Genomic DNA, 55987 nt, shown 5'->3' with positions numbered 1-55987 from the left:
CAGAATTTCAAAGGAATGGACCAGCCGTGCCCGTACGGCTGGTCCGCCGCCTGAGGCGGCGCTCATGATCGCCTCGCCGGTTACCATCACCAGCAGACCCAGGATGCCGGCCAGATCGCCCTCCTCCCTCAGATTCAGGGCAGACAGGTCGATCTTGTCCCGCAGCCGGGCGGCAATTGCCTCCCCTGTGCTGCACAGGAAAATATCCGGCTTGAGGTTCCCGTTCAGGCGCAGCATCCGGGCCAGGTCCTGATACTGCTCCTGCTGCCAGTGGGCCTGCACATGCTCAAAGAGAGCCAGGAAGGCGGCAAACAGATCTCCGCCGCTCTGTTCCAGCAGTTCGCCCATCCGCTGCTCCAGCCGCTCGCCATAGGCGCGCATCATATAGAGAAACAGGTCGTCCTTCCCGTGGAAATACATGTAAAAGCTGCCCCGGGGGATACCGGCCTGTCGGATAATGCGGTTGATTGAGGTCTCGCCATAGGCCGTCCGGCTGAACTCGGCCCGGGCCGCCTCCAGCAGCCGTTCCCGCTTTGCCGCCGGGAGGCGAAAAAAAGTGCTGCTCGGCATCTGCCCCACTCCATTCTCTTTGATCTGCCCGCGACAGCCTTAATCTTATATGACAAGTTGTCATGTGTCAATCCCTCCCCCGCACAGTTCAGAGAATATTTACAGATTACACCTTCCATCCAATGAAAGGTCAAGTACGATCATACCGCATTTGGGGAGAAACCTCCTTAAAGTTTTCCTAAAGATTCTATTAAAATCTCTGGCGCGGAAAATTTCTTCATTTTATGTATAGCTGCGCCCACCCTTGTCAAAAATAGGCTCGGAGGTGCTGAAACGAAATGAAAAAACCGCTACGTGAACGCTTCGGCGACTTTATGGATGGAAAGGGCTTCTACATAGTCCTGTTCCTCTGCGTCGCCGCAATTGGAATTTCGGGCTATTATCTCTTTTCCGCTATGGGGTCCCTGACCGGTCCCGACGAGCCGGTGGCCGGAACCGCCCAGGTGACCGTCACCCCCACGCCCCGGATCACTCCGGCACCGCCGGAGGTGAGCGCCGCGCCCGCCGTTCTCCCCACGCCTCAGGCCACCCCGGTCCCCACAGCCGCCCCCTCGCCCGCGCCGGAATCCTCCCCCAGCCCCACGCCGGTGGTCACCTCTTCGGTGTTTACCTGGCCGCTTAAGGGTGAGATTCTCACGGAATTCAGCGTGGAGACCCTGGCCTATGACCCCACCATGGGAGACTGGCGCACCCACAGCGGGCTGGACATCGCCGCCGCCCCGGGCACCCAGGTGATGGCGGCCGCCGGAGGCACCGTTATCGACGTGGTGCAGGACGACCTGATGGGCACCACCGTCTATCTGGACCACGGCACCGGTGTGACCAGCGTCTATTCCAATCTGGCTTCGGTCCCCTCCGTGGAGATCGGAGACACCGTTTCCACCGGCACCGTCTTGGGCAGTGTAGGTGACACCGCCATTGCGGAGAGCAGCCTGCCCGACCATCTCCACTTCGAGATGACTCAGGACGGCTCCCCGGTAGACCCCCGCGATTTTCTCCCCGAGCACTGAAAAAGTCCCCGCGGATTGCCGAATTGCAATCCGCGGGGACTTTTACACTTCCCGCCCGGACAGGCCCCTACCGCTCCGCCAGACGCAGCACCAGAGCTGTCCGGTCATCTGTAGCTCCGCCGTGCTCCTCGCTCTCGGCAATGAGGGCCTGTGCCAGCTCCCGCGGGCTGACCCCGTTGAACGCGGCCAGACGCTCCCGCACCCACACGTCGCTCTCGGTTCCAGCCACCCCGTCGGTGACCAGCAGCACGCAGTCCCCCGCCTCCAGCTTCAAACGGGTCACGTCGGGCGCCACCGTGTCCCCATCGGTCAGTCCGGCGGGGAGGGCGGAGCCGGTCACCCGGCTGACGCTGGTTCCCTTTTTGACATAGGTAGGTGCAGCGCCGTATTTGTAGACCTCCGCCTCCCCGGTGAAGAGGTCCAGGCGCAGCAGGTCGATGGTGGTAAAACCTCCGGTTTCCTCTCCCCGGAGGGCCAGAGCGGAATTCAGGGTGCGCAGGGCCGCCTCGGGCCGCACGCCGGAGCGCAGAAACTGCTCCAGCAGACGGACCGCCAGGCTGCTCTCCTTCCCAGCCTCCGGCCCGGACCCCATGCCGTCGCACAAAAGCACGTAGAGGCTGCCGTCGTCGTGCTTGAACCACGCCCCGGTATCCCCGGAGACCGTCTGTCCATCCTTCTTCCGGGCCGCCACTCCGGCCACCGCCTTCAGGGGCTCCGCCTGGACCAGCACCAGCTTGTCCCTCCGCTCCTCCTCCGCGGCCCGCAGGGGGACCCCCGCCGCGGCGGAGAGCTTCTCCACCGCCTCCTCCTTCCGCAGCCCGGCCAGGCCCGCCCCCTCCAGTTCAATGCGCAGGCGGCCGTTCTCGTCGTAATAGGCCGCCACGGCCGGCTCCAGCCCCTGGGCAGTGAGGTACTGCCGAAGCCGGCGCTCCCGCATCGGGTCCGGGGTGAGTTCGCAGCTTAGCTCGGCGGCCGCCTGGGTCAGCACGTCGGCCAGTACGCCGTACTGCCGACACACCGCCGCGCGGTTTTCCCGCAGGCGCGCCCCATACTGCCGCCGGCAGAGCAGGGCCGCCACCTCTTCGTTTGCGGCGGAGAGAAATTCTGAAAATTTCATGCACCGGTTGGAGAAGTAGGCCGGGAAGTCGCCGCCCTCCCCCCGGCCCCGCTCCAGCATGGCGGGCAGGGCGTCGTTGAGGGCGTTGAAGGTGGAGACATAGTCCCGCTGCCAGCAGGCGGTCTGGAGCGGACAGCGCCGGCATACCCGGTCGGCCGCCCGGTCAAAGACGATGGCCGCGTCCCCGTCATTGGGCCCGCCCCTGCTGAAGGCGGTGCGCAGGCTCTCATACACGCCCTGAAAGGCTCCGGCCGTGGCCTCCATGCGAGCCTGGACATAGGCCCTGGCCTTCTCCCGCGTGGCCGTCCCCCGCTGTCCGGAGAGCAGGGACTCCACCTGCCGCAGCAGCTTCTGGGGCAGCAGCAGGAACACCACGGAGGCAATGAATACCTCGTAAAGCAGGGAGACCCGCAGGCCGCTCTCCCAGGTCCACAGCACCGCCAGGGCGCTGGAGAGCACGTAGACCACCGCGCACACCAGACGGCCCTGCCGGCGGAAGGCCCCCGCCAGCACCCCAGCTAGGGCATAGGCCATGGAATAAAAGGGCAGTCCGCCCGCCGCCAGGTCCATACCCACGCCGCAGGCCACCCCGACGGTGGCGGCCGTGCCCAGCCCGCCCTTAAACGCCGCGGCCATCACTGCCAGCGCCGCAGCCATGCGCCCCAGGGACAAATCCCCGAAAATCGTGATCTGGGAGAGGGTGACGAGCAGAGTGCCCGCCAGAATCAGCAGGCTGATGCTCTGCCGGCGGGTGAGCTCCTCATCCTCCCGCTGCTGCTGCCAGGAGGTGAAGGCAATCCGGTAGAAATAGGCGCAGGCGCCGCACAAAAGCACCTCTGTCCCGAAAAAGATCAGGTTGGCAGGGGTCCAGCCCCGGTCGGACAGGTAGATAAACCCGGTCACCGCGTCCATCGCGGCGGCGGCTAAGGGCATAAACCAGGTCCGGCGATAGGCCCGGATGTCAAAAAAGGCAAAGGACACCGCGTAGATCAGGATAGCCGCCGCCACATACCGCAGCCCTTGGACCAGGCCCTGGAAGGACAGGTAGCCGAAGCACGCCCCCAACAGGGCGCAAAAGCCGCCCAGCCCGGAGCCCGAGGCCGCCGTCAGGGAGAGGGCAAAGGGCGCGTATCCCCCAAACAGTTCCGCCCCCGCCAACAGCGCCCCCAGCAACAGCCTGATCAGGCACTCGGCAAACCGTACCAAAAGGGGAGCCCGCACCACCAGCCGCCCTGTCTGTCTCAGCTCCTCCCCGGCCCGTGCCGCTCTCATTTTCAGCGTTTCCTTGCTCGCCATGTTCCACGTCTCCTTTGTGCCCCGGGCTTGTCCGCCCGGCGGGTATCAGAGACAGTATAATCCAGTAATTGGAAATTTTTGGTCGGAAGCCGTAGGTCGGATTCCCTTTTCCGTGAAACCGCAGAGGCAATTTATGTGTTATGATAGGTGAAATGCATTTCATTCCAGCGAAAGGAGGCGGCAGACATGGAGGAGGCAGCCCTGATCCGTGCCCTGCGCCGGGGTGACCCGGCGGCCCTGGAGACGCTGCTGATCCAATATTCCCCCTTCGCCGCCGCCGTGGCCGCCCACATTCTGCGGGGCTGCCCCCAGGATACGGAAGAGGTGGTGTCCGACGCCTTTCTCGCCCTGTGGGACAACGCCCACAAGCTGCGCCCCGGCAAGGTAAAGGCCTACCTGGGGACCATTGTCCGCAACCGGGCCAAAAACCGCCTGCGGCAGCTGGGTCGGGAGCTCCCGCTGGAGGAGGACGTGCTGGAGATCCTGCCGGCGGGAGATTCTCCCGCGGTCCGCCTGGAGGCGCTGGAGCAGGCGCGCCTGGTGCGGGACACCCTGGACGCTCTGTCCCCGGAGGACCGGGAGATGTTTCTGCGCCATTACTATTACGGCCAGAGCGTCTCCGAGATCGGCGCGGCCATGGGGCGCAATCCCGCCACAATCAAAACCCGGCTGCACCGGGGCCGGAAGAAACTGAAGGAATTGCTTTTGGAAAGGGGGTATTCCTGTGAAGCTGCGGATCTCTGACCTGATGGATGTCTATGAGGACGACTCGCTCTCTCTCCCGCGCTCTCTCCCGCTTTCTCCGGAGGTATCCCCGGAAAGGATAAGGGAACGAACCATGCTGAAATGCTCGGAAACAGGAAGAAAGAAGCCCAGGCTCCTGCCCCGCCTGCTGCTGTGCGCCGCCCTGGCGGCGGTCCTGTCGGTATCCGCCATCGCCGCCTACCAGATCTGGGGACCGGGAGACCTGTTTGACGGCTTCTTTGCTCTGGAATCCGCCCCGCTGAACCAAGGGCAGAAGGAGCTGCTGGACGAGATCGGCACCACCGACCTGCCGCCCGCGGTCAGCGGCGGCACCACGCTCACGCCTCTGGCGGCCATCAGCGATGAGCACAATCTCTACCTCCGCCTGCGGGTAGAGGCGCCGGCAGGGACGGTCCTGCCGGATATGAGGGAACAGGAGGACCATGTGTTCCTGAACGTCTCCCTCCGGGACACGCAGACTGGCGAGCTGCTGAACTGGGGCATGCAGAAGGCCCGCTTCCTGCCTGACAACAGCCTGGGGGACAATGTGGTGGAGCTGGTGTTCATGCTCTACGGCAACCCGGACAGCGCCAACTGGAACGACGGGGTGCCCAAGACGTTGTATCTGAGCGACCTGCTCCTCTACCCCGACGTGACGCGGCAATCCGGGGAATATGTCCTGCTGGAAGGGGACTGGAGCTTTGAGGTGTCCCATTTCTACCAGAGCCGCGAGATCGAGGTGGACGCCGGCGGAGCGGAGCGGTGGGACCCGGAGAGGGAGCGGATGGTAACCCTGGAGGAGCTGAAGCTCTCCCCCCTGTCCGCGTCCTTTACGCTCTCCTATCCCGCGGAGGGCTCCTGGCCGTTCACACAGTTTGAGATCGAACTGGTCTGCCGGGACGGCTCCTCCATCGTGGTAGACGGCGGCAACGGGTTCAGCGACTTTGGCCCAGACGGGCAGGGCGGCAGAGACTACTTCTATGGTGTGCATGCCTTTGACGCCCCCATTCCTCTGGACCAGATCGATCATATCCAGTTCGGAGCGTACAAACTTCTTCTCCCCGAATAAGAGAAGGCGGAGCGGCGCAATGCGCCGCTCCGCCTTCTTCTGCTCCTTATTCCTTGGAAAACTGGTCCTTGCCCACGCCGCACAGGGGGCACACCCAGTCCGCGGGAACCTGCTCCCAGGCAGTCCCAGGGGCCACGCCGTTATCCGGGTCACCCACGGCCGGGTCATACACATAGCCGCACAGGTCACATACATACTTATCCATTTTGGCACACTCCTTTTTTGATCTCTTGGTAGTATCACCCACAGGCGCCCGAAACATGCCTTGCCGATTTCCGGCCAATATGGTATGATACCTTTACTTTATACCATAAGAGGTGTCCCGTGAATATCGGCAAAATCACCATAAATTCCCGGCTGGCGCTGGCTCCTATGGCAGGTGTGACCGACCTGGGCTTCCGCACCGTCTGCCGGGAGCTTGGGGCGGGCTATACCGTTACTGAAATGGTAAGCGCCAAGGCCCTCTGCTATCAGGACAAAAAGTCTCTTCCCCTCCTGCAGCTGGGCGAGGACGAGCACCCGGCCGCTGTGCAGCTGTTCGGCAGCGACCCATACTGCATGGAACAGGCGGCAGGCCTGGCCGCGGAGAAGTCGGGGGCGGACATTCTGGATATCAATATGGGCTGCCCTGTGCCCAAGGTGGCCAACTCGGGGGACGGCTCCGGCCTGATGCGCAGGCCCGATCTGGCGGTTCGGGTGGCCGAGGCGGTGATCCGCGGGGCGGGGGGCCGGCCGGTTACCGTGAAAATCCGCCTGGGCTGGGACAAGGGCTCCATCAACTGTGTGGAGTTTGCCAAGGCCATGGAGCAGGCCGGGGCGGCCGCCGTGGCCGTCCATGGCCGTACCAAAACCCAGATGTATGCCGGAACCGCTAACTGGGACCATATCAAGGCGGTGAAGGAGGCCCTCTCCATCCCGGTGATCGCCAACGGGGACGTGTTTTCCGCCGCCGACGCAGTACGCATCCTCCGCTATACCGGGGCGGACATGGCCATGATCGGCCGAGGCTGCTTCGGAAATCCCTGGATCTTTCAGCAGGCGGCCGCCGCTTTGGAGGGACGGGAGATCCCGCCGCTTCCCCCCCTGGCGGAACGCTGCGACACGGCGGTGCGGCAGTTTACCCTCTCCGCCGCCCAAAAGGGGGAGCACATCGCCTGTCTGGAGGCCCGAAAGCACTATGCCTGGTATCTCAAAGGGGTCCCTTACGCGGGCTATTATAAGGAACAGATCAGCCGCGTCTCCACCCTGGCGGACATCTACAGGGTGACGGAGGGCATCAAACGGGATCTGAGCGACGAGGCGGGCCGATGAGAGCGTCGGCCTCTGGAGGAAAACCCATGCGGGACCCCAGCGAAGCCCAGCGCGGCGGGTCCGGTGGAAAGAAGAGGCACAGCGGAGGGAGCGGGCGTTCCTGTTTGCGGGGACGCGCGTGACCGGAGGACTGTGCCCATGTGAAAGGCAGGTGAGAAAGGCTTGCAAGAGGATCTTTTGGTGTCCCGTGCCCGGCAGGGGGACGAGGACGCCTTTGCCGCCCTGGTGGAGGCCCACCAGGGACGCATCTACAATCTGTGCGTGCGTATGACGGGCAATCCTGACGACGGGGCTGAGCTGTGCCAGGAGGCCTTTCTCAACGCCTGGAGGGGGTTGTCCAAATTCCAGGGGGAGAGTTCCTTCTCCACCTGGCTCTACCGGCTGGCCTCCAACGCCTGCATTGACTTTCTCCGGCGGGAAAAGCGCAGACGGGAGGTCTCTCTGACGGTCTCTCTGGATGAGGAGGAGGGCGCGCGGCAGGCCCAGCTGCCCGACGAACGCTACAGCCCGGAGGGCCGCTTCCAGCAGCAGGAGTTGCGGGAGGCCATTCAGGCCGGGCTGGCCGCCCTGTCGGAGGAGCACCGGCAGGTGCTGGTGCTGCGCGAGCTGGAGGGCCTGCCCTATGGCGAAATCGCCCGCATCCTCTCCCTGGAGGAGGGCACGGTCAAGTCCCGCATCGCCCGGGCGCGGCTGGCACTGCGAAAAATTTTGTTGGACAGCGGGAACTTTTCACGCCCATCCTCGTCCAAAGCTTAAGACCCGCCGGAACGGCGGCATTTTCCTTCAGCATTCTGTGAAAGGGGGTGCTCTGTATGCTGGACTGCGATCAGGCGCTGGAGCTGATCAGCGCCAAACTCGACGGCGAGTTGGCCGCCGACGAGGCGTCCCGTCTGGACGCCCATCTGAAGACCTGTCCCGGGTGCAGAGCGCTTCTGTCCGACCTGCAGGCGATTCACGGCGCCATGCCGGGTCCGCTGGACGTGCCTGCGGATCTGTCCGCCCGGATTATGGAACAGGTCCGCCGGGAGAAGGTAACGCCCATGCCCTTCCCCAAAAAGCGCATCCGCTGGAAAGCCCTGGCCTCTGCGGCCGCGGTGCTGGCCCTGGTGCTGCTGGGGGCCGGTTCCATGCGGCTGTGGGCGCCGATGGGGATGAATGGCGCCGGCTCCAGCGGGGCGGCTCCCGCAGCGGCGGGCGAGCCCGCCTCCTCCGCGCCCGGTGGGAACGGCCAGGCGGTCCTTGCGGAGGATGAGCCCGAACCGACTGTCTACGGGCTTACTCCGGAGACCGCCGCCCAGTCCGAGGGGGAGGCAACCGCCATGGACAAAACTCTCCGCTCCTCTCCTGAGCCCTCAGTCAATATTGCTCTGGTCCCCGCGCCATCCGAGCAGTCGGATTCCCCCAACTCGCAGCCGCGGACGGTTTCGGCTCAGGAATTCGCCCTGGCGGACGCGGGCCTGACCGGCCCCTATTGCGGCATCCTTACCCTGCCCGCCGCCTGCCTTTCCGACTGGGCGCAGCGCGAGGCTTTTGTGTCCCTGGACAGCGGCAGGGCCTATCTGCTCTCCGCCGAGGACTTTGCCGTTCTGTCGGAGGAGTCGGCCGGTTGGGACGGCATGGAGCTCCAGACCCAGGGGGAGATGATCTCCTCTGATGCCCCAGAGGGTCTGGTCATCCTCACGGGCGCATTTGAATAAGAAAAACAGTCGGGCCGCACAGACATCTGTGCGGCCCGACTGTTTTTCCTTTTAGAAACGCTGTACTATCTGTCCATCTAAACGTCAATATCGCTCCATATTCTTTATATATTTTAACGAATCCATTGTTTTCCGCCCCTTAACCGCCCGCCGCTTCTCTTTTGCACCATTTTTCTAAATTTCCGGTTGTCATAGCGGCTCATTTAATGTATAATGACTAACAGCAGTTGTGCAGCGCCCATCCGGGCCGCCGACCGATACCAAAAGTAAGGAGAGGAAACAAGTATGAGCTATTCCGCACAAAACATCCGTAACGTCTGTCTGCTGGGACATGGTGGCAACGGAAAGACCTCCCTGGCAGAGAGTATGCTATATCTCACCGGCGGCACGGAGCGGCTGGGCAAGCCCGCCGACGGCAATACGACCTGCGACTATGATCCGGAGGAGACCCGCCGCCAGATTTCCATCTCCACAGCAGTGGCTCCGGTGGAATACAATGGCTGTAAGATCAACATTTTGGACACCCCGGGCTATTTTGACTTTGTGGGCGAGGTCATTCAGGCCGTACAGGTGGCCGATGCGGCGGTGATCGTATGCTCGGCCAAGGCGGGCATCAGCGTGGGCGCCGAGAAGGCGTGGAAGCTCTGCGAGCGGCGCAAGCTGCCCCGGGTGCTCTATATCTCCAAGACCGACGAGGATAACTCCGACTACAACGCCGCTTTTGAATCCCTGCGGGAGCGCTTTGGCAAGAACATTGCCCCCGTGGTCGCCCCCATCTGGAACGCGGACAAGAAGGTCATCGGCATCATCGACGTGCTCCACAAGCGCGCCTTTGAGGCCGGCCCCAAGGGCGAGCGCGTGGAGATCGACGTGCCCGAGGATAAGCTGGCCGTGCTGGATGAGCTGTATGACGCCCTGAAGGAGAGCGTGGCCGAGACCAGCGAGGAGCTGATGGAGAAATACTTCTCCGGCGAGGACTTTACCTATGCTGAGATGATCCAGGGCCTGCGGGCGGGCGTAAAGGATCTGTCCCTCTTCCCCGTAGTGTGCGGCTCCGCCCTGTCCGGCCTGGGCACCCGCATGCTGCTGGATCTGATCATCGAACTGCTGCCCAGCCCCCTGGAGGGTCAGCCGCTCATGGGCGAGAACGCCGAGGGTGAACTGGACGAGTTCGTTCCCGCGCCCGGCGCGCTGCCCGCCGCGCTGGTGTTTAAGACCACCTCCGACCAGTACGGCAAGTACTCCTATGTGAAGGTCATCTCCGGCAATCTGAAGCCGGATATGCAGATGGTCAACTCCCGTACCGGCGCGGTGGAAAAGATCGGCCGCCTGTACGTGATGAAGGGCAAGAAGGCTGACGAGGTCAAGGAACTGCAGTGCGGCGACATCGGCGCCATCGGCAAGATGGACAAGGTCAGGACGGGGGACACTCTCTCCGACCCCCGCAAGCCGGTCAAGCTGGAGCCCATCCCCTTCCCGGAGCCCTGCTATTCCGTGGCCATCGCGCCCCGCACCAAGGGCCAGGAGGACAAGGTGGCCGCCGGCCTCACCCGCCTGAATGAGGAGGATCTGACCTTCGCCTGGGTCAACAACGCCGAGACCCGCCAACTGGTGGTCTCCGGCACCGGCGACATGCAGATGGACGTGCTCGTCTCCCGGCTGAAGAACCGCTTCGGCGTGGACGCGGACCTGTCCGAGCCCCGTGTGCCCTACCGGGAGAAGATTCGCAAGAAGGTGGAGGTCCAGGGCCGCCACAAGAAGCAGTCCGGCGGCCACGGACAGTTCGGCGACGTCAAGATCCGCTTCGAGCCCGGCGAGAGTGAGGAGCTGGAGTTCTGCGAGGAGGTCTTCGGCGGCTCGGTGCCCAAGAACTACTTCCCGGCCGTGGAAAAGGGCCTGCGGGAGGCGGTGCAGCACGGCGTGCTGGCCGGCTATCCGGTGGTCAACCTGAAAGCCACTTTGTACGACGGCTCTTACCACCCGGTGGACTCCTCCGAAATGGCCTTTAAGACCGCCGCCCAGCTGGCCTACAAGGCGGGCCTGCCCGATGCCAGCCCCGTCCTGCTGGAGCCCATCGGAGAGCTGAAGGTGACCATTCCCGACAGCTACATGGGCGACGTGATCGGCGATTTGAACAAGCGCCGGGGCCGTGTGATGGGCATGAACCCCGACGGCGAGGGCAACCAGATTGTAGAGGCCGAAGTGCCCATGGCGGAAATGAGCCGCTATGCCATCGACCTGCGCTCCATGACCCAGGGCCGCGGTGCCTTTACCTTCCACTTCGTCCGCTATGAGGACGCGCCCCCCGCGGCGGCCGAGAAGGCGATTGCCGCCGCCAAGGCCATCCAGGCAGAGGAATAAATTCCTTCTGATAAGCAGCAGTGCCCCAGGTCCAATTGGACCTGGGGCACTGCTTTTCTATCTTTTAAGAAAACGGTCTTTTAACAGGGTTGTAAATTGTTGAATTTTCTCCTAAAATAGAGAAAAAAGCACGCGCAGTTTCATACCCGGCATATTCTGTGCACCACAAAAGGAGAAAGAAGGGACTACACATGCACCGTTTTCACCGCCGTCTGGCCTGCCTGTCCCTGGCCGGACTGCTCTCCCTCCCACTGGCTCGCACCGCCTCTGCCGTTTCATATTCTGATCTGCCTGAGAGCCACTGGGCCTATGCGGATATGATCCACGCCGCCCGGCTGGGCATCCTCAAGGGCACGGGCAACAACCAAATGGCTCCCTCCGCCGTCTTGAGCTGGGGCCAATACCTGGCCATGCTCACCCGGGCCTTTGCCCCCCAAGGCTACCAGTCCGCCATGGACAGCGGCTTGGCCTGGGACCAGGCGGGCTATCAGGCCGCCCTGGATGCGGGCCTGATTCTGGAAAACGACTTTCTCCCGGTGGACATGGCCGACCTGGGCGCCTCCATCACCCGCCAGGACGTGGCGGTGCTGCTCTACCGGGCGCTCTCCTCCGAGGCTCTGGGCCGCACCTACTCCTGGTCCCCCTCTGCGGAGGAGCTGTCCGACTGGGGCAGTCTGGATCCCCAGCATCAGGAGGCGGTGGCCGCCCTGGTCAAGCTGGAGATTATCCGGGGCAAGTCCGACAGCTCCTTCGGCGGCTCCGACCCGCTCCAGCGCTGCGACGGCAGCGTCCTGCTCATCCGCGCTGCGGCAGCGGAGGACCGGGTCCGAAGCGGGGACGAGATGGACCTCACCCTTCGCTTTGTGGACACCAGCGGCAAGGCCGTGGGGAGCGAGGTGTCCGTCAGCGCCTACGTGGGACAGAGTTCTAGCTACCTGACCAGCGAATACGCCCCCGCAGGCTACACCTATGATTACAGCTACAGTGACTACTTCTCTGTCAGCAGTATTCAGAGCAGCTATACCCTCACCGTCCGCGCCATGACTTGGGCGGAGATGCAGGAGGAGGAATTTTGGGACAAGGTTGACCGAGGCGAGGCCACCTTTGAGGACTACTACAAGCAGGACTTCTGGCTGAAGTGCCAGGGGGAGAACCCCCGCAAGTGCCTGCTGCTGTTTGGAGATGAGAACAAGCGCCGCTTTGACAGCTATGAGGAGGCCCAGGCCAGCATGGCCACCATCACCGTCCCCATCTGGAAGCTGTCCAACGGGACGAAGGTGTCCTCCACCACCACCCTTACCGTCCACTCCGCCATCGCCGAGGACGTGAAAGCCATCTTCACAGAAATCTACAACGACCCGGAGCAGTTCCCCATCAACTCCACCAGCACCTTCCGCTATGTGGAGGGCACCACCGGCGAGCACAACTGCGGCACCGCCATCGACCTGAACGCCAACGAGAACTATCAGGTGCGGGACGGCAAGGCCATGGTGGGCAGCTTCTGGAGGCCCGGGGAGAATCCCTACTCCATCCCGGAGGACGGCTCCGTGGTGCGTATCTTCGCCGAGCACGGCTGGAGCTGGGGCGGCGACGCCTGGGCTTGGGACAGCGACCAGACCACCGGCTACCACGACTACATGCACTTCTCCTACATGGGCGGCTAAATACGCAAAAAGGACCCCAGAGGCGTGCCTCTGGGGTCCTTTTTTACTGTGCATCCGCTTCCTTTTTCAGGGCCTCCAGGGCGCTGAGCAGCACCTGTGGAAGAGGCGCGCCCATCAGGCCCAGATTTTCCAGGATCGACAGCCCCTCATTGCCCACAAAAAACAGGATGACCGCTGTCCTGGCGTATGTGCCGCCCAGCAGCACATCCAGCCGGGCAGCCACCAGCACCGTCAGCAGCATAGCTCCCTTTTTGCATAGGCCCTTGAAGCCCGCGCGGCTGTCCAGGGTCCCCCGCTCTGTCTTTCCGGAGCGGTGAAACACTGCCGCCACCAGTATGCCGGTGACATAGTCTACGGCCATGAAGATAACCAGCGTCTGCAGCGCCGTGTCCCAGCCGCCCAGGACCTGCGCCGCCAGGCTGCCCGCCAGGGCCAGCGCGCCCAACACGCCGTTTTTGATTGTCCCTGCGTTCAAATTCATTGTTTTGCTCCCTACACCACTAATTTTTCCAACTCACCCCAGGTCAGCCCAAGCGCCTCTATGTCGCTCCAGGTGGCAAAGCGCGCCTCCAGCATCGCCCAGGTAATGTACCAGTAAACATACCGGATCTCCAGGTGGCAGGGCAGAATATCCTCAATAATGGCCTTCATCTCCGCAAAGCCGTCCGGGATGCCCGGCACCTCAGGGAAACACACTTCCACTTCCCCCGGCGTCCCCGTCTCGCTGGCCACCGCGTTGAGTCCGCAGCCTTTCAGATTGTCGTTTATGGCCGCCAGGGTGAAGCTATCCCCTCCGATTCGCAGCAGGGCGGCCAGGGCATCCCGTCGGCGCTGCAGATCATGGGTCACCGGTCTGCGGGCCAGCAGCTTTTCCATGGCCTCCAGCCCCTTGCCCTGGGCAGTGGAGAGCAGCATCTCCCGCTGTATCTCCTCTAATACAGCACCGCACGCGTCCAGCGCCGCGCCCAGGCTGTCCAGTTCCCCTCCGTTGAGCGTTCCCTCCAGGTGATAGACCCTCAGGGGCTCCAGCAGTTCCCGCATAGCCTGTGCGTAATTCATGCGCTTTCCTCCAGCTGCGTTACCGTCAACTCTCCCAGCACCGGCAGCTGGGCCGTGCCGATCTCCACATCCTCCAGGGGCGCGGACAGCCGGTAATTGGCCACCCCGTCCACCTGAAACACCAGCGCGCCCAGCCGGGCCAGCAGCACATCCTGTCCCAACAGGCTGCCGCTGAACCATGCGCTCACCGCCTGCTCCACGGCACCGCATACCGCTTCGGCATCCGCACCCTTCTTGGTCCCAACGGCCACTGACACATCCACACTCACCAGCTCCGGAGCCTTGACCTGCACGTCCACGGCAATCTCCCGCCGGGCCTCAAAGTACGCCCCCAGCTGGGCCAGCAGCTCCGCGCCCGGCAGACCGGCCTGTGTGGATACCACCACATCCACGGTCCCCCTTCCCCGGTTCCGGGGCAGCACCGCCGCAGCCGCCACCTCCGGAAAGGAGAGTGCTCCCTGCTGATAGAAGGCCGTGTTGGCCCCGTTGGGCATCCGCTTGAAACTCTCCAGCACCCGCGCCCGCAGGGCCTCGTCGTCCTCCTCGTCCACACCGCCAAAAAATGCCGCCGGGTTGGTGCACCGGCTCACGCCCACCGGGGCCACCGCCATGGCCCGCACACTCCCGGCGGCCGCATTGCCCGCCGCACCGGTCTCCTCCGCCTTGGCAGGCGCCTCCACGGCGCTCTCCCCCGCGGGGATGACCGCCTCCTCCAGCGTGGCAAAGCGCACCAGCCCCGCGGTCATGCACACGGTGCCCGCCGGGATGGTCAGATCCGCCTGGGCCGGGCTGTCCGTCTCAAAGCGCAGCACCCCCTGGGCGGCGGCCGCCGCCCGCCGTTCCAGTCCCCGCAGCTGGGCGTGCCGGTCCAGCGCCTCCCCCAGCGCGGACTGGGGGAAGCACTGCCGCTCCACCCAGTCCGCCTGGACATACAGGGCGTAGATCTGGGCCGCCGCCGCGTACAGGCGCACCGCCATGTCCCCGTCCCCCGCCAGGGTCACGCCGGTCTCCTGCTGGAACAGGGCCGTCATCTCCGCGTAAATTTCCTCCAAGGTTTTCATAGGGATAGCTCCACCTCCGCCGTCTCCCCCCGCCGCTGTATCGTGATCTTCAGCGTTCCGTCTCCGCCCAGCTCCGCCCCGGTCACGGAGAGGCCCTCCTCATCCGCCAGGGCCTCTGCCGCGTACTGCCGGGCCAGGGCCTGCCGGAGCGAGGGCTTCTCCCGTCCCAGAAGGTACAGCCGGCTGCCAAGCTCAGGCAGGAAGGGGAAGCTCCCCCGCCGGACGGACAGCTTCCACAGCACCCGCTGCAGCAGCTCGTCGTCCCCCTCCGCCCGGCGGAAGCCGCCCCTTCCGTCGGGCAGATAATCTCCGCCGCGCACCATCAGCTCCATCAGCCCTCCTCCTTCTCGGCCGGCTCGCTCACCAGCGTGCCGTTGATGTATACATGCCCGTCCAGGCGGATGACGCCCCCCTGCTCCAGCCGCAGGGAGGCCAGGCCGTCCGCCGTGCGAATGCACACCTCGCCGGGCTCCAGGTCGCTCTCCTCCGGATTCCGCACCCCGGCCACGCAGGGCTGCTCTCCCTCCGCCCCGGTCTTGATTACCAGCGCCTGCTCCCCGGCGCCGGGCCTCCAGCAATAGCCCCCTGGCCCGAATACCGGCAGGTTGCGCCTCTCTCCGGCCAGGTATACCCCCGCCGGGTCCCCCGGAAGGGTCACCCGGCCCACCTGGGCCTCGCCGTCCGCCGCGGGCTGCCTCCGCCGCTGTGAAAGCCACATGGCCCCCACTCCTTTCTACTCCTCGTTCAGGATCAGCCGGGTGTACTCCCCCCGGCTGTCCACGCCGGTGCGGGTCTGGCTCACCCGCCAGAGCCCCCCATGGGGCGCGCGCTCCAGGCGCACCTCCGCCAGCTCCCCCGGCCAGGCGCAGAACAGTCCGGGCAGCTCCAGCTCCAGCCGGCTGCGCTCCGCCGCCGACTGCTCCAGCTGGTACGCCCCGGAGTAGCGCATGGCCTGATAGCTGCTCCGCCCCGGCATGGTGAGCACCCTTCTGCACTGTCCGCCCCGGCGGTCAAATTCCTCATTGACCACCGGCTGCACCGTCTGACGGGTCCTGTCCCGCACCAGCACCTGGGAGAGCACCCCATACCGCCGGTACCGCCAGGCCAGGCTGCTCACCGCCGTGCTGCCGTCAATGATCCGCCGGGCCGTATCTCTCCAAGGCTCCAGCACCAGCCGACCCTGCCGGTCAAAGCGGGGCTCCACGCCTCCGTAGTACCGGGCAAATTGGTACAGCACCTGCCACTCGCTGCTGCCCGCCGCCACGGAAAAGCCCGGCACGGCGGGCAGCGCCGCTGTCCCTGCCGTCCGGATGCCGTAGGGTGTCACATGGTCCCGCAGAATGTCCGCCAGGGTGGCCACCTGGTAGTCGCACCCCAGCGCCTCGTTGTCCAGCAGCAGGGCGGCCATGCCCCGGCCGGAGAGCTCCAGCCGTCCCCCGCTACCGTCCCAGCCGCACTCGATCTCGTCCACCACGCCGGAAAAGACCCGCTCCCCGTCCTGCTCCGCCCCGAAGCGCACCGCGTCGGCCAACTCCTCCGCCCGGTCCGGCTCCCAAATGCAGGATAAAAAGAAGCTGTCGCAGGGCGTGCCGGAGGTATACTCCATCCGCCACTCCAGCAGATCGGGCATGGAGAGCGTCCGCCCGTCATAACACTCCAACCAAGCCCTCATTTCCCCACCCGCACCTTCTGTCCCACGTAGATCAGATTGGGATTTTTAATCTGTGGGTTGAGGGCAATCAGCGCGCTCAGCTCTACCCCGTATCGCCGGGCGATCCCCCAGAGAGTCTCCCCCTGCGCCACCGTGTGCCAGGTGCCTCCGCCGCCCAATCCGGCGGACACGCCCCCCGTCCCGGTCTCTGCCGCCTCCTCCTTCAGCGCGGCGCTCTGGCCGTCATACCCCTCCCAGAAGGCGAAGGTATAGCGCACATAGTCCGCCCTGGGCTCCTGCCGCAGGGTCAGCTCCACAAAATAAGCGTTGGATATCTGCCACACCGGGTGGACCAGCAGACCCGGTCCCCCGGAATAGAACACCGTGGCCAGCTTTTTGAACTCCCCATAGGCTCCCGGCCCCACGAACTCGCCCTCTCCCCGCATGACCCGCTGTGCAGGCCCCAGGTCCTGGAGCAGATAGCGCCCAAAAGGCACCTTGTGGGCCCCCATGCTTCGCTCGTAGGCAATGGTGTAAACCCTGGGGTTGTGGGGCCAGGTGTAATTTTTATAGCGCATGGCCGCCAGCTTCAATGGGCCTCACTCCCTCTAATACAGTGTAAATCCGCCGTCATACCGCCGGGCATCCCGCTGGAACAGCCGGTCCAGTCCCTCGGGAGTGAGCCCCCGCCCCGCCGGTGTGTGTGGCTCCGGCGCCGTCAGGAGGTACGCCACTCCGGTCCGCCCATACCCAGCCTGCGTCCCGCTCCGCCTGAGCCGTTCATACAGCCATTCCGCCCCGCCGTTCCGGCCGGACACCCCGGCCGGGCGCTCCACGCTTTCTGCCTCGCCGCGCCCCTCGTCCCCGGTGTGCTCCTCCCGGCTGGGGGCAGCCGCCTCCAGCCAGGCGTCGGCCTCGGGGGCCTGCCCCGGCAGCTTTGCCGTGCCGACCCCACCCGCCTGTGTGGCGGTGTGGTTCCCCGTGTGCTCCCCGGCGGCCCGGCCGTCCGCCGGTGCCGTCCAGTCCGGGCTGCCGGCCGCCGGATGGAGGACCGGCTCCGCTCTCAGGACAAACCAGTCCGGCACCTGGGCCTTCTCGTTTCGTTCCTGCGCCTGCAGCAGGCGCTCCAGGTAATCCGTCAAATCCCTCTCCCCGCTTTCAGCCGCTCATAGCGCGCCTGGTCAAAGGCTGCGTTCTCCCCCGCCGCCGTACCAGCCGCCGGAGCCCCACACACCGGACAGCGCTCCTCCAAGGCCCCTGCCCGGCAGGTGGGACACATATGCGCCAAGCGTTCCTCGTCGTCCAGCAGCAGGTTGAGCGCGCACCACAGATACTCCCGATCCAGCAGCTCTCCTACCGGCGCGGGGAGCGCCCCCATACTCCGGAGCACACGCCAGCGAAGGCGCTCCTCAGGCGTGTGCTCCAGGCTTTTTTTAGCGCTTCCACCCGCTCCGCGCCGTCCTCCGGAGATGGGTTCTCCTCCCGGTGAAAGGCCGCCCACTGCCCGGCCAGGGCTTCAATCCGGCCCGGCGTCAGTCCCTCCAGAACCTCCTGGCCGTCGCCGTACACCGGCCGCCCGTTCCGTTCCAGCGCCCGGGCCAGCAGACAGGCGTTGGCGCACAGCGCCCGCTCTGCCCCGTCCCGGCTGAGGTTCTCTGCCTCCCGGCGGGCCTCCAGCACCTCCCGGGCGGAGAGCAGCCGCAGCTCCAACCCGTGTCCCAACCGTTTCCGCCGGGCTCCGCCCAGCAATTTTCCCAGCTCGCCCTCCATCATGCTGCCGTCTCAATCCGTTTGGCGGCCACGATGGTGATCTTCTCCACCACCATGGCGCCCAGCGCCCCGGTCTCGCCGATGGCGCTCCACTGGCAGCCGGAGTAGATGATCTTCCGGTCCGGCTTGCAGATTACCAGGCTAAAATCCTCCAGGTCGTGGAAATTCAGCCCGTCCCGGATGGCCTCGTCGGTGGCGTACAGCCGGGTCAGCTCAATTACGTGATTGCGCTGGCCTGGAATAGTTGCCACCGGCTCATCCTCGCCGAAAGCCTCCACCGTCTGGCTGGTCTTGGTGGAGCGGGCGGTGTAGCTCTGCACCACGGCCACCTTCTTTCCGTCTACCTCCAGATAGATGTCGCTGCTGGTGGGAAATCCCGTTACTTTCATCTCAAATCCTCCCCGCTGCTCAGACCGTGATATGGGCGCTCAGCCAGATCTGGTTGAGCCCGTGGGCCACGGTAAAGGAAAAGTCCACCAGACAAACTGTGGGATTCTCCGAGTCCGCCGTCACGGTCACGTCGCCGTACCCCGTGATGATCTCCCGGGCCAGCTTATTTTCCAGCTCCAGCACCACCTGGGAGCGGATGGCCCCCCGGCTCTGGGCCGTGTTTTTGGCGCGGCTGAATTTGGCCCGCAGGGCGTCCCGCACGGCGGGGATCACGTCGTCCACCACCCGAATTGTGGTCAGCTCCCGCCAGGTGGCGTCGGCGCTCCCGCCGGTCTTGGTGCGGGTGGTCACCCCGCGCACAATACTCACCTGTCCGCCCGCCGCCTCCAGTGGGGTCACGCCGCCCCGCACCAGTAGGTCGATCTCGCTGTCGCCGTACCGGGCCTTGAGGCTGTTCACCCCCTGGAGCACCGCGCCGCCCATGGGCAGCGCCGGGTCGCTCTCTCCCGCAATGGCTCCCGCCACGGCGGCCGCGGCCTGGGCGCCCCCGTCCTCCCCCGTGGGGGCAATCAGCACCATCCGCTCGCTGTTCAGGCTACCCGCCCGCTCAATCAGGGCACTCACCGTCTCTTCCGTGCTGCCGCATACCACCGCGATGCGCTCCCGGCGTGCCTGGGCGGCGGCAGTCACGCTGTCCCGCAGGGCCTGCTGTACTGAAAGCACGTGGCTGTCGCAGGTCATCACCCCAATGCCCTCCGTCTCAGCCAGCAGGGTAAAGGCGTCTATATAGCCCTCCTGCCCGCTCACCGGCACCGCGTACACCGCCGCCGCTCCGTTGAGGAACAGCAGCCGGATCAGTGCGGCCAGCCCGTCCGTCCCGAATACGCCATCCGCCTCCTCACAACGGCTGAAAAAATAGCGCTCCCCCGCCGTCCCCGCGCTGGAGAGCCCCACAATACCCACCGTGCGACCCGCACCGGCGGCGCCTACCACGCTGGAGGCGTCATAGCTGGAGTAAACCCCCGGCCTCTCATGTGTCGTGATGCTCAAACCGATCCCTTCCCCCTCACTTCAAAGTCCAGGAAGGCGCCGCCCTCCTCCGCCACGGCGTAGAGGTACGCCTCACAGAGCACCTCCGCCGCGCAGCGGTATAGGTCCGCCTCCCTGTCGTATTCCGTCTCTCCGCAGGAGAACTCTGCCACCCGCAGGCCCTCCGGCCCGTCCCGGCGCAGCGCCTCGCTCAGGGTGTCCGCGGCCTTCTGTACCCCGGCGGCCGTGGGCGCGTACAGGTCCAGGCCCAGTCGCGCCTGGGCCTTTTTTCCGTACAGCTCCTCCCATCGGCCGCTCTCCCGGTTGTACCGCTCCCCCAAATAATCCTGGAACCCGCCCGGTCCGCCCTGCAATTCCCGCAGGGAGACCGCGGCCACTGCTGCCCGCCGGCGCGTCCGCGCCGCCTCCGGCCAGGCGCATACCGCGTCCAGCCCCGCCTGCCGCAGGAAGGCCGCCATCCGCTCCCGGATCACATCCAGCGTCATATCTCCGCCGCCTCCTCTTCCCGCAGCCGCAGGACCGCCCACCAGTGGGAGCGCTCGCCCCCCACCTGAATGGGGTGGGCCCGCAAAACCTCCAGCTTTTTGTCTCCCCACTGAATATAGCCGCTGCCCAGCCCCTCTAAAGAGACTTTCGGGTCCCCCAGATAGAGCCACCGGTCAGCGCACACCGTGCCCAGCACCGTGTGCCGCTCCTGGGTGCCGGTCCGTTCCAGGACGGGCTGCACAAAGGCGCGGCAGGCGGTCCCAGCCGCCTCCCCCTCCCGGCAGACGCATACCTCCTGGCCATAGCGGCCCAGCACCAGGCCAAAGGCCTCCGCCGGCCTCATCCCCGCACCCCCCGGAACACGAACCCCTCGTCCCTCAGGTAGGGGGCCAGCACCCGCTCGGCCTGCTGCCGCAGGGTGTCGGCTCCCCCGGCCGCCCCCGCGCCGCTCTCTGTGACGCTCACGTCCCCGGCGGAAAATTTTCGGACACCGCCCGCCGCTCCGGCGGCCGCTAGGTCGGACAGGGCCAGCCAGGCCGCCGCCAGTGGAAAGGCGCCGCCGCAGTCCGCGGCGGTCACCCCCTCCTTCAGCCGTCCCTTCAGCTCCTCCTCCGCCGCCTGACACAGGGGCTCCAGGCGCTCCCGGTCCCCCTCGCCCCCCTGTCCCAGGCTCACGGCCAGTTCCAAACTCTCCCCGTCCATCAGACGCTCAGCACCTTGGCCGCCTCGGCAAAGATCTTCGCAAAGCCGCAGGTGGTGGTGATGGCGGCTCGCTCCAGCTGGCGGTCGATGAGCTTGTCGTACTCCACCGCCACGCCGTCGCCGGACTGCACCATCTCCAGGGCGTAGCGCTTGTCCAGGCCGATAAGCCTGCCGCCGGTCATGGCGCTGGTGCGCAGCAGCTTGGCGCCCATAGGCGTGGTCAGCTTCCCGGTCCCCTGGAAATTCAACCCGGTCAGAGGGTTCTGAAACTCTGTCAGCTTGAGCATGTCCACCACCACATCGCCGGGAGCCAGCATGGTGTTCATCTCGTATGGCTCAAACTGGGCCCAGAAATCCACCAGCGCGTCGTAGCTCAGGGTGCCTTTGGTGCCGCCGATGGGGCTGGTACCCACGACGTAGCTGACAGCGGCGTTGTTGTTCCCATCGCCGTTGACCAGCACGTCAATGGCGTCCTCCACCAGCATCCGGCCGATGTAGGCGCCGATCTGCTTGAGGGTGACGGAGAACAGGTCCAGCTTCTGGTAGCGGATGGCCTCGTAGGAGGCCACCAGCATCCGGCCCCGCTTGTGGAGCTTGACCAGGTTGGACTGGGTCTTGACCGTGGTGGCGGGAATGGCTGCGCCCTCCTCCACGCGGCGCAGGGCCTTCTCGTCGCCGGATGCGGAGGTAAGCGTGCGATAGTCCAGCCCGTCGAAGCGGGTCACCGCTGCTACCAGATCGGGCAGGATGTCGGCCTCCTCCATGCCCTGGCGCACGGAGCGGGCGATGTACTCTGGAAAGAGCACGGCGGACTGGGACGTGCGGAAAAACTTCTCCACCACGTCGCTCCCCGCGCCCTTTACCTTGATGTCAAAGCGCTTGAGCTGGCGCTGGTAGGCATCCATACCCTCCAGCGCCGTGCCCCGGTACTGGATGTCCGGGTCCTCGGCCTCCAGCACCTGGGTAAAGCTCCTGCCCCTCTGGCCGTACATGCCCTTTTCCAGCTTCAGATTGTCAAACCGATATGCCATGCGTCCATTCCTCCCTTTCTTACAGCAGCACCGCGGCCGTCCCCGCGGCGCTGTCCACGGCGGCCACCAGATACTCTGCCCCGTTGGCCGCGTCCAGCTTTACGCCGCCGCTGCCGTCGGCGGAGAGCTTTACCATGCCGGCGCTCACGCCCTCTCCGCTCACCTGCACCGTGGCAAAGCCGCCCACCTGCACCGCGGCGCAGCCGTCCTCCGCGCTGATAGCCACACCGCAGAACCGGTTGCCCGCAGCGCAGGCGTCCACCGTACAGTCTCCGCTGACCTTTACCACCGCGCCAGTCTTCACCTGCTCTGTGCAGAAAAAGGTGGCCGCTACCTCGCCGATGCCATCAAAGGAAATCTTACTCATGCTTGCGCGCTCCTTTCTCACTGCGTCCTTCCAGTCAAATCAGGAAGGCTCCGTCCTTTTGCTCCCGCTGCTGCGCTCCGCTGTAATTCAGCTGAGTCTGCGCCGGATAGAGCTTGTCCAGCCGCACCTCGTAGGCCCGGCGCAAAGCCAGCAGCTCACCCTCCTCCAGCTTGTCCGCAATGCCCTTGAGCACTCCGCTCTCCAGCTCCGGGTCGGCCAGCGCCCCCAGCCGGGCCACCTCGTCCTTCAGCCCGGCCAGATACTTTCGCCCCAGGCGCGCTTCCCGCTCCAGCTGCTCCCGCTGTGTGTCAAACGTTTTTATCACCCCCGCATTCCTCTGGGCCGGCACAGCCACGAAGGACCACTCGTAGGCGTCTGTGGCCCCCTGTAATTCCGCAAAGCACAGCTTTCCCTCGTACTCCTGTCCCTTCACATGACCGCAGCTGCCGCTGCGCAAGTCTGCCCCACAGATGGAGCACACCGCCCGCTCCACGGCGCAGCCCACAGACACCTCTTTTTTGATGCCCCCCTCGATCTCCGCGATCAGGTCCCGGTTTTTCTCCGTGCGCAGCAGATAGGCGTACCCCTTCAAATAGCAGTAGCCGTCGCCCGCCTGGGTGAGCGTCCCCTCCTCCCGCACAAGTTCCGTGCGGTAAATGCGGGCGGTCTGCCCGGCGGCGCTCCACTGGTGGTCGAATATACCGCTTTTACCCACAAACAGCCGGGCCAGCTCCCCCAGACATTCCGCCGAGAACCGCTCCCCGTCCCGGTCCACCTCGTTGTCGCAAAGCCGTACACAGAAAGCGTATACCTCCTCCCGCGTCAGTTTTTTCCGGCTGAGCTGATGAATCAGCGCCAAATCCGCCTCTTCCAGCACCAGCCCCTGCTCCAGTTCCGCTTCCTTCTGAATCCTCACCGCTGTTCCCCCTTTTCCTTTTCAGCCGCGCCGCCTCAGCCTTATCTCTTCTGTTTCTCTTCATTCTCAAGCTCCACTGCCCGGGCCTGTTGCCGGTACAGCTCGGCCCGGGCCAGCCCCACGGAATGTCTCATTCCGCGGGGACCCCCTTCCTTTCCATCTGCGGCCGTTGGAACTGAATTCCACCGGCCTGCGCGCCTTCCGGCGCGGCTCGCTCCCGCTCGCAGAGGCCCAGGCCGCCTTACCCCAGGCTCTTCTGCTTCTCTTCATTCTCCAGCTCCACCGACCGGGCCTGTTGCCGGTACAGCTCGGCCCGGGCCTCTTCTACCAGATCCTGTAGGCTGATGTCCTCCCACTCTACCTGTACCCTCTGGTCAAACCCGTGCAGCCGCAGCCACAGCTCACAGATCCGCTCCACCACGGGCTCCAGCCCCCGCCGGATGGCGGTGATCTCGCTGGTCATCATGTCCGCCTGCTGTGCGCTCATTCGCTCGGTGGAGGACCAAGACAGGCCCAGCAGGAAGGGTGGAATTCCGGTCCGGGCAATAAGCTGCTCCAGAATCTGCCGCACCGGCACCTCGCTGTCCAGCACCTGGTTGTCCGCACCGATGACCTTAATGTCCACATCGCCCACAGCCACAAAATCCCGCACGCTACCGTCCTTGCCCGCCTGCATCGCCGCCGACCACTCCCGGGCGATCTGTTCGCTGCGCTCCTGGGCCCAGACCCGGTCCCCGCTGTCGCTCCCCGGCTTGTACACCACTGCAAAGCGCACGTTTCCCATGCGCTCCCAGTTCATCCCAACGGCCTGATAGATCTTCAGCAGGATCTCCGTCAAAAAGGGCATGGAGCGCAGCAGGCTGACCCCATACGGACTGTCCGTCTCCGGCTGGAAGGGGGTAAAGAGCAGCAGCTCCTGATGGGGCAGCGCCTCCACCAACCCCCGCTCGCTCCGCCCGCACAGGGCGAATTCCAGCGGAGAGGCGCCTTCCCTGATCTCCACATCCTCCGGATTCCCGCACAGCAGGGCGGCAATCTCCCGCCGCCTGCGGTCCAGCACGATTTCGCCCACGCCCCGTCCACAGGTAAGCATGGAGTCCAGATAGCAGTCCAGAAATGACTGCAGACCCCTCTGTCCCCGTCCGGCGTTGACTGTTTTCAGAAACCGGTCCAGGCCCTCCTGTCCCCGGACGTCCCGGCACCGCACTTCCACCCCGCCGGTTAGCCGGATCAGCTTCAAGATCGCGGCGTCCACAATGGGCACCGCTTCCCGAATGCTCCGATACAGGGCGATTTCCCCGCTGTGCAGCGGCACATAGCCGTCCAGCAGCCCGAAGGGATGTCTCCCTCCGTCCCGCAACTGAACGCACGCCGCCGGGTCCTGCGTCTTTTTTCGCTCAAACAGTCCCAAACTCCCATTCCCCCTTAAAATGCCTCCCGCTCCACAAATCCCGCTCCGAAAAACGGCTCCGGCCGCCCCGCCGCCACAGTGGCGGCAAAGTACCGGATTTCATCCATAGCGTGGTCGTGTTCCTTCTTTACCCGGTCGCCCACCGCCCGCTCGTCCCAGCAATACAGCCCAAACTCCCGGATTGCGTCGTCGCATCCCTGGCAGATGACCAGCCTTCCCTGCCGCAGCAGCTCTGCGGTCAGCCGGATGCCCGCCAGCACATCATTTTCCGCCTTTACCACCCGCCAGCCCTTGCGCCTGAGCAGCTCCATGAAGCTGGCCGCCGACGGGTCCACCACTACCTGTTCAATGCTTCGCCCCCCGGCCAGCCGCGCCAGGTCGGCGGCATACTCTCCGTCGGTTTTCTGCCGCCCCTCGGCGCGGGAGTCGTAGTAAAACTCCTTTACCCGGTACCATATACCGCCCCGCGCGCCCCACAGCCCGAAGGAGGCAGGGTTTACCGTCCCGTAGTCGCAGGAGATGCACCAGCGCTCAAACAGCCCCTCCGGCACAGGCTGTACCAGCTCCTCGTCAAAGAAGTCGTACACCCTCCCCTCCGAGGCGGTCCACTCTCCCAGCACGAACCGCCGGTAAAAAGCGCCGCTGAAGCTTCTGGCATACCGTCCGATCATCTCTCCGCTCAGCGCCGGATTGTCCTCCATGGTAAAGTGCAGGTAGAGGGCCCGCCGCTCCTCGCTCTTTGCAATCCACTCCCTGTAAAACCAGTGCCCTGGTCCTTCAGGGTTGCAGTTGAACCACAGCCGCGCCCCTTCCACAGAGCAGCGCGCGCAGGCCTGTTCCACAAAGGATCGGGGCATCAGCGCCGCCTCATCCAGCAGTACCCCGGCCAGCGTCACCCCCTGGATCAGCCCCGCGCTGCCCTCGTCCTTGCCCCCGAAGAGGTAGAAAGTGTTCTCCCGCCCACCAAAGCGCACAGTCAGCCTGTTCTGGGACGCCCGGTCCTCCACATGGAACCCTAGCCCCTTCAGCGCAGGCATCACGCTGGAGAGCAGGTTCCGCCGCAGCCCGCGGATGGTCCTCCCGCACAGGGCAAACTGCGCTCCCTGAAAGCGCCCCATAGCCCAGCAGAAAAAGGACAGCCCCGTGCATAGAGTCTTGCCGCTGCGCACCGCGCCGTCACAGATGACGGCCTCCCGCTCCCGAAAGGGGGAGTGCTCGCACCACCAGGTCAACACGGTTTTCTGCTTTTCGGAAAAAGCCTTAAATTCCATCTGGCTCTCCGCGCCCTGCCCGCTGGTCCAAAGCCCGGAAAAACTCCGCTGCCTTCTCGTCTTTTCCCCCGTCGGTCAGCTCCAGCAGCCGCTCCAGCGCGGCCACCCGGTTTATGAATTTCATCTCCACCATCCCGTTTCCATTGCGCCGCAGCTCCGTCAGGGCGGACAAATCCATTTCGTCAATCTCCTCCGGCCATTGGCCGTCCAGGAAGGCCAGCTTTACCGCGTCGTTCACCCGGCAGTTCGCGATGTCCTCCATTTGCCGCAGCAGCTGTGTCCTGTCCGGCAATTTCTTTCGCACCTGCGCTCACCTCACACCCCTCTCCCTCCTTCTGAAAAAGTTGCTGCCTTTTGTACATCCAAAAGGTGCAATTGAGGAGAATGTCTACCAAATGTCTACCAAGCCAAACCCGCAAGTGACTGCCGCGCAGCCATTTTCGGGTTTTATATTGTTCAAATCAGAAAGTCTGTCTACCAAATGTCTACCACCGGAACTTTCAAAGGAGAAACAGTCGTATTTCTAATTAAAACATTTGCCTTCAGCAACCAATTTGATGGGTGCAAGGGGCGTTATACGCCCCTGTTCGGCAATTTGAACAAGGGAAACAGCGCCCCAGCTCAAATTTTAAAAGGAGGAATATCCAAATGAGAAACCTCAAGCGCGCTCTCAGTCTGGTCCTGGCCGCCGCCATGCTCATCGGCATGATGGTCGTCTCCGCCAGCGCTGCGGGCAAGGATTTCGGCGATCAGGCCGAGATCAAGAACACTGAGGCCGTTGCGGTGATGTCCGCTCTCAAGGTGCTCGAAGGCACCAACAAGGGCGACTTTAATCCCACCGGCATCCTGACCCGTGAGCAGGCCGCCAAGATCATCTGCTATATGATGATGGGCCCGGCCAACGCCGAGAAGCTGAGCAACAACAGCTCCATCTTCTCCGACGTGGCCGCCAACCGCTGGTCCGCTCCCTTCATCGCCTACTGTGCCAACCTGGGCATCCTGGCCGGCGCCGGTGACGGCACCTTCAATCCCGAGGGTGAGCTGACCGGCATCGCTTTCGGCAAGATGCTGCTGGTCGCTCTGGGCTATGACGCCAAGATCGAGGGCTACGTGGGCAAGGACTGGTCCACCAACATCGCTGTGGACATGGTCTCCGCCGGCATCGCCGTGGACGGCATCGTCCTCTCCGACCCCCTGAGCCGCGACAGCGCCGCCCAGATGGCTTTCCAGGCTCTGACCGCCAACATGGTCCGCTATTCCAACAAGGGCACTGAGGTCACCACCTCTGACGGCACCTCTATCGTGATCGGCGCCTCTGACGCCGCCGCCGTCACCATCGCCAGCGAGGGCGCTTCCAACTACGCCGGCGCCGGCGCCACTGACGGCAGCCTGGGCTATCAGCAGTTCTGCGAGAAGTACTTCCCCAAGCTGCACAAGGGCGCCGGCGTCCCGGATGACTTCACCCGCGCTGCTGCCTATGCCTGGTACCTGGACAAGAACAGCAACAACTCCTATGATGCAGCGACTGACGAGCTGGTATTCAACGCCGCCAAGACCCCCGTCGTCACCTACACCGCCTTTACCCTGCCCGCTGCCATCGTGAAGGACCTGAAGGGCTACACCTTCAACGTCACCAAGCTGGCGGACGCCACCACTCAGATCGGTGCTACTACCACTGCTATCGGCGACCTGTCCTTCTCCAGCTCCACCGACGTGATTGCCACTAAGCTGTCCACCCTGACCGCCAACGGCAAGGTTGTGGAGATCTATGTGGACAACACCGGCGCGGTCACGGATGTAAACGTCATTGGCTACAAGGTAGAGACCATTGACAACATCACCACCGCCACCAACGGCGACAAGACCTATGCTTTCAGCTCCACCGCGGACAAGATCGACTACGCCGATGACTCCGTGAATACCGACACCGTCATGCTCCACGGCGACTTCGCCAAGGGCGACGTGGTCACCACGTACCAGGGCGCCAGCTACCTGCATGTGTACCCCACCACCGTGGTGGAGGGCGCTCAGTCCGCCTATAACAACACCTACAAAACCATCACCGTAGGCGGCACCGTCTACACTGTGGCCACTGGCGTTAATGACGGCACTGACGCTGTCGCTGTCGCTGACTTCTCCAACAGCGCCACCGCCGCCAAGTATTTCTTCGATCAGTATGGCTATGTGGTGAAGACCACCGCCATCAACAACACCTATACCAACTTCGCCCAGTTGAAGGGCAACTACGTCTCCACCGTGACCACCACTGTGGACGGCTCTACCCCCGCTGTTCAGGCCCGCTTCGTACTGGCTGACGGCACCGTGTCCGTGTACGACCTGGCCATGGACTACAACTCCTCCACCAAGGAGTACAAGATCGCCGGCACTAAGGTCTTTGACGCCGATGACACAAGCTTGGATTCAAAGGACGAAATGGACGCCGTCCTCGCCACTCTGCTGGCTGACGGCAAGGTCTTCGGCTACGAGGTGAAGGACAACAAGATCACTCTGCAGGCCGTGGATACCTCTGTAGCGGCTGACACCCTGTATCAGGGCACTACCACCAGCATCGTGACGGGGTCTACCGTTGCTACGGTCGCCTCTCAGAACACCCTGCTGGACAAGAACACCGTTTACGTCCTGTATGACGCCACCAAGGGCACTGCCGTGACATACACCGGCGCTCTGCCCGCCGGTGCTACACTGGATACCGCCGGTACCACCGTCGTGGCTCTGGGCTCGTCCTCTACTCTGGGCACTGCCAAGGTCGTCTTTGGCTTCGCCGCTGACCTGAGCGCCGTGGCCTCCAACGACTTTGCCTACATCAACTCCAGCGTTTACACCACTGAGCTGAAGGCCGATGGCAACACCTACCGTGTGTACGAAGGTTACAAGGCCGACGGCACCAAGGTCACCCTGTATGGCGACAACAGCGGCAGCATTGTTACCACCGGTGGCGTGTACACCTGGGACAATGAAATGAATGTGACCGGTGCTTACACCGTTGCTTCCTGCGTCAAGGCTGCAGCCACCTACACTGTGGTGGGCGACCAGATGATGGACAGCTCTAGCAACGTGTACAACATGGAGAACGCCCAGGTCGTCTATGTTGACTCTACCAAGACCACTGTGAACGGCAACTCCTGCGTGGTCGTGCTTGAGGTTGTGAATGGCTCCGCCACCAACAACGCCGTTGTGATCTACGTGGTCGGCTAATCCCTGACTGCAAATCGCACTGACAAAGCAAAAAGAGAAGCTCCCTCCGGGGAGCTTCTCTTTTCCTCATTATTGAAAGATCAGGTAATAGCTGGTGTGCCCGCTTCCGTTCACCAGGGCGTGGTTCAGCCGCAGGAGGTTCCCCTCCAGCGCGGCCCTCGGGGAAAAAGTCACGGAGTCGTTGGAGATGCCCACGCCGAACGCCTGGGTCAGAATGGTCACCGCGTCCCCGCTGCCGCTGGTGAGCGGGTAGTGGGTACACAGGATCACCGCCCTGGGGGTGCAGCCCAGCGCAATCGTACGCTCCGATGTTCCGTCTCCCACGTAGCTGCCCACCTCCACGCTGAGTTTCCCCAGCGCCGCATCAATCTTCACAAAATCCTCATTGAAGTCCGTCCGTAAAAAGTCGTCCCCCGCCTCCCACTGGTGCAATTGATAGTTGTTCGTATAACCCGCCATAAATATAACCTCCTTTTATCAGAGGCCCCCCACCCGCCTTTTGTTGCACGCGCACAGAAAGCGGGCCTTTTCCATGCCCGCCGGCATGGAAAAGGCCCGCTTTGTTCCCTTTCACCCTTCAAATCTTTCCCGCAGCCCCCTATCCCGCCTGGGTCAGCGCACCGGTCAGCGCGTCCAGGTAATAGGAGCCCGTGTCGGTTGTGATATACCACACCGGCGTCAGCTGTACCACCGGCCGCGCGGCGCTGACGCTGGAGAGATACCCCGCCGTCATCGCGTCGATGCGGCTGCACACATATCCTGACTCGTTCATACCGGCCAGAAACCGCACCAGTACCGTCAGGGTATCCAGACTCTTTCCCTGGGCCGGCACTGCGGCGCCCTCCAGGTACTCTCCCTCAATGCGGCGCAACGTACCGTCGCGGTAGGTCAGGATCACCTGGCAGGAGAACAGCGGGACCTCCTCCCAGTTCTGCCGGTAAATCAGCAGAGTGTCCTCCCCCTCGCTCCGCGTCTCCACCAGTACGGCCTGCAGGCCCATCTGCTCCAGGCAGGCCGCCCCCGCCCGGGCAGGCGTGTCTCCCTCCGGGGCCAGCGCCTGGTCGTTGAGCTCAAAGCTGAACCTGCCGTCGCTGGAGAAGGAGGCGCTCCCGCCTGTGCCGGTGTAGACCACCCGCACGCTTCCTCCCGTATCCTCCCGTTCCACGGGCCCCAGGAGCGCCTGGGCCATGCTCTGCTCCCGCTCCCGGCTGCGGGTCACGGTGAGCGGCGTCAGCTCCATATCCGTCGGGACCTTCTCCGGCAGAAACTGGATCCCACTGCGCTCCAGAGCAGAGAGCACACCGGCGCGCGCCTCCTCCTGATAGCGTGCGCTCTTGCTCTCCCGCACTGCCACCAGGGCCAGCAGAAACACATTCAGGCCGACCAGGATCAGGATAATGATGTTTTTGATTTTCGACCACTCCATGCCGGCCCTCCTTTCTGTTTTACTGCGCCACCCAGCCGGCCTGAGCGAGATCGCCGATCTCCTCGTAGCAGAGGATCAGCTCCCGCCCCTCCCGGTCCAGGGCGGACAGGGCGGCGGCGGCCAGCTGTTCCCGCAGCACCAGGGTGGTCTCCCCTGTGGCCTCGTACGTGCGGAACCGGATGGTGTAGTCGGTGATCTGTCCGCCGCGCACGGTAAACTCCGCCGCGGGCAGGTCCCCGCTTAAGCGGACCATGGCTCCCTCCAGGCTGTAGCCGAAGCGCACTGTCTGCGTGCCGTCCTCCCCGTACTCCAGCTCCGTCAGATAGAGGCGGGCGCTCCCCGCCCAGCTGCCCGCAGCCGCAGCCAGCTCTCGGGCGGCCTCAATCACCTGCGCGTCCGTGGCGCTCTGACCGTCCTCCGCCACCATATAGCGGGAGGCGTCCTGCTCCGGGGCGTGATAGGTCACCGTACCGTCGCTGGCAATGGTCAGGGTCTCACGCCCCTCCCGGACGGTAATACCTCCCTGTACGGGATAAACCGCACTGCTGCTCTGCGGCCGGAACGAGAGGGCATTCTGCAGCGCCTCCAGCTGCGCGCCGGCCACACCGGCCAGGGGGTTGGAAATCCGATAAGCCCCGGGCGTGGGAGGGGCGGAAAAAATCAGCACATAGGGGTCCAGCTCCGCATAGCTCTGCTCCGCGCCGTATTCAAAAGCGAAAAAGGCCCCATTTCCCCCGTAGCCCGCCAACATCTCCTCCATATGTCCGGAGTAGATCACCGCTGTCCCACAGGCATAGTACAGGCCGGTCTCCTCATTACTATAGTACAGGACCACCGCGTCTGTGCTGTCCCGGGCCAGCAGCACCCGTCGGGCCGTCCCGCTCAGATTGGGGTTGCTGGCGCCCTCGCCCAGCCAGGCGTAAAGGGCGTCCAGGGGAATCTGCCCCAAAAAGTCAAAATATACCCCCGGCGTCTGCAGCGCCCGCCGCCAGACAGCCTCATCCACCTGCTCAGGGGACTTGGCGCTGGCCAATCCCTCGCCCAGCAGACCGCCCACCGCGTCAAAAAGCCGGTCCGTCTGGGCAGTGTCGTACTGCACGGCGAAGCGCTCCTCACCATTGCAGATGGCAATGCGCACCGCCTGGGCCGCCATGGCGGGCCTGCCGTCTCCCGGTGCCTCGACCGGAACGGCCTCGCCGCGGCTGCGGAAAAAGGAAATCAGGCTCCCCATCCAGCCGCTGGGCGTGCCGCCGGAGAGCTCATGGACCATGCCGCTGCGCCCCGCCAGATAGACCGCGGAGAACACCAGCAGCACAATCAGCAGGTTCTTCCCCCACTCCACGGTGTTGGGGCGGCGCCTTCGCTCTTTACGGGTGTCCATGGCTCGGTCCCTCCACCAGCAGAGTCAGACGCACCGTCAGGCCCGGTCCCGGCCGGTCCACCAGCTCCAGCGTGCCCTCATGTCGGTCCATTATCTCCTTGGCGATGGACAGTCCCAGCCCTGTGCCGCCGGACTCCCGGGATCGGGCCTTGTCCACCCGGTAAAAGCGCTCAAAAATGCGGCCCCGATCCTCGGCGGGGATGCCAATGCCGTTGTCGGTTACTTCCATCCACACCTTGGGGCCGATACGCCCGGCTGAAATCTGAATCAGCCCCCCGTCCGGGGTGTATTTGATGGCGTTGGACACCACGTTCATCATCACCTGAAGAATACGCTCCCGGTCGCCCACCACCTCGGGCAGGCCCCGCTCCAGGTCCAACCGCACCGTGTGCCCGTGGCGCTGGGCGTCCATCAGAATGGCCCGGTACACATCCCGCACCGCCCCTTCAAAGGGGAAAGGGGCCAGCTTGAGCTCCGTCCGGCCGGAATCAAATCGGGAGAGGGTCAGCAGGTCCTGTACAATGTGGGTCATCCGGTCGGACTCGTTGAGAATGACGCCCAGAAAATTCTGTTCCGTCTCGGCGGGGAGGTTTCCCGCACTGTCCACCAGCGTCTCCGCATAGGAGCGGATATTGGTCAGAGGGGTGCGCAGCTCGTGGGATACGTTGGCCACAAACTCCCGTCGCATCTCCTCGGTCTTGCGCTGCTCGGTCACATCATGGATCACCACCAGCACGCCGCCCAGCCGCTCCTGGTCAAAGGGGGTGAGCAGCAGCTCCAGGCTGCGACCGTCCACGTCCCGGGTACCGTCCAGATAGCCGGGCTGTTCCACCGCCAGTACCCCCTGGAGGGGGGCGATGTCGGAGAACAGGGTGTCATAATTCTCTGTCCCACCGATGGGAATGGCCCGGCCCAGCAGGTCCTCGGCGGCGGGGTTGGACTGGATGACCGCCCCGTCCCGGGAGAAGGCCACCACGCCGTCGGTCATGTGGAGGAAGAGGGTCCCCAGCTTGTTGCGTTCATTTTCCACCTCCTCCAGGGTCTCCTTCAGCTGACGTGCCATCTCGTTGAAGGTGCCCGTGAGCACGCCGATCTCGTCCCGGGAGGCCACCTCGATCTTGTGTGAAAAGTCCCCGTCCGCCACCCGCTCCGCGCCCTCGGTCAGGCGCTCAATAGGGGTGATCATGGTCTTGGACAGCAGGAAGGAGAGGAGCACGGAGATAATCAGGCCAAAGACCAGCGCCTCCATAATGAGCTTAAAGAGCTCGCTGTTCAGGCTCTTGACTGTGGAACGGTTGTCCAGCACGTAGACAATGTAGCTTCCGTCCCCTCTGGCGATGGGGACCGCCACATCCATGTAGTCCACCGCGGGGTCACTCTCGTCTCCCGTCTCCCCGTTGAGGGCCAGGGAGAGATTGCGGGTCAGGGTTACCTGTCCGCCCGCCTGTTCCTCGTCCGAATAGGCCAGGCAGCTGGCGTCGCCGCCGTCCAGCACATAGTACCGGCGGCTGCGGTTGTCCACGCCCAGGGTGCCGTTGTAGCTCTCCAGAATATGGGCAATGCTCTGCGCGCCGCTCTCCTCGCCCTCTACCGGCGTTTTCAGGTCGCCGATGAAGTCCTCGTCCCCAAAGGCCAGGGCCATCTGCGTATAGAAATCCTGGGTATAGTAGTTGACCACGGAGTTGATCAAAAAGGCCCCTACCACCGTCATCAGTGAGACGATAAGCAGCACCATGATCAAAACCAGTTTCATATGCAGGCTGCGAAACATCCATGGTCACCTTCTTTCCTTGTTTGTTCTGTCCCCCTGAGGGGGCGGGGCGCCGCTGCCGCGGGGGCCAGGGGTCGAATTGTCCGGTGGACACTTCGATAAAGAGAAGCAAATGGTTGTTTTCTCCCGGCTTTTGCAACCCAAAAGCCGGGCCTCCCGCGGGAGCGCAACCCCCGTCCTCGGCAGGAGACACCCTCCGGAAAGCGCCCCAGCCCCGCTCAGGCGTTGAACAGATACCCCAGCCCCCGCCGCGTCACGATAAACTGCGGCGCGGCCGGGTCGTCCTCCACTTTTTCCCGCAGCCGACGCACCGCCACGTCCACGGCGCGCACGTCGCCCACATAGCCCTCATAATTCCACACGTGCTCCATCAGCGCCTCCCGGGAGAACACCTTTCCCGGCTGGGCAGCCAGGAATTTCAGCAGCTCGTATTCCCGCTGGGTCAGCTCCAGCGTGCGGTTGTCCTTGTAGGCCACCATCAGCTCCGGGTCAATCGCGATGCGGCCCAGCTGCATGCGCTTCCCGCCGCCGGCGGGTGCGGCGGCGTTTTCAAGGGCTCTTGGCATCTCATTGCGCCGGATGTTGGCCTTGACCCGCGCCAGCAGCTCCCGCATGGAAAAGGGCTTGGTGATATAGTCGTCCGCCCCCAGCTCCAGGCCCAGCACCTTGTCGGTCTCCTCCTCGCGGGCGGTGAGCATAATCACAGGCGTGCCGTGCCCCCGCTCCCGCAGGGAACGGCATACATCGAAGCCGTTCATCCGCGGCAGCATCAGGTCCAGCAAAATCAGGTCCGGATCCTGCTCCAGCGCCAGCTGCAGCCCGGCCTCACCGTCGTACGCCTCCAGGGTCTCATAGCCCTCTTTCACCAGGTTAAAGCTCAGGATATCCACGATGTTCTTCTCGTCCTCGACGATCAGAATCCGCTTGCCCATGCTCCCACTCCTTTTTGTTCGGTGTTACAGCCCCAGATATTCCTTGGTTTTCAGCACCAGCGCCACGGTCTTGGCGTCACAGATCGCCCCGGACATAACCTGCCCCAGGAGGTCCTCAAAGGGCACCCGGTCGCCCTCCAGAAATTCATCCTCGTCCGGGTGGCAGGCCCCCTGCCGCAGGTCCCGGGCCAAGTACATATGGAGCACCTCATTGGAGATGCCCGGAGAGACGTAGAGGCAGCCCAGGTCGATCAGCTCGCCGGGAATAACCCCCACTTCCTCCTGCAACTCCCGCAGGGCGGCCAGGCGTGGTTCCTCGCCCCTGTCCAGCTTGCCGGCGGGCAGCTCTGTAACCACCTTCTGAAAGGGATAGCGGAACTGCCGCACCACGTCCACAGTGCCGTCCCTGTGCAGCGGCAAAACAGCCACGCCGCCGGGGTGCTCCACCACCTCCCGGCCCACAATGCGTCCGTTGGGCAGCTGCGCCCGGTCCTGGCGTACGGTCACAACCACGCCCTCAAACACCACCTGGCGCTCCACCGTCTTTTCCATCAGTTCCATAGCCAGCCCCTCCGCCTCAAGAAAAATCTAAAATCAAAATTAGTATACCACACAATTCTCCGCTCCGCCACTCTTTTGCCAATCCCACCAATCATTACAGCTATCCAAGGCCCACCCGGCCGCGTATAATGGTCCCGACGGATATCAAACGCCTTGAAGGAGGTCTTTCCACCATGACGATCCAGCCTATCGGCAGCACCAGCGTCGCGCTGTACATTACCCCTGCCGACTTGAAAGAGAGGGGGCTTACCCCCTCTGGTCTTACTCTGGAGCGGGCGCTGGAGCTCACCCAGGACGCCTTTGCCCAGGCGGGTATCACGCTGGACGGCTCCATTGAGATCGAGGCCTACCCGGATGCCTGCGGCGTGCTGGTCTTTGCCCGTGTCAGCGCGCCGGAGCACATTTGGCTCTCCTTTGGCGATCTGGAGACTCTTTTGGATGCCGCACGCAGCCTGAGTGTCCCACGGCCGGACGCCGCCCTCTTCTGGTGGGAAGGGCGCTACTGGCTCTCCTTTCCCGCCGGAGCGGAGCAGGCGGCCAACCGCCTGTCCGAGTTTGGCCGCCTGGAGTCGCCCCGGCCCCACCAGGAGGCCCGCCTGGCGGAACACGGCCGCCTGCTTGTGGACCGCAATGCACTGGGCGTGCTGCTCTCCTTTTTTCCGGTCTGAACTATTGACAGCCATGGTATAATACATATCTAAGCACCTGCAGGGAGGTGAAGCCGTGGATGTCAAAGGGGTCAAGATCGTGGCCAAGAACAGCAAGGCCTATCACGATTATTTTGTGGAAGATAAATACGAGGCCGGCATTGAACTGGCGGGAACAGAGGTCAAATCCATCCGTCTTGGCAATGTGAATCTGAAGGACTCCTACTGTCTCATCAAGGACGGAGAGATGGCGGTTCACGGCATGCACATCAGTCCCTATGAGAAGGGCAATATTTTCAACAAAGACCCCCGCCGCCCCCGCCGTCTGCTGATGCACAAGCGGGAGATCCTGCGTCTTTTTGCCAAAGTCAAGCAGGACGGCTACGCCCTGGTCCCCCTGTCCATCTACTTCCGCGGTCCCCGGCTCAAGCTGGAGGTGGGCCTGTGCAAGGGTAAAAAGCTCTATGATAAGCGGGACGCGGCAGCGGCAAAGGATGCCAAGCGGGAAATCGACCGCGCGATGAAATCCCGCCGTGGCGGCAATTGAACAAAAAGGAGTGTGGAACATGGCTCAGAACCCCATTGTTACCTTTGAGATGGAAAACGGCGGCAGGATGGTCGCCGAGCTCTATCCCGAGGTGGCCCCCAACACGGTGAACAACTTCATCAGCCTGGTCAAAAGCGGCTTTTACAACGGCCTGATCTTCCACCGGGTCATTCCTGGCTTTATGATTCAGGGCGGCTGCCCCGACGGCACCGGCATGGGCGGCCCCGGCTACTCCATCAAAGGGGAGTTTGCCGGAAACCGTTTTCCCAACAATCTGAAGCATGACCGGGGCGTGCTCTCCATGGCCCGTGCCATGAATCCCAATTCCGCGGGCAGCCAGTTCTTCATCATGGTGGAGCAGGCGCCCCATCTGGATGGGCAGTACGCCTCCTTCGGCAAGGTGATCGAGGGGCTGGAGGTGGCGGACGCCATTGTCTCCGCCCGCCGGGACCGGATGGATAAACCCCTGGAGGATCAGCGCATGAAGTCTGTCACAGTGGAGACCTTCGGCGTGGATTATCCCGCCCCGGAGAAGTGCTAATCAACCGCTCAACGTAAAAAGCAGACATAGGTTCCGACTTTACGGCCTGTCCTCCAGCCGCCCCACATATGGGCAGGGCGGTTGGAGGCGGTCCATCCCCGTATCTCCCATCGAAGCCCAGCGCAAGCGGGTTCGATGGGAAGCGGAGGAGCAAGGGAATGGAATGCGGGATGCCCGCCTTTGGCGGGTGTCCTAAATGAAATGGACTTTGCGACGACACGGGGGCGTACTGGTTTCGACGGGGACGTAGAGGCGGGAATAGCGGGCGGATGCGCCTAACATCCTTAAAATGGGCACTTTATAAATTAAAGAACAACGATAACGTAGTTCTCGCCGCGGCTTAACGCGGCCGTCCTCCCCGGAAGGACCACGAGCCGGGGCAGGGCGTGACTGAGTGGTGCACGTGTGTGCGCAAAGCTTTGAGCGCACCATGAACAATGAAGCTACCAATCCCCTGAGTGTGACGGCTCACGCTGGGGTGCGGGAATGTAAATAACCGTCTGCGCCCGGAGAGGTTCCCGTTAAAGCGTTTTCGGACGGGGGTTCGACTCCCCCCGCCTCCACCACGTCGGAGCAAACGTCATATCGTTTGCTCCGACTTTTTTCAAAAGTCAGAGCGCACTCACACCGCTGCTCCTCCTCTCCAAACCGAACCCGTTACCGCCTAGCTTCGGTTTGGCGGCTATCCTACGGATGTTTTTGTCATTGGGAAATATCGATTTTAGCCGTCCCTTCCAACTTGAACAGGCCCCGCTTTTCGATAAAAATGTTCGAAAAGCGGGGCCTGTTTAGTCCATAACGCCTCTGGAGGCCCTTTGCCTTATTTTTCTCTATTGGCAGGCATGGTCACCCTCGCCAGACCCAACTGTCCGGCGGCCGCAGGTCTGCTGAACGGTCGGCACATAGATCCGTACACCGTCTAATCAGCGAGGAGATTCATCATTTTCAGCCCTCCATAGCGCGGATCAGATTCACCATCTCAATCGCACCCTCGGCGCAATCTGCGCCCTTGTTGCCGGCCTTGGTCCCCGCCCGCTCGATGGCCTGCTCAATGGTGTCGGTTGTGAGGACACCGAACATGACGGGAACATCACTGTTCAGGGCCACATTGGCGATTCCCTTGGACACCTCGCTGCACACATAGTCGTAGTGGCTGGTGCTGCCCCGTATGACCGCGCCCAGGGCGATCACTGCGTCATATTTGCCGCTTTTGGCCATCTTGGAGGCGATAAGCGGAATTTCGAAGGCGCCCGGCACCCAGGCAACGGAAATATCGTCCTCTTTTACGTTGTGCCGCAGCAGCATATCTCGGCAGCCGCTCAGCAGTTTGGCCACAATGAATTCGTTGAACCGGGCGCACACGACGCCCACCTTAATCCCCTCAGATACCAGCTTACCCTCATAGATTTTCATCGCATAGTTCCTCCTGATATGATCTGAATATGATCTGAACTTTAATAGCTGAGAATGTGTCCCATGCGCCGCTGCTTGGTCCGCAGATAGAACAGGTCCTCCTCTGTAGCTTCCACCTGGATGGGGACCCGTTCCACAATCTCCATGCCGTAATCAGCCAGTTGGTAGACCTTGTCCGGGTTGTTGGTCAGCAGGCGCAGGGTTTTGGCGCCCAGGTCCCGGAGAATTTGGGCCCCGATGAAGTACTCTCGCAGGTCTCCGGCAAAGCCCAGGGCAAGATTGGCCTCTATCGTATCCATGCCCTCGTCCTGGAGTGCGTAAGCCTTGAGCTTATTCAGCAGCCCGATGCCGCGCCCCTCCTGGCGCATGTACAGCAGGATGCCACGGCCCTCGGCCTCGATCTGGCTCATGGCTGCCGCCAGCTGCTCGCCGCAGTCACAGCGGCGGGAGCCGAAGCAGTCGCCGGTCAGGCACTCGGAGTGGACCCGGCAGAGGAGCTCGGCACCATCCCCAATACTGCCCTTCACCAGTGCCACATGATGCTCGCCGTTTAGCTTATTGCGGTAGCCGTAGGCGGTAAAATCCCCATATTTTGTGGGCAAACGGGTTACCGCCACCTGCTCCACCAGCTTCTCATGGCGCTTGCGATAGGCCTGCAGGTCCTGAATCGTGATAAATTTCAGCCCCCACGCCACAGCCTTTTTCTGCAGCTCCCTGGCCCGCATCATGGTGCCGTCCTCCCGCATAATCTCGCAGCAAAGCCCGCACTCCTTCAGCCCCGCCAGGCGGCAGAGGTCCACGGTGGCCTCGGTATGCCCCTCCCGCTCCAACACGCCGTTTGGCTTTGCCAGCAGAGGGAACATATGGCCGGGCCGGCGAAAATCCTCGGGCTTTGCGTCCTCCTCCACACATCTCATGGCGGTGACGGAGCGTTCGGCGGCGGAGATGCCTGTGGCGGTCTCCACATGGTCAATGGAAACCGTAAAGGCTGTTTCGTGGTTATCCGTGCTGTTGGGGACCATTTGGGGGAGCTGGAGCCTGCGGATATACGCGGCCGACATGGGCATACAGATCAGGCCCTTGGCGTGGGTGGCCATAAAATTTACGTTTTCCGTTGTGGCAAACTGGGCGGCGCAGATGAGGTCGCCCTCATTCTCCCGGTCCGGGGCATCGGTGCAGAGAATCATGCGCCCCTGCCGCAGTTCCTCTAAGGCCTCTTCGATGGTACTGTACTGAAACATAGTTCTTCCTCCTTAAAATCCGTTCCCGGCCAGAAATTCCAGGGTAATGCCGCCAGCCGGTCCAGTTCCCTGCTTTGGACGCAGTAGCTTTTCCACATATTTTCCGATGACGTCTGTCTCCAGATTGACCACATCGCCGGGGCGTTTTCCACCCAAAATCGTCACTCCCGCCGTGTGGGGGATCAGCGACACGGAGAAGTCCGTCTCCGTGACGGCAGCTATGGTCAGGCTGACGCCATCTATGGCAACAGAGCCCTTCTCCACCATGTACTGTAGCAGGGTTGGAACGGCCTCCACTGTGTACCACACTGCACTGCCATCCTGTCGTCTGGCGGTAATGCGGCCCGTCCCGTCAATGTGGCCGGAGACAATGTGCCCGCCGAATCGCCCATCCGCCGCCATGGCCCGCTCCAGATTCACTCGGCTTCCGGGGACTAGGCGCCCAAGGGAGGAGCGATTCAGCGTCTCGTGCATCACATCGGCGGTAAAGCCCCCGGCGTCTTTTCCTGTGGCTGTCAGGCATACGCCGTTTACAGCCACGCTGTCACCAATCCTCAGATCGGACAAAACCAGGCTGGCACCAATGGATAATACCGAAGCGCAGGCGCTCCGCCGGACCGCCCGTATGATGCCGATCTCCTCAGTGATCCCCGTAAACATCTGTGTCCACCTCACTTTCCAGCAAAAAATCTTCTCCGATCCGGGTGATTGTGGTGTTCTTCAGCCGGACCGCCTGCTCCGGTGTCTCCACCCCCAGGCCGCCTACCGGCGATTTTGCCGCCGCGCCGCCGAAGATCGATGGGGCGATGTAAGCCTGCACCCGCTGGACAATGCCGCTCTCCAGGGCCGCCCAGTTCAATGTGCCGCCGCCCTCCAGAAGGACGCTGTCGACGCCTTCCCGCCCCAACCGTTTCATGAGAGCGGGCAGATCTACCCGTCCGTCCCTTCCGGGCAGAGTCCACACCCGGCAGCCGGCGGCCTCATAGGCTGCTCTCCGCTCTCTGCTGCCGCAGGCCGTGGCCAGGATCGTCGGCACATCGCCCGCAGTCCGGACGATCCGGCTGTCCAGCGGCGTCCGCAGTCCGGAGTCGCAGATGACACGGATCGGGTTCTTTCCGCCCTCCATGCGGCAGGTCAGCAACGGATCATCCGTCAGCACAGTGCCGATGCCCGCCATAATGGCCGTGTACCGATGGCGGTCCTCGTGAACACGCCTCCTCGCCGCCCCGCCGGTGATCCACTGGGACGCCCCGGTGCCGGTGGCGATCTTGCCGTCCATGGTCATGGCATACTTCATTACCACATAGGGCCGCCCGGTCTGGATGAAGTGGAAAAACACCCGGTTCAGGGCCAAACATTCCTCCTTGAGAACAACGGTCTCCACCTGCACACCGCGGGCCCGGAGAATTGCCAGCCCCCTCCCGGCCACCAGGGGATTCGGGTCGCCGGCCCCCACCACCACCCGGGTGATTCCGGCCTCCAGGATAGCGTCAGTGCAGGGCGGCTGCTTTCCCTGGTGGCAGCAGGGCTCCAAAGTGACGTACAGCGCAGCCCCTGCCGGGGACTCTGTGCAGCTGGCCAGAGCGCAGCGCTCCGCGTGGAGCGAACCGTACCGCTTATGATACCCCTGGCCAATGATCCGTCCGTCTTTGACAATCACCGCGCCCACAATTGGGTTGGGGCTGGTCCATCCAAGGCCGTTTTGGGCCAAGGTCAGGGCAAAGCGCATATATTCCTGGTCGTTCATATTCACCTCCGAAAAACAAAAGATGCCTTGAACGGTTCGTTCAAGGCATCATGAAACGGCGAGGCGGCCCGCGCCCACGGAAGCAAAAAACTCTGGAATGATACGCCATTCCAGAGCAATTCCATGCGCGCAGAGACAATTACTCCTGCGGCACACGATCTTCTTTCATCCAGACTATACTGTCGGCCTCGGAATTTCACCGAATCATGCCTTTCGGCTCGTGGGCTATACCACCGGTGGGGAATTGCACCCCGCCCTGAAGACCTTGTTCAATTAAGCGCATTATAGGCTCATACGCCGCGCCTGTCAAGTCTTTTCCAATCAACTGCATGGCCTTAAGCGGACCCCGGATCTGGCACAGTTGGCAAAACGTCCTGTCTCTGATGCTCCATTCCCTTGATGTCGCAAATGGGACCCATCGCTTTGCGCCTCTGAAACCAGACAAAAGGGCCATGAAATCTGACGATTTCATGGCCCTTTATCTTGCTCTATTCCTCCAGAAAATTCAAAAAAGATCTGATGTTTTTGTACTGATACAGGTGCATGATAATTCCGGAAAACTGCTCCAGCGGCAGCGGCTCACCCTCTTTGAGCCATTTCATATATAATCCGCACACCCCCATGGCGTGGTAGGTCACAAAATAGTTGTGAAATAGCTCGGACTCAGTTGGCTCCTCATGGGCCAATTTGGCAAACAGATTGTCAAATTCACTGGCCAGGTACTCCACCAGCCACTCCGTTTTCCCAATGCGCTCCAACAGCAAAAAGAATTCTTTGTTTTTGGAGAGCACTCGCAGCCAGGTGACATGCGTATAGGTCTCGGTCAGCTGATGCTCCTGCTCCGCTCTTTCAATTTTGGTGTGGTAATAAAAGACAATGCGGTCAAATATCTCCCGCAGAAACTCATCTTTGTTGTGGTAATGGTTATAAAATACCGCCCGTGAAAAATCCGCTTTCTTACAGATCTGTCCCACGGTGATCGACTCGTAAGGGCGTGATTTCAGCAACTCAAACAGCGCCGTATATAGGCAGGACTTTGTCTGCAGAACCTGGTTGATCTCGTTCTCAATTGGAATCATGTCCGCACACATGCCGTGTCCCTCCCCACTTCGATATTACAAACCGATTCTTTAACTTAAAATTGACAGTACGAAAAGTGTAGGTAAAAACCTACACTTTTCGTGTCCATTCACTTTTTATGCAGCGGATGCGCCCCAAAGGCGTCCCTCCACTCACTCCGCCTTCGTATCCTGCCTTGGATCGTGTTTCGGATAAACCAGGAACAGGATAAAGGCGATGGCACACGGGATCAAAAGATACAGGCTCACCTTGGAGAAGGAGACCGCGAAATTGGGACCGGCCGCGGTCAGCCCAATGGTGGAAAGCAAGGGAATGAAAATCGCCGTCTCCAGCGGGCCGCTGAGGTCGCTGATCATACGGAAGGAGCCAGAGGCCACACCCCGCTCCTCGGGATGAACCTTATCCAGCGCGCTGGCCGTGGGCAGCGGCGTGTTGAAGCTGCCCGCAATCCCGAGCACTGCGCCGCCGACAAAAAGGACCACAGGGGAGGCCTCCGGTCCAGCAAAGGAGAAAATCACGCAGGCCACGGCAAAGAGGAGAACATGCACCAGGGCACAGAACTTCCAGTTGAGGACCTTCATCAGGCGGCTCGCCAGTGCAGCGGCCACAGTCATGAACACCATCGTGAAGGTGGTCCAGGAGCCGGACAGAGAAGAGGGCAGGCCGCGGCCGTACACCACATAGTAGGTGACCATGTACATGAACACGGTGACGATGCCGTTGATCATCAGGCTGTAAACGGCGGGGACCGAAAACTCCCGGGACTTCAGCAGGGAAAGCCGGATCAGCGGTTGCTCCACGCGCTTCTCAGTACTCAGGAATACAATCATAAACACCACGAACAGCGCAAGGGCCACGATGACCAGCGGGGAGGACCAGCCAAACTGGCTGCCCAGAGTGGGAGTGACCATCAGGCCACCGATGGAGATGCACAGACTGATGGTGCCGACCACGTCAAAGCGCTTGCGCTCCTGCGGGACCACAGGGATCTGCGGCAGCACGATGAACACGGCGATCAGAGCAACTGCAGCAATCACAATGCTGACATAGTAGACCCAACGATAGCCGGGTCCGTCGCAAAGGATGCCTGCAAACACGGGAGCCACGATGTTGCCGCCAGTTCCCACGGCGCCCAGCACAGCATAGGCTTTCGCAGCGCTGGCACCAGCGAAAAAGCGGCCGGCAAACGCCATACAGGCGGGGACAACACAGGCCACGGACAGGCCCTGCAGCAGCCGCGCGATCAGAATGATCGCAAAATTCTTTCCGGCGCCCAGGCCCACGACGCTGATCGTGAACAGGGCCAAGCCGATAATGGTGATCTTCTTCAGACCGATCAGGTCGCTGATACGTCCCATCAGGGGGGCAAGGATGGCCGCGCCCATCGTGTAGGTAACGCTCATCCAGGAGACGTACGCAGACGGAAGCCCCAGCTCAGCAGTGATGTGGGGGAAGGCCGTGGTGTTGGCCCCCAAGGACAGCATCATGGCAAACCAGCCAAACATCAACACGCCAAAAATAAACCAGGGTTTCTTGATCTGTGTATGGGCGGTGCTTGTATGTTCCATTTTAATCCTCCTTCGGCCTTCTCCGATAACCTCTTATTGTTTGGCCATGGTCTTATGAATCGAGCTGCCATAGGTGATGACCTTTTTCTCCTTCAGCATCGCAATCTCCTCCCCGGTATAGCCAATCTCCTCCAGGAGGTCTTCATTATCCATACCCAGTACCGGGGTGCCGCGCCAGATTTTGGAGGGATTGTTTGCAAAGCACGGAGTAGGCCGCACCCCTGTCATGCGCTCTCCCAGACAGGGGTCGTCCCATTCGATGAAGGTCCCTCTGGCTTTGAAATGGGGGTCCTCCACCATCTCGTCGTAATTCATGACCTTGCAGCACAGGACGCCCAGGGGCAGGGCCGCCTCCATAACCTCGCCGGAGGTGTGGGTATCGCAGTATTCCTTCATTCTCCTCTCCAGCTCCGCGCCCACCTCGGGCCTGGTGGAGAAGGGAGAGCCAGGCCCGGGGTCCTCTTGCTCCATGCCCACCATCTTGAGGGTCCCGTAGGTGGTCTTGCCCACCTGGCCGGACATCCAGAAGATGTACTTGCCGTCTCTGCAGCGATACACCCCTTCGCCCCAGGCGCGCTCGGTCCGGTTGCCCACCCGTTTGGGCTCCAGGCCCCGGTTCAGCCCAAGGGCAACCGCGTCTGCGGACACGCGGAGCATGCTCTCATACATGGCCACGTCCACGCTTTCGCCCTTTCCAGTTTGCTGGACCCGGTGCAGGGCGGCCAGGGCGCCAACAGCGCCGTGGAGAGAACTCATGTAGTCGGCGGTGTACAGCCGGGCCACCATTGGCATGTCCGGCAGTCCGTTGAGATTCATGTAGCCGGAAAACGCCTGTGCAATTGCGTCCAAGCAGGGCCGCCCGGTGTAACTGGGATCCCCGCTCTGTCCATATCCGGACACATGGACAATCACCATCTTGGGGTTGTAGGACCAGATCCACTCGTCCGTGATACCCATGTGCGCCAGGCTTCCGCCTTTGGCGTTTTCAACAAAAATATCGTTTTCCTTCAGCAGCCGGCTCAGGACCTCCTTGCCCTCGGGCTGGCGCAGGTCCAGCGCCATGCTCAGCTGATTGCGGTGCTCAGAGGAAAACCACTCGGTGACCGTGGTGCGGAGTCCGTCCGGGAAATCGGCCCGCTCAATGCTGGTCACAGTGGCGCCCATCTCCGCAAACAGGCCGCACATATAGGGGCCGGCGATGAAGTTCGCCGACGACAGGACCCGTACGCCCTGAAGCACTCCAAAGCTGGGAATATCTCTTGTTTTCATATGCCTCTGAATTCCTTTATCACTGAATTTTGAGGGCCGGTCCGCCTTCCTCCCGGCCGGCGGACCGGCCGGCCTTTGCTTAGCTGTACTGACGGGGCTCGCCCAGGCCCATCATCTCGCGTGCCTGCGCGGGGGTCGCCAGAGGACGGTCCATGTCGTTGGCCATGCGGACCAGCCGCTCCACCAGCTGCGCGTTGCTGGTGGCCATCTCGCCGCGCTTGTAGTAGATGTTGTCCTCCAGGCCGGTGCGGATATGGTGGCCCAGAATCATGGCGGCAGCGGCCATAGGAGTCTGGACGGCACCGATGCCCAGCACGCTCAGCAGGCTCTTCTCCGGCAGCAGCCGCTCGGCCAGCAGCAGTGTCTCCAGGCAGGGGGTGATGCCGGCGCCATTGAAGATCATCTGGACCCAGTAGGGATCCTTCAGGATGCCCTTCTGAATCATCCGGTTCAAGAACTGAATATCGCCCAGGTCAAAGCACTCAATTTCCGCTTTGGCTCCATATTTGTCCAGCAATGCCATATTTTCTTCGCAGTCACCCATAGTCTGGGCAAATACAACATTGGGCATAAAGTCATAGAGATTCCGGCAAATATCCAGGCTGGCCACCTCAGGGCGGGCCTCGGCAGAAACACGCCAGACGGGATCGGAGGCCTTTTCCATATAGAACATACGCGCCCCGACAAAGGTATTGTTGATGATAATGTCGGGGCAGGCCTCACGGATTCGGCGATTGACCTCAATGAAGGGGTCGGAGTCCATGCACATCTTGGAGGTGTCCTGCTTGTCGCGGGCGTGCACATGCACCAGGACAGCGCCGGCATTATAGGCGTCCTTCACGGCCTGCACCTGCTCGTCCACAGTCTCGGGCAGCACGGGGCACTTGGCCTTGGTGTGCATACCGCCGGTAATGGCGACGGAGAGAATCGCGGGAGCAAAACCGGACAGGCCATACTTGCCCATTTTTTCCGCGCGGTGCACGGTGTCGCGGACTTCGCCTACGTACCATTCTTTGTTAGCCATTATTTCAAATCTCCTTTACATACAGTTTTGGTTCCAATGTCTTGTTTGGTCCGTGTGGATGGTTTGGCTTTATTTTAAAAATTTTCAATAAAAAGTCAATATGTATAGAATATGGTAGACAAGTTTCGTTTTTTGTCATATGATCCGGTCCGCCTGCTGTCCTTCCTTCATTTGAGCCGCGACCGCGGCGCGGCGCTCCGCCAGCTCGGCACGGATCTTGGGCTGCTTCTTATCCAGGTCCCAGAGGAGCATCCAAAGGAAGAAGGCGCCGAGGAAGCACAGGGGCATCAGCACGGCACAGTTGAAGATACCGTGCTGCATCGCCACATCGGTGGCGGCCAAGGCCTTGTCGAATCCAATCATTTTTAGTGCAAAGCCGACCAAGGCGCTGGCCAAACCGGGGCCGGCCTTGGAGGCCATCAGGTAGCCGGACATGATAATGCCGTCGTTGCGCACGCCGAACTTCCACTCCGAGTACTCGATGCAGTCCATCATGCCGGGCGCCTGACAGGTGGTGTAGGAGGCAATGCCGCCGTTAAACAGAAACAGGCCTATGGTATAGACCAACACCGGGGCGTCCATGCCGGCGGCCAGACGCAGGCCCATGCCGGCAGCGGCGATGAGAATGCCGATGACCCCCATCTTCCGCTTACCCCATTTCACGGTGTAGCGCGGGACAATCAGCATGACCAGCATGGGGATGCCGAAGTTGGCGACCATGGTGATCATACTCAGGATGGCGCCAGCCTTTAGGACATAGTTGGTGTAGTACAAAGTGACGGTGGTATTGATGCCACTGATGAAGTAGTTGAACAGAGCGCATCCCGTAATGATGTACCAATACTTGTTTTTGAACAGCAGCTTCAGAGAATCGGAGATCTTGGGCTTGTCCACGCCGCCGTCCAGCTTGGCGACGGTGAACTTGCGCTCCTTGACCGTGATACCCACCAGGGTGAAGAGGGTGCAACAGATAACCATGATGATGCAGATGCTGATGGTATAGGGCATGCCGGAATCCTCGCCATAAAGGTTGCTCATGACACCGATCATCATGGGCACGGCAATGGCACCCACCAAGGCAAACATGTAAGAATACACCAAGCAGTTGCGGTTGATGAACACGCGCTCAGCACCGTCATTGGTGAGATGGGTCATCATGCCCTTGTAGGGGATGCCCACCAAGGTGACAGCCATATTCTCCAGAATGTAGAATACCCACATCCAGATGATTTTGCCGGTCATGCTGATCCCCGCAGGCATTGCAAAGAGCAGGATGATGGAAGCGCCAATGGTCCAACTGCCGAAGATAACGAATGGCCGGTAGGTACCGAAGCGGGTGTCGGCGCGGTCGGCCAGCAGGCCCATTACCGGATCGTTTAACGCATCAAAGATCCGAGCTACCAGAGTCATAGTGCCGGCAATGGCAGGATCAATCCCCATGATGGTGGTCGCATAGAACAGGAAATACATTGACATGAACAGGCTGACCACAGCCTGGACGCCATCCCCCAACGGATATACAAAGCGCTCGTATTTGGCCACCTTTACATCGGGCCCCACAACTCCGCGTCCATAACGGATCTCTTTCTCCCTTGTCATAGCATTGCACCCTTTACTTTAGAATTTGTAGTGGATGTTGTGAAAGACTTGAGCAGGATATATTACAATTTTCAGCGAAATCTGCCAAAAAGTAAACAGCCGCGCCCAATGATGGACACATTTCGAAAAATGTCTACTTTTGTCCGTTGACAAATTTCAAAATATGTCCAACAACCTTCAAATTTCTTGACCGTGCGGCCGACCTTGGTGTATAAGTAAAAATGTGGATGGCTTCTCAGCAGGATTTCATGTACTTTGCATAAACCCAGAACCTTCGGAACATTTGACATGTAGTAGGAGGAAGCATATGAAAAAAGATAAGATTGCCTTTATTGGATGCGGCCTCATCGGTGCTGGTCTTGCGGCAAACTCCTTACTGACCGGTCACCCGACTGCGCTGTACGACACCTGTGACCTCGCCATTATCAGGGATCGCATTGCTGCGATCCTGACCACCTTTGTGGAAAATGGCGTATACACCAAGGAGCAGGCGGAGGAAGCTGCCTCTCTGGCGTTCTATACCAATGACATGGTTGCCGCAGTAGAAGGCGCTGTATTTGTACAGGAGTCCGCGCCAGAACGTCTTGAGATCAAACGCAGCATTTACCGCACAGTGCAGGAGACCTGCGGCCGTGATGTGGTCATCGGCAGCTCCGCATCCAATATCATGACCAGTACGCTCCAGGAGGGCGCACTCTACCCGGACCGCATCGTGGTGGGACATCCCTTCAACCCCTCGCACTTGCTGCCCACGATTGAAGTCGTTGTCGGAAAGCAGACCAGTCAGGAGACGGTAGACTTTACGAAACAGATTTACAGCGAGATGGACAAGGTTCCCGTCGTCTGCCTGAAGGATGAGGTTGGCTATCTGGTTCAGCGGATTAACAGCCAGATCCTGGAGACGGCCATCTATCTGGCCAACAACGGCTATGCCAGCGTGGAGGACATCGACAAGGCCATTATGTACGGGCCCGGTATGCGTCTGCCTCTGTGTGGCCAGCTGCTCTCCATCGGCTTGGGCGTGGCCGGCGGCGGTTGGCGTGCACTGGCCCAGAAATACTGCGGTACCGATGCTCCCAAGGAGTATCTGGTTGTGGCCGACGGCGTGGATGAGGAGATGGCACACCGCCCCGCCGCGATTGGCAATGATGTGGAAAGCATTATTAAGTACCGTGACAAGGCGCTCATTGAACTGCAGCGTGTGCAGAGAAGGATTCCATAGATTTACCCTGCCAATACGGACTTTATCCAGCCTGGATTTACCCTAAAAAAGTAAAAGCGGGGCGCACCGTTATACGGTACGCCCCGCTTTTCTGCTCCCTCCCATACAGCGCGTGTTCTAAAATAGAGGCTTTCCTTTCACCTGAAGCGCCAATCCCATCCCTCTGCGCCTGCAATTGAGGAGAATGTCTACCAAAAGTCTACCAAGCCAAACCCGCAAGTGACTGCCCTGCAGCCATTTGCGGGTTTTATATTGTTCAAATCAGAAAGTCTGTCTACCAAATGTCTACCACCGGAACTTTCAAAAGGGAAACAGTCGCATTTCTAATTAAAACATTTGTCTTCAGCAACCAATTTGATGGGTGCAAGGGGCGTTATACGCCCCTGTTTGGCAATTTAGACAGGGAAGATAGCGTCCCCACTCAAATTTTAAAAGGAGGAATATCCAAATGAGAAACCTCAAGCGTGCTCTCAGTCTGGTCCTGGCCGCCGCCATGCTCATCGGCATGATGGTTGTCAGCGCCGGTGCTGCGGGCTCCAACGATTTCACCGATAAGGATGAGATCGTCAACAATGAGGCCGTCTCTGTCCTGGTGACCCTTGGTGTCATCAACGGCAAGGAGGACGGCAGCTACTTTGATCCCACCGGGATCGTCACCCGTGCCGAGATGGCCAAGATGATTACTGTCGCCCTGCACGGCGGCAAGGATCCTGTCCTGGGTGTCAAAGACAAGCCCAGCTTCAGCGACATTAAGGGTCACTGGGCTGAGAGCTACATCGAATACTGCACCAGTGACGCTGTGGGCGTCATCTCCGGCCGCGGCAACGGCACTTTCGACCCCAACGCGACTGTTACCGCCGCTGAGGCCGCCAAGATGCTGCTGGTCGCCATCGGCTACAAGGCCGACGTGTTTAAGCTGACCGGCGGTTCTTGGCAGATCAACACCGACGTGTACGCCAACCAGGCTAAGCTGTATGATGGGCTGAACATCACCTCCTCTGCGCAGCTGACCCGCGACAACGCCGCCCAGATGATCTGGAATGGTATTCAGGCTGCTATGATGGTCCGCTCCTGGTCTCAGAACCAGCAGACCGGCCAGATTACTGAGGGCTACAACCTGGCGCTCAATAATGATGGTACTGTTGCTAAGAGCATCCTGACTGAGAAGTTTGGTGCTACTATTACTGACTCTGCTGTTCTGAAGCTTGTGGATCTGGACAATAAGGGCACCTACACCCTTGAGACCTCCGGCACTGACGCCAATGCGAAAACTAAGAAGGACTTCGCCAAGGTTGAGGGCAACTATGCTGACCTGCTGGGCCAGAATGTCCGTGTAGTCTACAAGATGGTTAATGGTCAGACTCAGGTTTACGGCGTGTTCGCTGACGAAACCAACAACGTTATCGAAGCCAACGTAAATAAGATCGAGTCTGTCTCCAGCACCGAGATCAAGATTGACGGTGCCAAGTACAAGCTGGCCTCCTCCGGCCTGTACACCATTACCGATGGTGTGTACGCCGCTGGCCTGAGCCTAGCGGTCGCTCCTACTTCCTTCAACACCTTCAAGCTGATCGATAACGACGGCGACAACAAGTATGACGGCGCTGTTGTTACCACTGTTGCCGCCGCCAAGGTGACCTATGCTTCTTCCACCGAGATTATTGCCGGCGGCACCACCTATAAGCAGGCGGATCACAATATCGCCGACGGCATCGCCAAGAACGACTATGTGACCATCGTGTACAATATTGCCGAGGATAAGAAGGACATCACCGAGGTCTCCGCTATCTCCGGTGCGGTTGACGGCGTGAAGACCATCAACACCACCTCCTGTGTCCGTGTGGATGGTGCTTGGTATGCCAAGAACAGCGAGACCATGAATATTGATGTCACCTACAAGTTCTATGCGGTGAACGGCGTTGTGATTTCCGGCTCTGTGGATGCTTCTTCCGCCGATATTGCCAACCTGATCATGGTTCTGGCTACCGACACCGAGATGCTGACCAACAAGGCTATGGTGATGCATGCCGACGGCACCATCGAGACTGTGACCATTGACGGCGCTGGTGTTGCCGCCGCCTCTGGCGAGATGTATACCTACACTGAAACCGATAAGGGCTTCAAGCTGGCCGCCGCCGCGACCATCGGCAGCGATTACACTTGGGCTGCTGACGGAACTGTCGCGGCTGGCGCCGGCGGCAAGGTTGCTACCGTAAACAGCAATAATGTCGCCGATGACGCTGTGATCTTTGTGAAATCCACCGACGGCGGCAAGGTCATCACCGGCAAGCAGTTCAAGAACCTGGCCAGCTCCATTCTGGGCGCTGGCAACAACCAGATTTCCACCACCGCTTCCGGCTCCTACACCTCCGTGGTGAACGGCCTGACCCGCGTGTCCTATGCCGGCGTTATCTTCAACGGTAAGGCCGCCGACCTGGGCGTGACCAGCGGCAACGTGAATTACGCCTATGTCACCTCCGCTTCCTACACGGTGTCCTCCAGCTACACCACTTACACCATCTGGAACGGCGAGAGCAACCTGACCGTCATTGACAAGGGCGCTACCACCGTGGCGAAGGGCGATATCCTGACCTACGATACCATTGATGGCGACTACATCACTGGCGTGTCCAAGATTAGTCTGACTGCTCCTTCCATGGCTGGTGCTGACGGTGTCGCTTATGTGGCTGGTAAGGAAGGCGATTACCTCTTCCTAGACGGCACCGCCGATGCCTCCAACAAGTACAAGGTCACCAGCAACACCAAGTACCTGTATGTGGACTCCAACGCCTCCAAGGCTGACGAGATCGGCAAGGATTCCGGCGAGGTGGTCCTGGCCAACAAGTTCGGCGGCTCCATCTACATGGACAACGTCATCGCTGTGGTGAATACCTCCGGCGAGCTGGAGCTGCTGGTTGTTGATGTGAAGAACAACCTGACCAACAGCGTGAACGCCACTCTGACCGCGGCCGCTCCCACCATTTCTAACGCCAACGTGTCTCTGAGCAAGACTACCGGCATCAAAGCCGGCGACGCCATTGAGGTCACCATTACCGCCACCGGTGCTGTGACCACTGGCTCTCTCACTCTGACCAATGCGAAGGCTGCTGACGGCACTGCTTCCGTCACCTATCCTTCCCTGGCTGATGGCGAGACCTACAAGTTCACTGTCTTTGCTGACGGTGTGGGTGCTGTTTCCTTCACCTAATTGACAGGGGCAGAAAGCGAAGCCTTTTATGAAAAGAGACCCTCCGGCTTTTGCCGGAGGGTCTCTCCTATACCGCCAGATAATAATAAGTCGTGCTGGTGTCGTTGAACTGTGCCTGCTTGCTGTCGGGTGAATACCAGGAGACTGTATTTCCCGACCAAGTAACGTACACCTGGGAATTATTCGCTCCAAAAGCCTTGGCATTCCCATTCGTTCCTGGCAAACAGACCGCCTGCCGGCTGCTGTCACCGGGACAAAACAGCAGCACCAGCGTGGGTTTGAAGTCAAAGGTCAGGTTGCTTGCTCCTGCGCTACCGTACGTGCCGTCGCCTACATAAGTCCCCACTGCTACTCTTGGAACTGATTGAGCGGTTTTCTGCAATTCCGCGTCAATTTTGGCAAGGTCCTCGTTAAAGTCTGTTCGTAAAAAATCGTCCCCCGGTTCCCACTGGTGTAATTGATAGTTGTCTGTATAACCCGCCATAAATATAACCTCCCTTTATCAGAGGCCCCCCACCCGCCTTTTGTTGCACGCTTGGCGGAGCGTGGCGGCAGGCCTGCCTTTTTGCAGAAAAAAGACCGTTGTTTTGTACTTTTTTCCGCAAAAAGGCAGGATGGGAGCCCTACCTGGAAAGACGTACATCCAAACCGCTCCGGGCCGGAAGTGGTGAGGAGGAATGTATATATGGCAACAGAAACGACCAATTACGGCTTGCACCAGTGGGACCCGGAGGACAGCTTTTTACGGACAGATTTTAACGAAAATTTTGCCAAGATTGATGAAGCATTGGGGGTATTGGCATCAGAACGAATCGCTGTGGGTAGCTATGTAGGAGACGGCTCAGCCAGCCGCACCATTTCACTTCCCTTTACACCACAAGTGCTTATCATTTCAGGTCAAAAACAGGTGAGTGATTATACCAGGGGTCTGCTGACGCTTGTATTCGGAGCTTATTGCCACCGCTTTTTTGCAGAGAGCAACAACGTCGACGGCAATATACAAATTGTAGAAGAGGGCTTTGAGATCCAAGGAGATTACCACAATGACACTGGCCTGGAACAGCGATACCTGGCAATTAAATAAAAGAGAAACAGAGGGACGACCTGAATGGGTCGTCCCTCTGAACTTATCTAGGATAAGTTTTTGTATGCGATAATTAGTCGACGGTGATAAAGATGGCAGCCACATTGGAAGTAGCGGCGCCGTCCTTCTCAGCCAGGACCACGAAGCCGCCGTTGCCATTAACCTCGGACAGATCGCTGTTAATATAGACAACCTGAGTGTCCTCGGTAATGTTGTAGTAGTCGCTGCCAGCGCCCAGCAGGTCGCCGCTGACTACCAGAGTGGCATCGTAGAGGTAGTAAGTGTTGGTCACAGAAGTGCTGGAGGTAGTGGCCAGAGCGGTGGTGTTGACCTTCTTGTTCTCGTCATAGGTGAACAGGCCGGAGTCGGAGGCAACGCCAGTGCCGATCTTATCGCCGGGAGCCAGCTCAACGGTGGTGCCGTCGGCGTAGGTACCGGTGTAGACGTACTTGGTCTCGCCGTCCACCAGAGTCTCAGAGAACTTAGTGGCGTCAATGTACACGTAGTCCTTAGTGGCATCCGCGCTGAAGCCGCTGGCCGTAGAGATAAAGACCACAGACGCAGTGCCCAGGTTTCTGGTGCTGCCGGTCTTCATAACAGCATAGCCGGTACCGGTAGCGGCGGTGGGCAGGTTGGAAGAACCGGTGTAGACGGCGACCGTCTTCTTGTTGGCATTGTACACCACAAACTTGGTGTTCTTGTCAGCCAGGACGGTCTTGTCGGTGTTCGCCGTGTACTTGGTCGTATCCTTGGTCACATTGCCGGACAGGGTAGCGGCATACACGGTGTCGTTGGAAGTCGCAGAACTGTTAGCGGGCAGATCGGTCAGGGTCTCCAGCTTAATGGTATCACTGCTCATGGTGTAACCAAAGGCCTTGGTCTCCATGTAGTCGGCCAGACCAGTAACAGCAGTAGCAGTGCTGGTAGAGCCTGCATCATAGACACAGATGTTGGTGCCCTTGACGACATAGTCGCCGGCGGCCAGCGTAACGCTGTCGTTGGCAGAAGTGGTGCCGATCCGGGCATCGCCAGTCTTCAGCTTCTCCACGTCGATGGTATACACACCCAGGGTGCCGTCAGCCAGCATAATGCGGGCTTCCACGGAGGGAGTGGTGCCGTCAATGGTGGTGGACAGCTTGCCGTTGACATCGATCACGAAAGCGTAATCGGTGGAGGCGGCGGTGGAGGTGGTGGCAACCAGATAGCCGTACTGGTCAATGTAGTACACAAAATCCTTGCTGCCGTTGTTAAAGGTGGCAACGTTAGTTACACCAGAACCAACGGTGTACTGAGTGCCGGAGATGGTAACCTTACCGTCGTTGGTCTTGGAAGTCTGGGTGCCGGTAATATTGGTGGTGGGGTAAACATAGAGGACAGTGCTGCCAGTGGGCTTCACAGCGGTGACATAGTCGCCCTTGGAGATGCTACCATTGATCTTAATGGTATCGTCGTTGCTGTCGTCCACATAGTCAATACCAGCGGGCACGCTGTTGGAGAAGGTGTAGGTCACCTTGTCCTTAGCAGTGGTCACGCCGTTGACCTTAGCCACGGTGTAGGTCACTTCCACGATATCGGTAATTACGCTATCCTTGTTGGCAAAGATCTCCACCAGCTTGCCATTGGCAGTCAGAGCGGCAATCGCCTCGGCAATCGTCTTACCGGTGCCAGTACCGTCGATGGCCAGAGTGGTAGCGGTGGTAGACTTGCTGTTGGCGTAGACGTTCACAGCGGCAGTCAGCGCATTGGTGCCGGTAACATACTTCGTGGTGTTGTTGACCTTCACGTTGGTAGTGCTGGCATTGTCGTCAATGTAGTAGCCGTTCAGAGCCTTGGCGACGTCAGCGGCCTTGGTAGAAGCGTTAAAGGCAACAACAGGAGCCTTGCTGGAGAAGGTAACATCCTTGTTCTCGAACTTCCAGGTGCTGCCGGGACGGCCAAAATCATCGTTGTCGGCGGGAACCTTCTTCAGCTCGTCAAAGTACTTCTCGCAGAACTGCTGATAACCCAGGCCATCAGCGCCGGTAGCGGTGCCGGCATAGTTGTTGGCATCAGCAACCGCAATAGCGGCGGCATCAGAGGCGCCAATCACAATGGTGGTGCCGTCGGAGGTGGTGACCTCAGTGCCCTTGTTGGAGTAGCGAACCATGTTGGCGGTCAGGGTCTGGAAAGCCATCTGGGCGGCGTTGTCGCGGCTCAGAGGATCAGACAGGGTAATACCGCTCACATCGATGCCGGCAGAGACCATGTCCACGGCCACGTTGGTGGCCCAGTCCTTGCCCACATAGCCCTCGATCTTGGCGTCATAGCCCAGGGCCACCAGCAGCATCTTGCCAAAGGTCAGGCCGGTCAGCTCACCCTCGGGGTTAAACTTGCCGTTGCCGGTACCGGCCAGGATGCCCAGGTTGGAGCAGTAGGCAATGTAAGCGGCAGACCAACGGTTGGCCGCTACGTCGCTGAAGATCGTGCTGTTGTTGGACAGCTTCTCAGCGTTGGCAGGGCCCATCAT

Annotated in this window: 56 protein-coding genes, 1 other RNA gene and 1 riboswitch (2 of these 58 only partly in view); of the genes, 16 read left to right on the top strand and 41 right to left on the bottom strand. The window is 61.3% G+C overall.

Going from position 1 to position 55987, the window contains the following annotated elements; genetic code table 11:
• Window positions 1-570 carry the 5' portion of a TetR/AcrR family transcriptional regulator gene (locus H9Q75_RS09660; RefSeq protein WP_186566525.1) on the bottom strand. It extends 42 nt beyond the left edge of the window, so the window shows 570 of its 612 coding nt (coding positions 1-570); it begins with the start codon at window positions 568-570; its stop codon lies off the left edge, out of view.
• A gap of 278 nt (window positions 571-848) precedes the next feature.
• On the opposite strand from H9Q75_RS09660, the gene H9Q75_RS09655 reads away from it, so the two are divergent.
• Complete coding sequence (locus H9Q75_RS09655; RefSeq protein ID WP_186566523.1) at window positions 849-1580, top strand: M23 family metallopeptidase; 732 nt, start codon at window positions 849-851, stop codon at window positions 1578-1580.
• Between the two features lie 67 nt (window positions 1581-1647).
• On the opposite strand, the gene H9Q75_RS09650 is transcribed toward H9Q75_RS09655, so the two are convergent.
• Entirely contained in the window at window positions 1648-3993 is a 2346-nt protein-coding gene (locus H9Q75_RS09650; protein ID WP_186566521.1) for a SpoIIE family protein phosphatase, read from the bottom strand.
• Window positions 3994-4179: 186 nt separating this feature from the next.
• Between H9Q75_RS09650 and H9Q75_RS09645 the strand changes: the two genes are divergently transcribed.
• On the top strand, window positions 4180-4737 hold the full coding sequence (locus tag H9Q75_RS09645; protein ID WP_186566519.1) for an RNA polymerase sigma factor: 558 nt from the start codon (window positions 4180-4182) through the stop codon (window positions 4735-4737).
• Window positions 4718-5806 (top strand): DUF4179 domain-containing protein, encoded by a 1089-nt coding sequence (locus tag H9Q75_RS09640; RefSeq protein ID WP_186566517.1) that lies wholly within the window; start codon window positions 4718-4720, stop codon window positions 5804-5806. Before H9Q75_RS09645 ends, H9Q75_RS09640 begins: the two co-directional genes overlap by 20 nt.
• 46 nt (window positions 5807-5852) lie before the next feature.
• Here the strand turns inward: H9Q75_RS09640 and rd are convergent, their stop codons facing one another.
• Entirely contained in the window at window positions 5853-6011 is a 159-nt protein-coding gene (gene rd, locus H9Q75_RS09635; RefSeq protein WP_186566516.1) for a rubredoxin, read from the bottom strand.
• Window positions 6012-6178: 167 nt separating this feature from the next.
• Here rd and dusB point away from each other — a divergent pair, with 167 nt between their 5' ends.
• From dusB to H9Q75_RS09610, 5 genes are all read left to right on the top strand, one after another.
• Window positions 6179-7117, top strand: coding sequence for a tRNA dihydrouridine synthase DusB (gene dusB, locus H9Q75_RS09630; protein ID WP_207720824.1), 939 nt, complete (start codon window positions 6179-6181; stop codon window positions 7115-7117).
• A 162-nt stretch (window positions 7118-7279) separates the two neighbouring features.
• Window positions 7280-7873: an RNA polymerase sigma factor gene (locus H9Q75_RS09625; protein ID WP_186566512.1), complete on the top strand. Its 594-nt coding sequence runs from the start codon at window positions 7280-7282 to the stop codon at window positions 7871-7873.
• 56 nt (window positions 7874-7929) lie between these two features.
• Window positions 7930-8814 carry an anti-sigma factor family protein gene (locus H9Q75_RS09620; protein ID WP_186566510.1) on the top strand — a complete coding sequence of 295 codons (885 nt, stop codon included), beginning with the start codon at window positions 7930-7932 and terminating at the stop codon, window positions 8812-8814.
• 285 nt (window positions 8815-9099) lie between these two features.
• The gene (locus tag H9Q75_RS09615; RefSeq protein ID WP_186566508.1) at window positions 9100-11175 is read left to right on the top strand and encodes an elongation factor G; all 2076 of its coding nucleotides are present in this window, start codon (window positions 9100-9102) and stop codon (window positions 11173-11175) included.
• Window positions 11176-11366: 191 nt separating this feature from the next.
• Complete coding sequence (locus H9Q75_RS09610; protein WP_186566506.1) at window positions 11367-12839, top strand: S-layer homology domain-containing protein; 1473 nt, start codon at window positions 11367-11369, stop codon at window positions 12837-12839.
• 43 nt (window positions 12840-12882) lie between these two features.
• On the opposite strand, the gene H9Q75_RS09605 is transcribed toward H9Q75_RS09610, so the two are convergent.
• From H9Q75_RS09605 to H9Q75_RS09505, 21 genes are all read right to left on the bottom strand, one after another.
• A complete protein-coding gene (locus H9Q75_RS09605; protein WP_186566504.1) occupies window positions 12883-13320 on the bottom strand; it encodes a phage holin family protein in 438 nt (145 codons plus the stop codon).
• An 11-nt stretch (window positions 13321-13331) separates the two neighbouring features.
• A complete protein-coding gene (locus H9Q75_RS09600; RefSeq protein WP_186566502.1) occupies window positions 13332-13898 on the bottom strand; it encodes a DUF2313 domain-containing protein in 567 nt (188 codons plus the stop codon).
• Window positions 13895-14959, bottom strand: coding sequence for a baseplate J/gp47 family protein (locus H9Q75_RS09595; protein ID WP_186566500.1), 1065 nt, complete (start codon window positions 14957-14959; stop codon window positions 13895-13897). The genes H9Q75_RS09600 and H9Q75_RS09595 overlap by 4 nt, the downstream gene beginning before the upstream one ends.
• On the bottom strand, window positions 14956-15291 hold the full coding sequence (locus H9Q75_RS09590) for a GPW/gp25 family protein (RefSeq protein ID WP_186566498.1): 336 nt from the start codon (window positions 15289-15291) through the stop codon (window positions 14956-14958). Before H9Q75_RS09590 ends, H9Q75_RS09595 begins: the two co-directional genes overlap by 4 nt.
• A complete protein-coding gene (locus tag H9Q75_RS09585; RefSeq protein ID WP_186566496.1) occupies window positions 15291-15677 on the bottom strand; it encodes a hypothetical protein in 387 nt (128 codons plus the stop codon). Before H9Q75_RS09585 ends, H9Q75_RS09590 begins: the two co-directional genes overlap by 1 nt.
• Window positions 15678-15692: 15 nt before the next feature.
• Window positions 15693-16631 (bottom strand): hypothetical protein, encoded by a 939-nt coding sequence (locus H9Q75_RS09580; protein ID WP_186566494.1) that lies wholly within the window; start codon window positions 16629-16631, stop codon window positions 15693-15695.
• Window positions 16628-17188: a LysM peptidoglycan-binding domain-containing protein gene (locus H9Q75_RS09575; protein WP_186566628.1), complete on the bottom strand. Its 561-nt coding sequence runs from the start codon at window positions 17186-17188 to the stop codon at window positions 16628-16630. The genes H9Q75_RS09580 and H9Q75_RS09575 overlap by 4 nt, the downstream gene beginning before the upstream one ends.
• Before the next feature lie 30 nt (window positions 17189-17218).
• Window positions 17219-17752: a hypothetical protein gene (locus H9Q75_RS09570; RefSeq protein ID WP_186566492.1), complete on the bottom strand. Its 534-nt coding sequence runs from the start codon at window positions 17750-17752 to the stop codon at window positions 17219-17221.
• Window positions 17749-18000, bottom strand: a complete 252-nt coding sequence (locus tag H9Q75_RS09565) for a molybdopterin oxidoreductase (RefSeq protein WP_341480931.1) — start codon at window positions 17998-18000, stop codon at window positions 17749-17751. Before H9Q75_RS09565 ends, H9Q75_RS09570 begins: the two co-directional genes overlap by 4 nt.
• On the bottom strand, window positions 17964-18383 hold the full coding sequence (locus tag H9Q75_RS09560; RefSeq protein ID WP_243200779.1) for a hypothetical protein: 420 nt from the start codon (window positions 18381-18383) through the stop codon (window positions 17964-17966). The genes H9Q75_RS09565 and H9Q75_RS09560 overlap by 37 nt, the downstream gene beginning before the upstream one ends.
• Window positions 18380-18769: a hypothetical protein gene (locus tag H9Q75_RS09555; RefSeq protein WP_186566490.1), complete on the bottom strand. Its 390-nt coding sequence runs from the start codon at window positions 18767-18769 to the stop codon at window positions 18380-18382. Before H9Q75_RS09555 ends, H9Q75_RS09560 begins: the two co-directional genes overlap by 4 nt.
• Before the next feature lie 19 nt (window positions 18770-18788).
• Complete coding sequence (locus tag H9Q75_RS09550; protein WP_186566488.1) at window positions 18789-19820, bottom strand: phage tail sheath C-terminal domain-containing protein; 1032 nt, start codon at window positions 19818-19820, stop codon at window positions 18789-18791.
• Window positions 19817-20305, bottom strand: coding sequence for a hypothetical protein (locus tag H9Q75_RS09545; protein ID WP_186566485.1), 489 nt, complete (start codon window positions 20303-20305; stop codon window positions 19817-19819). The genes H9Q75_RS09550 and H9Q75_RS09545 overlap by 4 nt, the downstream gene beginning before the upstream one ends.
• A complete protein-coding gene (locus H9Q75_RS09540; RefSeq protein ID WP_186566483.1) occupies window positions 20302-20649 on the bottom strand; it encodes a hypothetical protein in 348 nt (115 codons plus the stop codon). The genes H9Q75_RS09545 and H9Q75_RS09540 overlap by 4 nt, the downstream gene beginning before the upstream one ends.
• A complete protein-coding gene (locus H9Q75_RS09535; RefSeq protein WP_186566482.1) occupies window positions 20646-21008 on the bottom strand; it encodes a hypothetical protein in 363 nt (120 codons plus the stop codon). Before H9Q75_RS09535 ends, H9Q75_RS09540 begins: the two co-directional genes overlap by 4 nt.
• Complete coding sequence (locus tag H9Q75_RS09530) at window positions 21008-22039, bottom strand: phage major capsid protein (protein WP_186566480.1); 1032 nt, start codon at window positions 22037-22039, stop codon at window positions 21008-21010. Before H9Q75_RS09530 ends, H9Q75_RS09535 begins: the two co-directional genes overlap by 1 nt.
• A gap of 19 nt (window positions 22040-22058) precedes the next feature.
• Complete coding sequence (locus H9Q75_RS09525) at window positions 22059-22406, bottom strand: hypothetical protein (protein ID WP_186566478.1); 348 nt, start codon at window positions 22404-22406, stop codon at window positions 22059-22061.
• 34 nt (window positions 22407-22440) lie between these two features.
• Window positions 22441-23322, bottom strand: a complete 882-nt coding sequence (locus H9Q75_RS09520; protein ID WP_186566476.1) for a hypothetical protein — start codon at window positions 23320-23322, stop codon at window positions 22441-22443.
• A gap of 241 nt (window positions 23323-23563) precedes the next feature.
• Window positions 23564-24733: a phage portal family protein gene (locus tag H9Q75_RS09515; RefSeq protein WP_186566474.1), complete on the bottom strand. Its 1170-nt coding sequence runs from the start codon at window positions 24731-24733 to the stop codon at window positions 23564-23566.
• Between the two features lie 14 nt (window positions 24734-24747).
• The gene (locus H9Q75_RS09510) at window positions 24748-26004 is read right to left on the bottom strand and encodes a PBSX family phage terminase large subunit (RefSeq protein WP_186566472.1); all 1257 of its coding nucleotides are present in this window, start codon (window positions 26002-26004) and stop codon (window positions 24748-24750) included.
• Window positions 25994-26308, bottom strand: coding sequence for an XRE family transcriptional regulator (locus tag H9Q75_RS09505; RefSeq protein WP_341480930.1), 315 nt, complete (start codon window positions 26306-26308; stop codon window positions 25994-25996). The genes H9Q75_RS09510 and H9Q75_RS09505 overlap by 11 nt, the downstream gene beginning before the upstream one ends.
• A 344-nt stretch (window positions 26309-26652) precedes the next feature.
• On the opposite strand from H9Q75_RS09505, the gene H9Q75_RS09500 reads away from it, so the two are divergent.
• Window positions 26653-29220: an S-layer homology domain-containing protein gene (locus H9Q75_RS09500; RefSeq protein ID WP_186566470.1), complete on the top strand. Its 2568-nt coding sequence runs from the start codon at window positions 26653-26655 to the stop codon at window positions 29218-29220.
• A 69-nt stretch (window positions 29221-29289) separates the two neighbouring features.
• Here the strand turns inward: H9Q75_RS09500 and H9Q75_RS09495 are convergent, their stop codons facing one another.
• From H9Q75_RS09495 to H9Q75_RS09470, 6 genes are all read right to left on the bottom strand, one after another.
• The gene (locus H9Q75_RS09495) at window positions 29290-29679 is read right to left on the bottom strand and encodes a hypothetical protein (RefSeq protein WP_186566468.1); all 390 of its coding nucleotides are present in this window, start codon (window positions 29677-29679) and stop codon (window positions 29290-29292) included.
• A 139-nt stretch (window positions 29680-29818) separates the two neighbouring features.
• A complete protein-coding gene (locus tag H9Q75_RS09490) occupies window positions 29819-30646 on the bottom strand; it encodes a hypothetical protein (RefSeq protein ID WP_186566466.1) in 828 nt (275 codons plus the stop codon).
• Window positions 30647-30665: 19 nt separating this feature from the next.
• Window positions 30666-32027 carry a hypothetical protein gene (locus H9Q75_RS09485; RefSeq protein WP_186566464.1) on the bottom strand — a complete coding sequence of 454 codons (1362 nt, stop codon included), beginning with the start codon at window positions 32025-32027 and terminating at the stop codon, window positions 30666-30668.
• Entirely contained in the window at window positions 32014-33798 is a 1785-nt protein-coding gene (locus H9Q75_RS09480; protein WP_186566462.1) for an ATP-binding protein, read from the bottom strand. The genes H9Q75_RS09485 and H9Q75_RS09480 overlap by 14 nt, the downstream gene beginning before the upstream one ends.
• A gap of 218 nt (window positions 33799-34016) precedes the next feature.
• The gene (locus H9Q75_RS09475) at window positions 34017-34730 is read right to left on the bottom strand and encodes a response regulator (protein WP_186566460.1); all 714 of its coding nucleotides are present in this window, start codon (window positions 34728-34730) and stop codon (window positions 34017-34019) included.
• A gap of 24 nt (window positions 34731-34754) precedes the next feature.
• Window positions 34755-35291, bottom strand: coding sequence for an NUDIX hydrolase (locus tag H9Q75_RS09470; protein ID WP_186566458.1), 537 nt, complete (start codon window positions 35289-35291; stop codon window positions 34755-34757).
• Between the two features lie 173 nt (window positions 35292-35464).
• Between H9Q75_RS09470 and H9Q75_RS09465 the strand changes: the two genes are divergently transcribed.
• From H9Q75_RS09465 to ssrA, 4 genes are all read left to right on the top strand, one after another.
• Entirely contained in the window at window positions 35465-35959 is a 495-nt protein-coding gene (locus H9Q75_RS09465; protein ID WP_186566456.1) for an adaptor protein MecA, read from the top strand.
• A 55-nt stretch (window positions 35960-36014) separates the two neighbouring features.
• A complete protein-coding gene (smpB, locus tag H9Q75_RS09460) occupies window positions 36015-36485 on the top strand; it encodes an SsrA-binding protein SmpB (protein ID WP_186566454.1) in 471 nt (156 codons plus the stop codon).
• A gap of 19 nt (window positions 36486-36504) precedes the next feature.
• Entirely contained in the window at window positions 36505-37026 is a 522-nt protein-coding gene (locus H9Q75_RS09455) for a peptidylprolyl isomerase (RefSeq protein ID WP_186566452.1), read from the top strand.
• A 220-nt stretch (window positions 37027-37246) separates the two neighbouring features.
• Window positions 37247-37592, top strand: a transfer-messenger RNA (tmRNA) gene (gene ssrA, locus H9Q75_RS09450).
• 379 nt (window positions 37593-37971) lie between these two features.
• Here ssrA and ribH read toward each other — a convergent pair.
• The 9 genes from ribH to H9Q75_RS09405 all read right to left on the bottom strand — a co-directional run bounded on the left by ribH (window position 37972) and on the right by H9Q75_RS09405 (window position 47967).
• Window positions 37972-38439, bottom strand: coding sequence for a 6,7-dimethyl-8-ribityllumazine synthase (gene ribH / locus H9Q75_RS09445; RefSeq protein ID WP_186566450.1), 468 nt, complete (start codon window positions 38437-38439; stop codon window positions 37972-37974).
• A 41-nt stretch (window positions 38440-38480) separates the two neighbouring features.
• Complete coding sequence (locus tag H9Q75_RS09440; RefSeq protein WP_186566448.1) at window positions 38481-39680, bottom strand: bifunctional 3,4-dihydroxy-2-butanone-4-phosphate synthase/GTP cyclohydrolase II; 1200 nt, start codon at window positions 39678-39680, stop codon at window positions 38481-38483.
• 12 nt (window positions 39681-39692) lie between these two features.
• The gene (locus tag H9Q75_RS09435; RefSeq protein WP_186566446.1) at window positions 39693-40340 is read right to left on the bottom strand and encodes a riboflavin synthase; all 648 of its coding nucleotides are present in this window, start codon (window positions 40338-40340) and stop codon (window positions 39693-39695) included.
• On the bottom strand, window positions 40321-41427 hold the full coding sequence (gene ribD / locus H9Q75_RS09430) for a bifunctional diaminohydroxyphosphoribosylaminopyrimidine deaminase/5-amino-6-(5-phosphoribosylamino)uracil reductase RibD (protein ID WP_186566444.1): 1107 nt from the start codon (window positions 41425-41427) through the stop codon (window positions 40321-40323). The genes H9Q75_RS09435 and ribD overlap by 20 nt, the downstream gene beginning before the upstream one ends.
• 153 nt (window positions 41428-41580) lie before the next feature.
• A riboswitch (FMN riboswitch) is annotated at window positions 41581-41695 on the bottom strand.
• 220 nt (window positions 41696-41915) lie between these two features.
• Complete coding sequence (locus H9Q75_RS09425) at window positions 41916-42518, bottom strand: TetR/AcrR family transcriptional regulator (protein ID WP_186566442.1); 603 nt, start codon at window positions 42516-42518, stop codon at window positions 41916-41918.
• A 141-nt stretch (window positions 42519-42659) separates the two neighbouring features.
• Window positions 42660-44075 (bottom strand): MFS transporter, encoded by a 1416-nt coding sequence (locus tag H9Q75_RS09420; RefSeq protein WP_186566440.1) that lies wholly within the window; start codon window positions 44073-44075, stop codon window positions 42660-42662.
• A gap of 33 nt (window positions 44076-44108) precedes the next feature.
• Window positions 44109-45344: a CoA transferase gene (locus tag H9Q75_RS09415; protein ID WP_186566438.1), complete on the bottom strand. Its 1236-nt coding sequence runs from the start codon at window positions 45342-45344 to the stop codon at window positions 44109-44111.
• 79 nt (window positions 45345-45423) lie between these two features.
• Window positions 45424-46368: a beta-keto acid cleavage family enzyme gene (locus H9Q75_RS09410; RefSeq protein WP_186566436.1), complete on the bottom strand. Its 945-nt coding sequence runs from the start codon at window positions 46366-46368 to the stop codon at window positions 45424-45426.
• A gap of 135 nt (window positions 46369-46503) precedes the next feature.
• Window positions 46504-47967: an MFS transporter gene (locus H9Q75_RS09405; protein WP_186566434.1), complete on the bottom strand. Its 1464-nt coding sequence runs from the start codon at window positions 47965-47967 to the stop codon at window positions 46504-46506.
• A gap of 307 nt (window positions 47968-48274) precedes the next feature.
• On the opposite strand from H9Q75_RS09405, the gene H9Q75_RS09400 reads away from it, so the two are divergent.
• Together H9Q75_RS09400 and H9Q75_RS09395 are read left to right on the top strand one after the other, a co-directional pair.
• Window positions 48275-49189 (top strand): 3-hydroxyacyl-CoA dehydrogenase family protein, encoded by a 915-nt coding sequence (locus tag H9Q75_RS09400; RefSeq protein ID WP_186566432.1) that lies wholly within the window; start codon window positions 48275-48277, stop codon window positions 49187-49189.
• Window positions 49190-49637: 448 nt separating this feature from the next.
• A complete protein-coding gene (locus H9Q75_RS09395; RefSeq protein ID WP_186566430.1) occupies window positions 49638-52397 on the top strand; it encodes an S-layer homology domain-containing protein in 2760 nt (919 codons plus the stop codon).
• Window positions 52398-52464: 67 nt separating this feature from the next.
• Here H9Q75_RS09395 and H9Q75_RS09390 read toward each other — a convergent pair whose 3' ends face one another.
• A complete protein-coding gene (locus tag H9Q75_RS09390; RefSeq protein WP_186566638.1) occupies window positions 52465-52881 on the bottom strand; it encodes a hypothetical protein in 417 nt (138 codons plus the stop codon).
• Between the two features lie 201 nt (window positions 52882-53082).
• Between H9Q75_RS09390 and H9Q75_RS09385 the strand changes: the two genes are divergently transcribed.
• Window positions 53083-53481, top strand: a complete 399-nt coding sequence (locus H9Q75_RS09385) for a hypothetical protein (protein ID WP_186566428.1) — start codon at window positions 53083-53085, stop codon at window positions 53479-53481.
• 73 nt (window positions 53482-53554) lie between these two features.
• On the opposite strand, the gene H9Q75_RS09380 is transcribed toward H9Q75_RS09385, so the two are convergent.
• Window positions 53555-55987, bottom strand: partial view of an S-layer homology domain-containing protein gene (locus tag H9Q75_RS09380; RefSeq protein ID WP_186566426.1) — the 3' portion only. The gene runs 237 nt beyond the window's last position; only the last 2433 of its 2670 coding nucleotides appear in the window; its start codon lies beyond the right edge, outside the window; the stop codon is at window positions 53555-53557.

This window comes from Lawsonibacter celer (genome assembly GCF_014281125.1).
GTDB classification, from domain to species: Bacteria; Bacillota; Clostridia; order Oscillospirales; family Oscillospiraceae; genus Lawsonibacter_B; species Lawsonibacter_B celer.
This window is presented reverse-complemented; position numbering and strand designations above follow the sequence as displayed.

Bases quoted from the DNA above. Each gene is read 5' to 3' on its own strand.
- H9Q75_RS09415 (WP_186566438.1), bottom strand. From the start codon at position 45,344: ATGAAAACAAGAGATATTCCCAGCTTTGGAGTGCTTCAGGGCGTACGG.
- ribH (WP_186566450.1), bottom strand. From the start codon at position 38,439: ATGAAAATCTATGAGGGTAAGCTGGTATCTGAGGGGATTAAGGTGGGC.
- H9Q75_RS09590 (WP_186566498.1), bottom strand. From the start codon at position 15,291: ATGGAGCTGATGGTGCGCGGCGGAGATTATCTGCCCGACGGAAGGGGC.
- H9Q75_RS09410 (WP_186566436.1), bottom strand. From the start codon at position 46,368: ATGGCTAACAAAGAATGGTACGTAGGCGAAGTCCGCGACACCGTGCAC.
- H9Q75_RS09465 (WP_186566456.1), top strand. From the start codon at position 35,465: ATGACGATCCAGCCTATCGGCAGCACCAGCGTCGCGCTGTACATTACC.
- H9Q75_RS09425 (WP_186566442.1), bottom strand. From the start codon at position 42,518: ATGTGTGCGGACATGATTCCAATTGAGAACGAGATCAACCAGGTTCTG.
- H9Q75_RS09600 (WP_186566502.1), bottom strand. From the start codon at position 13,898: ATGAATTACGCACAGGCTATGCGGGAACTGCTGGAGCCCCTGAGGGTC.
- H9Q75_RS09580 (WP_186566494.1), bottom strand. From the start codon at position 16,631: ATGAGGGCTTGGTTGGAGTGTTATGACGGGCGGACGCTCTCCATGCCC.
- H9Q75_RS09435 (WP_186566446.1), bottom strand. From the start codon at position 40,340: ATGTTTACGGGGATCACTGAGGAGATCGGCATCATACGGGCGGTCCGG.
- H9Q75_RS09610 (WP_186566506.1), top strand. From the start codon at position 11,367: ATGCACCGTTTTCACCGCCGTCTGGCCTGCCTGTCCCTGGCCGGACTG.
- H9Q75_RS09485 (WP_186566464.1), bottom strand. From the start codon at position 32,027: ATGGACACCCGTAAAGAGCGAAGGCGCCGCCCCAACACCGTGGAGTGG.
- H9Q75_RS09575 (WP_186566628.1), bottom strand. From the start codon at position 17,188: ATGCGCTATAAAAATTACACCTGGCCCCACAACCCCAGGGTTTACACC.
- H9Q75_RS09390 (WP_186566638.1), bottom strand. From the start codon at position 52,881: ATGGCGGGTTATACAGACAACTATCAATTACACCAGTGGGAACCGGGG.
- H9Q75_RS09420 (WP_186566440.1), bottom strand. From the start codon at position 44,075: ATGGAACATACAAGCACCGCCCATACACAGATCAAGAAACCCTGGTTT.
- H9Q75_RS09535 (WP_186566482.1), bottom strand. From the start codon at position 21,008: ATGGACGGGGAGAGTTTGGAACTGGCCGTGAGCCTGGGACAGGGGGGC.
- H9Q75_RS09490 (WP_186566466.1), bottom strand. From the start codon at position 30,646: ATGGAGTGGTCGAAAATCAAAAACATCATTATCCTGATCCTGGTCGGC.
- H9Q75_RS09400 (WP_186566432.1), top strand. From the start codon at position 48,275: ATGAAAAAAGATAAGATTGCCTTTATTGGATGCGGCCTCATCGGTGCT.
- H9Q75_RS09585 (WP_186566496.1), bottom strand. From the start codon at position 15,677: ATGTGGCTTTCACAGCGGCGGAGGCAGCCCGCGGCGGACGGCGAGGCC.
- H9Q75_RS09500 (WP_186566470.1), top strand. From the start codon at position 26,653: ATGAGAAACCTCAAGCGCGCTCTCAGTCTGGTCCTGGCCGCCGCCATG.
- ribD (WP_186566444.1), bottom strand. From the start codon at position 41,427: ATGAACGACCAGGAATATATGCGCTTTGCCCTGACCTTGGCCCAAAAC.
- H9Q75_RS09615 (WP_186566508.1), top strand. From the start codon at position 9,100: ATGAGCTATTCCGCACAAAACATCCGTAACGTCTGTCTGCTGGGACAT.
- H9Q75_RS09620 (WP_186566510.1), top strand. From the start codon at position 7,930: ATGCTGGACTGCGATCAGGCGCTGGAGCTGATCAGCGCCAAACTCGAC.
- H9Q75_RS09510 (WP_186566472.1), bottom strand. From the start codon at position 26,004: ATGGAATTTAAGGCTTTTTCCGAAAAGCAGAAAACCGTGTTGACCTGG.
- H9Q75_RS09545 (WP_186566485.1), bottom strand. From the start codon at position 20,305: ATGACGCTGGATGTGATCCGGGAGCGGATGGCGGCCTTCCTGCGGCAG.
- H9Q75_RS09605 (WP_186566504.1), bottom strand. From the start codon at position 13,320: ATGAATTTGAACGCAGGGACAATCAAAAACGGCGTGTTGGGCGCGCTG.
- H9Q75_RS09540 (WP_186566483.1), bottom strand. From the start codon at position 20,649: ATGAGGCCGGCGGAGGCCTTTGGCCTGGTGCTGGGCCGCTATGGCCAG.
- H9Q75_RS09470 (WP_186566458.1), bottom strand. From the start codon at position 35,291: ATGGAACTGATGGAAAAGACGGTGGAGCGCCAGGTGGTGTTTGAGGGC.
- H9Q75_RS09595 (WP_186566500.1), bottom strand. From the start codon at position 14,959: ATGAAAACCTTGGAGGAAATTTACGCGGAGATGACGGCCCTGTTCCAG.
- H9Q75_RS09555 (WP_186566490.1), bottom strand. From the start codon at position 18,769: ATGAAAGTAACGGGATTTCCCACCAGCAGCGACATCTATCTGGAGGTA.
- H9Q75_RS09495 (WP_186566468.1), bottom strand. From the start codon at position 29,679: ATGGCGGGTTATACGAACAACTATCAATTGCACCAGTGGGAGGCGGGG.
- rd (WP_186566516.1), bottom strand. From the start codon at position 6,011: ATGGATAAGTATGTATGTGACCTGTGCGGCTATGTGTATGACCCGGCC.
- H9Q75_RS09480 (WP_186566462.1), bottom strand. From the start codon at position 33,798: ATGTTTCGCAGCCTGCATATGAAACTGGTTTTGATCATGGTGCTGCTT.
- H9Q75_RS09475 (WP_186566460.1), bottom strand. From the start codon at position 34,730: ATGGGCAAGCGGATTCTGATCGTCGAGGACGAGAAGAACATCGTGGAT.
- H9Q75_RS09395 (WP_186566430.1), top strand. From the start codon at position 49,638: ATGAGAAACCTCAAGCGTGCTCTCAGTCTGGTCCTGGCCGCCGCCATG.
- H9Q75_RS09655 (WP_186566523.1), top strand. From the start codon at position 849: ATGAAAAAACCGCTACGTGAACGCTTCGGCGACTTTATGGATGGAAAG.
- H9Q75_RS09385 (WP_186566428.1), top strand. From the start codon at position 53,083: ATGGCAACAGAAACGACCAATTACGGCTTGCACCAGTGGGACCCGGAG.
- H9Q75_RS09405 (WP_186566434.1), bottom strand. From the start codon at position 47,967: ATGACAAGGGAGAAAGAGATCCGTTATGGACGCGGAGTTGTGGGGCCC.
- H9Q75_RS09560 (WP_243200779.1), bottom strand. From the start codon at position 18,383: ATGATGGAGGGCGAGCTGGGAAAATTGCTGGGCGGAGCCCGGCGGAAA.
- H9Q75_RS09440 (WP_186566448.1), bottom strand. From the start codon at position 39,680: ATGTTTCAGTACAGTACCATCGAAGAGGCCTTAGAGGAACTGCGGCAG.
- H9Q75_RS09530 (WP_186566480.1), bottom strand. From the start codon at position 22,039: ATGGCATATCGGTTTGACAATCTGAAGCTGGAAAAGGGCATGTACGGC.
- H9Q75_RS09525 (WP_186566478.1), bottom strand. From the start codon at position 22,406: ATGAGTAAGATTTCCTTTGATGGCATCGGCGAGGTAGCGGCCACCTTT.
- H9Q75_RS09650 (WP_186566521.1), bottom strand. From the start codon at position 3,993: ATGGCGAGCAAGGAAACGCTGAAAATGAGAGCGGCACGGGCCGGGGAG.
- H9Q75_RS09455 (WP_186566452.1), top strand. From the start codon at position 36,505: ATGGCTCAGAACCCCATTGTTACCTTTGAGATGGAAAACGGCGGCAGG.
- dusB (WP_207720824.1), top strand. From the start codon at position 6,179: ATGGCAGGTGTGACCGACCTGGGCTTCCGCACCGTCTGCCGGGAGCTT.
- H9Q75_RS09645 (WP_186566519.1), top strand. From the start codon at position 4,180: ATGGAGGAGGCAGCCCTGATCCGTGCCCTGCGCCGGGGTGACCCGGCG.